This window comes from Tenebrionibacter intestinalis, from assembly GCF_016632365.1.
Taxonomy (GTDB): domain Bacteria; phylum Pseudomonadota; class Gammaproteobacteria; order Enterobacterales; family Enterobacteriaceae; genus Tenebrionibacter; species Tenebrionibacter intestinalis.
On record NZ_JAEPBH010000030.1, the window covers coordinates 1 to 57,458 of the forward strand.

Sequence of the window (57,458 nt, forward strand, 5' to 3'; positions counted from 1 at the left end):
CTTTTTTACCCGCCCATTACTGGGGATTCCTCAGCGCATGGGCTGGGCGCTGAAGTTATTGAGCGCAGCGGTCTAAAAGTACACCCGCTCCCCAATATCGAAGCTGCGCATACGCGCATCATCTCACCCCGGCAAAAGCCTGAACCAGCAAGCTTCAGCGCGCTGGATTTCACCTGGCCGCGCCGGCTTAAACGCGCGGGCAAGCAGTATGACGATAGCGGGTTTCAGCACGTTTTCCCGGGCTTTGCCCGGGATACCGACTGGCGACTTTTCAATGCCGCCTCCCCGGTCCAGTGGTGAAACGATCGCAACGCGCTACCCCCGCAGGCGGCCTGGCGCATCTGGAATATGCATCCGAAAAAACCGGTGTAGCAGGGTGCGTTGCCGCCGTGGCAGGCGCACTCGTGCATCATACGACGCTGCACGAGTGCGATTTTACTGGTGCCAGCCTGTCGTTGGCTCAGCGTTGCTACAGCGACTTTAGCACCGGCCAGCTTAAGGAAACCCAGTTACAGAAAACGCTGTTTGTTAACGGCGAATTCAACGAAGCAAGCTTTGAAAATTTGTTATTTTACAAAACCTGGATAAGCCGCTGCCGCTTTCACCGCGCCCGGCTGGACAGCGGATTTTTTATGGAACGAACGCTCCCGGAGCTGTATTTCTCACAGGCGACGCTACATAAAATCACCTTCCTGAAGTCAACCCTTAAAAACGCTGTTTTTACCCACCCCTCGCGGGTAAGCAGCTTCTGGGTAGAAACCCAGGCCGAACAGGCGCGCTTTGCGAACGCTACGCTAATGTTCTGCTCTGGCGCGCCCTTAATGAACATTAATTTTATATATTCCAGACACCGTCCACAGACACCCTCTACTGACGTAGCACGACCATTAAAAAGCCCAAAATCGGTTAATTCTCCTGCTCGCGACTTATTGCCGTTAATCATCGTGCGTTAGCGCGCATATTTTATTAAGAAAAAAGTTATGCGTCAGAAGGATATTTAGCGCAAATAAATACCAGGAAAATCCGCATGATTAATAATAGTTTTTAGTACTTCATTAATACACCGCATTGTTTTAAGTTGCCCTTATACGGAGTGAAACATATTTCTATAATGACGGCGATATTCCCTGGCCGGTATATCAATTTAGCAATAAAAATTGATTAATATTCTTTCCACAGGCAAATAACACACGGAGAAAGTTACGCAGCGCCCACTACACAGGCGTAAACTCCACGCGCTTTTTCGAGATAAGCCCGTGCCCGTTGCGACAAAAATAATCCACCGCGCCACAGGCCTTCAGCACTTCCAGCGGTTGTTGGCAGACCGGGCAACGTGCTTCAAGCCGGTAGACTTTATGGCAGGCCGCGCAGCGCCCACTTCCGGTGCACAATTCCAGCGCCGCGTTACAATCCGGGCAGTACACATTTTTCATTCTGTCGCCTTATGTCAGTGCGTTTTCTGTAAACGTTGTATGCCACTCAGCGCTAACGTTATAGCGTAAACGATAGCATCCAGGCAAACTCACCAGCCATTTTCGGGCTTGTTACCTTTTCAGTCAATATTCTATGAGTGAGACTGTCTCTGAAACGAAGTCTGTAAGGAAAAATGTAATGAACTGGATTGATAGTGATAAAGTCAGGAATAGCAGGAGCCGCCGTTCGGTAAATAAGCTATTTTTACTTTTCAGCAAGCGAAGGTGATTAAGACATGAAAAAAGCGCAAACTGCGGGTTTCTTTCTGAAAGCAAAGTGAACAAAACGTGTATTTTTTATTTTACCACTAACCTTCGAAACTCAATGCGTTGATTTGCCTTATTTAACTTTCTGGCATAGCGGGTAAAAATTGCTCAGACTGGCGTTTGTTAACATTCTCAAACCCGCAAACTGCGGGTTTGATTTCAATTAAACAGAGAACGGAAGAGAATACTAATTCAGGGGACTTACTGAAGCGCTTTTACAATAGACTGCTGTTCTTCAATTTCAGCTTTAATTTCAGCCAGTTCAGCCTGTTTTTCTTTAATCTTGCGCTGATATTTATTCACCTTCAGCGTTTTGCCTTCAGCCTGTGCTTCAGCAAGATCGTTGGTTGCTTCAGTAATATCATCCTGTTTTTCACGAACTTTACGTTCCAGCTTGGTCAGCTTCTTCTTCGCTTTTTCCAGCAACCCGCTGTCAGTGCAATGGGTGGTTAATTCTTTCAGCGCCGTTTGCAAACCAACATCTATCGTATCGCCGGCTTGCTCAATGCGCTTTTCCACTTCCAGGCGCTTGGACTGGCAATCGTAGCCCGTAGGTTCGCCAGCAAAACCAGTGGTGCTAACACCCCAGAGTAACAGAGGGAGTACAAATAATGTTTTTCTGCTCATAAATTAATATCCTTATGACGTATTGTTTTCAGTAACCAATATTACAAACCGTAAATAACATTTACCACGTACCACCATCCTATTTTTTATGTAGGCCAGGGCTATCTGTTATGTAGTCCATGAAAAAAGCGGCTATTTTCCACATGATACGTTTGCCTGAATCAACAGAGTTTATTAACAGGCATTTTTCCTGTAGCCCTCGCAACCAACGTCACAATAGTGCGCTGAATGTGTTTTACGATAAGTAAACCCGGTGGATGGACAATGGCGCCGGCCCGGAAACTTTCACAAATGGCGCGGGGCCGCGTTGACGGAAATGCCAGGCATCATCGCCGCAGGGCGCGTTTTACCTACATGTGACATTGCTGCCGCAGCTGAGGCCTGCCTGACGAAAATTTATTTTTTAAACAACGCGTTAATGGAATGGATATAAAAACGGCTCCTGTACGTTCAGGAGACAGTAACAAAGCAGCTATATTTTACAGGTGGGTAGCATGCCATCTCAGTTACCCGTGGTTCTACGCTTTGTTCACCGTGGAGAAATATGATGAGTAAACCTTATATTCGCCTTGATAAAGATAATGCGGCAGTGCTATTCATAGACCATCAGTCAGGCTTGATTAATATCACCCGCGATTATAATCCTGACCAGTTTAAAAATCGCGTAACTGGCTTAGCGGACCTTGCAAAATTTTTCAAACTACCGGTTATATTAACCAGCAGCTTTGAAAACGGCCCTAATGGCCCGATGGTACCGGAATTACTGGAACGCTTTCCTGATGCGCCTTATATTGCACGCCCCGGGCAAATTAACGCATGGGATAATGAAGATTTTGTTAACGCTGTCAAAGCCACGGGTAAAAAACAGTTACTTATTGCCGGTGTGGTAACAGAAGTATGCGTTGCCTTCCCTACGCTATCAGCGCTGGCTGAAGGGTATGACGTATTCGTTATCGCAGATGCTTCAGCCACTTTTGATGAAATATCGCGCGAAACAGCGCTGGACAGAATGCGGGTTGCCGGGGCGCAGGTGCTTACCTGGTTTGCCGCTGCCGGAGAGCTTCAGCGTGACTGGCGTAACGATATGGAAGGCTTTGCCGGCATTCTGGGGCCGCATATTGCCCCTTACGCTAATCTTATCCAGAGCTTTACCCGAGCGCAAAAAGAGGCGAAATCATAATAAAGACTTTTCCAGGCCACCAGAAAAATGGTGGCTTATTGCCTCATCCGTTCGGCCTGTAATCCCCCTCCCAGTCATGGCAACGGTTTCGCGCATGAATGCCCGTGCGTTCTGAGGTGAGCAGATCACCGCTGTTCAGGCGGCTAAATACAGTGTGCCACTACAAACGGCGCGCCGCTGTGATTCAGGCGTTTTATAAAAGAATCTCCTGATCAGGGGCAATGTAGTCACGCTCACCAGGCGAGCTACCGAAACGAAACGCCGCGCGTTGTTGATGACTTTGCGTTAGCAGCAACAAATACTCGGGTGACTGCCAGCGTGGATCGCTGTACGCCGCCCGGAATGCTGCGATTGCAATGTCAGGGGAATACGTGCTGGTTTGACTGCCTGCGACACGCTCGCTACCACCGCGCCGCTGTTTTATCACATAAATTTTATACATAGCAACCTGCAACCATCATGAATTTTGTCAGCTTACCGTATTAGCCGCCTGGACTCATGCCCCTGGTCGTCCAGGATTTGTCAAAATCAGCGATATATCACAGGTTAAGGCGGCGGTTGCATCAAAAAGTACATTTTGTCGGTATCTGTGCAATGGCGATAAAACGCCATGAAAGTCTTTTCGGCATAATTGACGAGCAGGCATAGAGGCGATCGACTGGGATGTGTTAGCGCATCGGTAGATCACAAATCGCTATGCCTGTCTTTTTTCACCCGCACGTTACCGGAAATTTCTCAGAACATAATGCGGGCTTAAGAGTGATTGAAGATTTAATAAATCTTCGCGTTGCTTTATTTATTCTTCTTGATGTGCTTTATCAGGCGTTTGCGTTTGCGCATTTGCGTTGGCGTAAGTGTATTGCGCTTATTTGCGTAGGGATTTTCACCTTCTTTAAACTGAATACGAATAGGCGTCCCCATCACATTAAGCGATTTACGGAAGTAGTTCATCAGATAGCGCTTATAGGAGTCCGGCAGGTCCTTAACCTGGTTACCGTGTATGACTACGATAGGCGGGTTATATCCGCCGGCATGGGCATACTTCAGCTTCACGCGGCGACCACGCACCAGCGGCGGCTGATGATCGTCAACGGCCATCGTCATAATGCGCGTTAGCATAGATGTTCCCACGCGGCGCGTAGAGCTGTCATAGGCTTCAAGCACAGATTCAAACAAATTACCTACGCCGCTGCCGTGCAGCGCGGAGATAAAATGCACGCGGGCAAAGTCGATAAAGCCCAGGCGGAAATCAAGCGTCTCTTTTACCTGCTCCTTGACTTCCTGGCTCAGCCCGTCCCATTTATTTACCACAATGACCAGTGAACGACCGCTGTTGAGGATAAAGCCCAGCAGCGATAAATCCTGATCGGATATGCCTTCACGGGCATCAATAACCAACAGAACGACGTTGGCGTCTTCAATGGCCTGTAGCGTTTTGATAACGGAGAACTTTTCAACCACCTCGGTCACTTTACCGCGCTTGCGCACCCCGGCGGTGTCGATAAGTACGTACTCACGCTCATCGCGCTCCATTGGAATATAAATGCTGTCTCTGGTCGTCCCCGGCATGTCAAAGACCACCACGCGATCCTCGCCAAGAATACGGTTAGTGAGCGTAGATTTTCCGACGTTAGGACGCCCCACGATAGCAATTTTAATCGGCAGATCCTGCGGGTTAAACGCCTCTTCCTCTTCTACCTCTTCCACTTCGCCGCGATCGATAGCGTACTGTTTCCAGTAGGCCTCATCTTCATCAATTTCTTCTGGCGGCGACGTTTCATCCATCCACGGTAACAACACCTGCTCCAGCAGGCTTGTTACGCCACGACCATGAGAAGCGGCGATAGCATGTATCTCCCCCATGCCAAGCTGCCAGAAATCGGCAATAGCCTGGTCGGCATCAAGTCCATCGGTTTTATTAGCCACCAGGAAAGTTGGCTTTTCACGTGAACGCAGGTGTCTGGCAATGGCTTCGTCGGCAGGCATCAGGCCCGCGCGGGCATCCACCATGAATAACACGACATCAGCCTCTTCAATCGCCAGCAGCGATTGTTCAGCCATGCGGGTCTCCACTCCCTCTTCCGTGCCATCGATACCGCCAGTATCAATACAGATAAATTCCCGGCCTTCCACCTCCGCCCGACCGTACTTACGATCGCGGGTCAGCCCCGGAAAATCCGCCACCAGCGCATCACGGGTACGGGTTAGGCGGTTAAATAGCGTCGATTTACCGACGTTAGGGCGCCCGACCAGCGCGACGACAGGTACCATTGTTTAAAGCCTCATCACTAAAAAGAATATCAGACAGCGCACAATAGCGCCGTTTCAGGAAACAACAAACGGCCCCTGAGATAACAGGGACCGTTTCAGGGCGATGCTCAACGCACGTTAGCGGCTGAGCGAGTAGAGCGTACCGTCTTTTGCCTGTATCAACAGCTTATCATTAGCCGGAACCGGCTCAGTCTGAAAACCGGAGCTATCCAGCTTCTGTTGCGCCACGAACGAACCGTTAGTGGTATCCAGCCAGTGCACATATCCTTCGCTGTCGCCCACAATAAGGTAGCCGTTAAACAGCGCAGGCCTGGTCAGATTACGATGCAAAAGACCATTCTGCGACCATAGCGTCACGCCGCCTTCGGTGCCAAGCGCAAGCACGCGGTCGGACTGATCCACCAGATACATACGGTCGCCATCAATAATGAAGCCGTTAACCGAACCCAGCTCGCGTTTCCACATGATCTGGCCAGTACGCAGGTCCAGTGCAACCATATCGCCATTATAAGCAATCGCGTAGACGACGCCGTTCTGGACAACCGGGGAGGCGTCAACATCGCTCAGGCGATCGATTTCAGTCGCCCCGGTAGTACGTGCGATTCGCTGTTGCCAAATCAACTGCCCCTGGTCCATCATTACAGCGCTTACGCGTCCGTTATCACCGCCGATAATCGCAGCGCCAAACGCAGTAGCCGGTGATGACTCCCCACGCAGCGACAGCGCGGATACATCCAGATTAACCGTCCACTTTACGCTGCCGTCGCTTTCAGAAAGCGCCTGGAGCATACCGTTGCTGGTGTGGATCAACACCAACCCATCGCTAATGACCGGGCTGGCGAGCACTTCACCGGCAACGCGTACCTGCCAGGCAAGCGTACCATCGGCGGTATTCAGAGCATAAACCTGCGCTTTTTCACTGCCAATATAGAGATGGCTTGCGGAAACCGCGACGCCGCCAGACAGCAGCGCGGAACGGTTTCGGGAGAAAAAGCCCGTTTTTTCAGACAGATCGACTGACCAGATCTCTTTCCCGTTACGCCCGTCCATCGCTTTGACTTTACCAAAGCGATCGGCTGCATAGACCGTTCCTTCCAGCGCTGCCGGGTGCAGGTTTGAATAAAAATCACCAATGCCGTCCCCAACAGAGGTTTTCCATGCCGTCTGCGGGGTGAACTGGTTGTTCACCTGCGGCAGCGGCGCCATCTGCACCACATCTTCTTCACTGTTGAACAGTGAGCAACCGCTGAGCAGCGTCAGAGAAAGCAGCCCTGGCATAAATAGGTTACGCAATTGCATCGGGTCCCTCTTAGCTGGATAAATTATTTATTTTCATCTGCATCATTTCACGCAGCGCCGCAGAGGCATCGCTTGCAACCCCCTGGCTCCACGCATCGCGCGCGCCTTTACGGTCGCCCTTACTCAGCAGAGCTTCACCACGCACATCAGCGACAATAGCTTTCCAGCCTTCGCCTTTCACCGTATCCAGCGTCTTTAGCGCCTCATCGGCCTGTTTTTGTTGGATCTGAATGCGCGACAGACGCAGGCTCATCACGGCCTGCAAATTTGCATCACGCGTGTTTTTCAGCCCCAGTTGCAGTTGTGCCGCCGCTTTCGCCAACGCGTTTTTATCGGCATACTGCTGCGCCAGCTTAAGCGCCGCCAGCGCGCCATAAACGTTCTGCGTGTCGGCGGCAAACTTTTCAGCCTCGGCCAGGGCCGCAGGCTTATCACCGCTCAAATCGAACATCGCTTTCTGGTATGCCTGAGACGTTAACATGGCGGAATCCGCCTTATGGTTAGTCCAGTAACGCCATCCCAGTAAAGCGCCAATGCCAATCACAACGCCAACCAGAAGCGCTTTGCCGTTTTCAGCAAAAAAACGTTTTACCGCTTCTGTCTGGTCACTTTCGTTCTCGTAAATTTCCATGCAGTCTTACTCCTTAACGCTCAGTCTGCCGGTTCTCAACCCAGCAATGCCTGCAGATGAGTTGCCACATCACTCTGGAGCACGGTTACCTGCTCTCCGGTACGCAAATCCTTTACCACCACTTTGTCGCCAGCGACCTCATCTTCGCCCAGCACAAGCGCCAGTTGAGCGCCCCACTTATCCGCGCGCGCAAATTGCTTCTTAAAATTGCCGCCGCCGAAGTTTGTCATCAGTTTACAGCCCGGCAACGCATCGCGCACTTGCTCTGCAAGGCGCATCGCCGCCGCCTGAGCGCCAACGCCTGAGGAGATGAGATACATATCGACAACGGAATTTGCTTTAAATTCCGGATTAACTGCCTGAACCAGCAAAACCAGTCTTTCCAGGCCCATTGCAAAACCCACGCCTGGCGTTGCGCGCCCGCCAATTTGCTCCACCAGCCCATCGTAGCGCCCGCCTGCGCAAACCGTGCCCTGGGCGCCCAGGCTATCCGTTACCCATTCAAAGACGGTACGATTATAGTAGTCGAGGCCGCGCACAAGGCGCTGGTTGACGGTATAAGCAATACCGGCCGCGTCAAGATATGCGCACAGGCCCGCAAAATGCTCGCGGGAGGCGTCGTCAAGATAATCGCCCAGTTGCGGGGCATTGTTGAGCAACCGCTGTACATCGGGGTTTTTTGAATCCAGCACGCGCAGAGGATTGGTGTACATACGGCGCTTGCTGTCGTCATCAAGCTGCTCTTTGAACTGTTCGAGGTACGCCACCAGCGCGTCACGGTAGGTTGCGCGCGCTTCGGTTGAGCCGATGGAGTTCAGCTCCAGGCGTACGTGTCTGTCAATACCCAGCGCGCGCCACCAGCGTGCCGTCAACATAATTAGTTCGGCATCGATATCCGGCCCGGCGAGGCCAAAAACCTCGGCGCCGATCTGGTGAAACTGGCGATAGCGCCCTTTCTGAGGACGCTCGTGGCGGAACATCGGCCCGATATACCACAGACGCTGTTCCTGATTGTACAGCAGACCATGTTCGATGCCCGCGCGCGCGCAGCTCGCGGTCGCTTCAGGGCGCAGCGTCAGGCTATCGCCATTGCGGTCCTCGAAGGTATACATCTCTTTTTCCACCACGTCGGTCACTTCGCCGATGGCGCGCTTGAATAACGGGGTCTGCTCTACAACCGGAGTACGGATTTCGCTATAGCCGTAGCTGCCAAGCACCTGTTTAAGGACGCCTTCGATACGCTGCCAGAGCGCAGTATCTGCCGGCAGGTAATCGTTCATGCCGCGAATGGCTTGAATGTTCTTTGCCACGTCTTGTTCTCTGTTATCTCATACAAAAAATGAACCCGTAATGAGCACGCTCCGGCTTGCAGAACGTCTCGCGGGTTCAATCATACACGTGAAGCGCGCCGCTTCACAATTTGCTTTATTTTTCCAACTGATGAACATTGATGCGCTTTTGTTCATCCAGCATGGATGCTTTAGCGCGAATCTTTGCCTCAAGCTGCGCGATCATATCTTCGTTATCGAGACGATCTCTGCGCACGCCTTCTTCATAGAAACCGCTTTTACGGTTACCGCCGGTAACGCCAAGTGTGGAAACCAGCGCTTCGCCAGGGCCATTGACCACACAACCGATAATTGAAACATCCATCGGCGTCGTAATATCTTCCAGCCTCTGCTCCAGCGCATTAACGGTACCGATAACGTCAAACTCCTGCCGTGAACACGTCGGGCAGGCAATAAAGTTGATACCGCGCGCACGAATGCGCAACGATTTCAGAATATCAAACCCTACTTTAATTTCTTCTACCGGATCGGCCGCCAGAGAGACGCGCAGCGTATCGCCAATCCCTTCAGACAACAGCAGGCCCAGACCAATGGCAGACTTTACCGCCCCGCTGCGCGCGCCGCCGGCTTCGGTGATCCCAAGATGCAGCGGCTGATCGATGGCCTTCGCCAGCAGGCGATAGGCCTCAACGGCGAGAAAAACGTCTGAGGCCTTAACGCTCACCTTAAACTGCGTGAAGTTCAACCGATCCAGATGCTCCACGTGGCGCATCGCAGATTCCAGCAGCGCCTGCGGCGTTGGCTCACCGTATTTTTCCTGAATATCTTTTTCAAGCGATCCGGCGTTAACGCCGATGCGGATAGGAATATTTTTATCACGCGCGCAGTCAACCACCTGGCGGATGCGCTCTTCGTTACCAATATTGCCAGGGTTAATACGCAGGCAATCCACGCCGTATTCCGCCACCCTGAGCGCAATGCGGTAGTCGAAATGAATATCCGCCACCAGCGGCACATTTACCTGCTGTTTAATAAGCTTAAACGCCTCGGCGGCATCCATCGTTGGAACAGAAACGCGCACAATATCGGCACCCGCGCGTTCCAGCGCTTTAATCTGGCCAACCGTGGCCTCCACGTCGGTCGTGCGCGTGTTGGTCATAGACTGTACGGCAATGGGCGCGCCATCGCCGATGGGAACATTGCCAACATAGATACGGGTCGATTTTCTACGTTGAATGGGTGGCTCGTGATTCATGCTACTTCTCTATGATTACCGCTTATGCTGCGCATTATTCTGCGGCCAGCGTAATGCGGGCAACCTGGCTTGTTCTGATAAAACGACTGAGATCGACAGGTTTGCCCTGGAACTGAATCTGAACGGCGGCCGGCGCGCCAATCTTCAGGCGATACGGCGCCTGGCCTGTCAGATTCAGGGCTCCCCCTTTACGCTGCATTCCGCTAAACAGCTTCTTGCCGGTGGCATCGGTCACTTCCAGCCAGCAGTCGGCATTAAAATCCATTACAATCGCGTCGGCATCCGCCTGCGTCGCCGCTACCGCCTGGTCTGTCGGCAGCGATCCGCTCGCAGCGGCGCCATTTGCCATCGCGCTTGCGTCAACGTTAGCCTGGCCTGGCGAAGCCACCGTAGGTTGCGGCTGCGTATCGGTCGGCATCGGCGTTGTAGCGCCGCCGGAATCAACCGGACCATTATTTTGCGCCGTTACTTGCGGCGCATCCGGCTGAGGAGCGGCTGGCTGCGCCGTGGATGGCGTGGCGAGGCCAGAGGCGGATTCTTGCGTATCCAGCGCTACAGGCTGCGATGCGCTATTAACGGCCGCGTTCTCGTCAGCGGCATCGGCCATAGAGTTTATCTCGTCCTGCTGCGCCTTATGGTTTTGCCACCACCAGGCGCCGGTCAGCCCAACAACGACAAACAATACAAGCCAGGTAAAGCTCATAAGCCAACCGTCGCGTTTTTTGCGACGTTTGCCCAATGCGAAACCCTGCACGGCCTGCACCTTTGACGATTTCAGCGGCATTTGCTTCTCCATTATGGGAAGCAGCTCTTCTTCAGGAATATGCACAAGGCGGGCATACGAGCGGATATAACCGCGCAGGAAAGTAGAAGCCAGATCGGAAGGCGTTTTGTCCTCTTCTATCTCGCGCACGGTAGAAACCTTAAGGCATAGTCTCTCCGCCACCATCTGTTGGCTCAGCCCAAGCTGCTCGCGGGCGCTACGTAAACGGTCACCCGTACTTAATGCTGCATTTTGTTCGTGATTGGCTTCAGTATTCATTCGCTACAACTGCTGGAACTGTTTCAATGAAATAAACAGACGCTGACCTGTTTAAGCGCACTCCGCGCTATGTCCGCGCCGCGAAAAAAACTTTGCATGAAGCTCATTTGCTCCATCCGAACGCCCACTACGTACCTGAAAAACAAACTTCGGCCAGATTCCTTAACCATAGACAGAATTTCATCTGCTGTCTGATTTATCTGAACAAAAAGCTACAGGAATACGTAACTAAACTGTTGTTGTACCGCTACATACTGCCCTAAAGCACCAGGAAACGCACCGTAATTGTGCCATTTGCCGCAATATTGCGAAGCAAGACAGCGCTGGCGCGAAAGCCATGATGCTTTTTTGTGCCGGGCGTCGAACGTAATAACGCCCAACAGATTTAACAATCTGACTTTCAGACTGCTTTTACGGCAATTGGTTCACCCTGCGCGCGTTTACGTATTGTGCGCCGGGTGCGATCGATAACCTCGCCCGCCAGTTGTCCGCAGGCGGCGTCGATATCATCGCCGCGCGTTTTACGCACAATCGTCGTAAATCCATATTCCATCAGCACCTTCGAAAAGCGATCGATGCGGCTGTTCGAGCTGCGGCCATAGGGCGCGCCAGGGAACGGGTTCCAGGGAATGAGGTTAATTTTGCACGGCGTATCTTTCAGGCACGCGGCAAGCTGATGCGCATGCTCCGTACCATCGTTGATATGATCGAGCATGACGTACTCAACGGTCACACGCCCCTGGTTGGCGTTGGATTTCTCCAGATAACGGCGCACCGAGGCAAGGAATGTTTCAATATTATATTTCTTGTTAATCGGCATGATTGCGTCACGGATTTCATCGGTCGGCGCATGCAGCGAAATTGCCAGCGCCACGTCAATCATGTCGCCAAGCTTATCCAGCGCAGGGACAACGCCCGACGTTGAAATGGTCACGCGCCGTTTGGATAAGCCAAATCCGAAATCATCAAGCATGATTTCCATAGCAGGCACAACATTTGTCAGATTGAGCAGCGGCTCACCCATTCCCATCATAACAACGTTGGTAATGGGGCGCTGGCCGGTAATTTTCGCCGCGCCGATGATTTTGGCCGCACGCCATACCTGGCCGATAATTTCCGACACGCGCAGGTTGCGGTTAAAACCCTGCTGCGCCGTGGAACAAAATTTACACTCAAGCGCGCAGCCAACCTGGGATGAAACACATAGCGTGGCGCGATCTTCTTCCGGAATATATACCGTTTCCACCCGCTGGCCGCCGACCAGGATCGCCCATTTAATTGTGCCGTCGCTGGAGCGCTGCTCTTCCACCACTTCCGGCGCACGAATTTCCGCCACCTCTTTCAGGCGGGCGCGCAGAACTTTGTTGATATCGGTCATGTCATCAAAATCATCACAGCAATAGTGATAGATCCATTTCATAACCTGGTCGGCGCGAAAGGGTTTTTCGCCCATATCGCTGAAAAATTTGCGCATATCCTGGCGAGTAAGATCCAACAGATTGACTTTTTCGCTTTTGCTGAAGGCGGTAGACGGCGTAGCGCCGGGTGTGACAATTTGCTCTGACATAATTTTTCCGGCCTCGTTGTTACACGTTATGGCCCCTGGAGGGTTAAAAAATGAAACGCCTCTGGGCATCATCGTCCAGAGGCGCTGCATTGTACAAATTCTGCGGCCCGTATTCCATTCCCGCAAGCGTTACGGATGAAATAAAGTATAGCCGCCGCTGCGTGACGCTTAGCGCGTGCGCGCGCAGACTTCGCCTTCACCAAAGAAGAAGGCGATTTCACGCGCGGCAGAATCAACAGAATCAGAACCGTGAGTACCGTTTTCAGTCAGGCTATCGGCATAGTCGGCGCGTAGCGTACCGGCCAACGCATTTTCCGGGTTAGTCGCACCGAGAATTTCACGATGGCGACGCACGGCGGATTCGCCTTCCAGCACAGAAACCACAATCGGGCCGGATGTCATAAACGCAACCAAGCCATCAAAAAAAGGTTTGCCGTCATGTTCGGCATAAAATCCGCGCGCCTGCTCAACGCTCAGGTGCAGCATTTTCGTTCCCACAATTTTCAGCCCTGCGCACTCAAAACGCGCAAAAATATTACCAATCACGTTTTTCGCCACCGCGTTCGGCTTGATGATGGAAAAAGTACGTTCAATTGCCATAACTCACTTTCCTGTATTGTGTTTGTGGTACCGGTAGTACACCCTGGGGGTAAAAGTGGCAAGGATTATAAAGAGCGCAACTCTCATTGACTATGGCTGAAAGTAACATTTTTTTAAATAAAAACGCATTTCTTCAACATGCCCGGCAATCCGGTTCGCGCCTCGATCCTAACAAATTTTACACATGCTGGCTCGCAACGCAGTTAACATCGGCTTGTGACGGACATAAAAAACATCCACAATCCCCCGGCGATATAACAACGCGGAGGCAAATATGATCCCTTCTTTATTTGTGACAGGCGAATGGCTCGCAGAGCATCTTAACGATCCTGAAATCCAGATCCTCGATGCACGCATGGCGCCTCCAGGCCAGGAACATCGCGATGTGCCCGGCGAATACCGCTCAGGCCATCTGCCTGGCGCGGTTTACTTCGATATTGAAGCCCTTTCCGATCGTAACACCACGCTGGCGCATATGATGCCGCGGCCTGAAGCCTTCGCCGTCGCCATGCGTGAACTTGGCGTATGCAGCGACAGGCATCTGGTGGTTTATGACGAAGGCGATCTGTTCTGCGCGCCGCGCGCCTGGTGGATGCTAAAAACCTTTGGCGTACAAAACATTTCTATCCTCGCCGGTGGGCTGGCGGGCTGGAAGGCAGCGCTGCGTCCACTCATCCCCGGTGATGTCACCCTGCCAGAAGGCGAATTTGAAGTTAAATTTGATACCAGCGCGATAAAGCGCCTGACGGACATTTTATTGATAAGCCACGAAGGCGGCGCACAGTTGGTTGATGCCCGCCCGGCGCCGCGCTTTAACGCACAGGCAGACGAGCCGCGTCCGGGCCTGCGCCGCGGCCATATTCCCGGCGCGCGAAACGTGCCCTGGGGCGAGCTGGTGGAACAGGGGCAACTCAAAGATAGCGATACGTTACGCGCTATTTTTCAGAAAAATAATGTCGATCTGCAGCAACCGATTATCGTTAGCTGCGGCTCCGGCGTCACCGCCGCAGTTGTGGCGCTGGCGCTGCATACCCTTGGCGTAACGGACGTCAAGTTATATGACGGCTCCTGGAGCGAATGGGGCGCCCGCATTGATTTGCCGGTTGAGCCCGCAGGAAATTAATTTTCCGGGGCCGCGACGGCCAGCGTATATTAACGCCCCTGCAAAGGGATTCCCACTGGGCTAAGGTCTGGGCTAAGATTGGCAACGAAAATGGTAGTTAGCTAACCTTGCCAGGCCAGGCGCAGCGTTTTTCCGCCTCTTACCCGCCCATATGCGCGGGCGTATCAGGTAAAGTATTTAACGCATCCAGCCGTTTTTGCGTCAGTGGCGTGCTGGCTTTTTTCATTGTTAGTTTATTGAGTTTCAGGTTCGCTTTCACCCGGCAAAGCAAGCCCTCACGTTCAAATGCTCTGCTGGCCGGTCGCCGTGTCCCCGTTATTCAGTGAAACGGTACGCTACTTCTTTTGCGCCCCCGCCTTCATTATTTTACAGGCTGCGGACTATTCACTACGCAACGAACAGTTTTATCACCTGTCACTTCGGTAGAGGGATTACTGCTATATCTGGCGACAGTTAATCCTTTGAAGGCTCCAGAAAAATCTGCACCGCGCATGACTTTGGTATAATTGCCTTCATAATCTTTATGTACTGGCTTTTGCGGCCCTTTGGGATCGTCAGTTGGAGAGTTCTGATAATAATCCGGATCGTACCAGTCATTTACCCAGTCATAGCCATTACCTGCCATATCGTAGATACCCAGCGGGTTAGGGGGATAACTATCTACTGGCATTGTTATCAACGTTCCGCCCTTCAGCCCCATTTTTATCGCAAAATCCTCGCGGTCCAGTGAGCCTGAGATATTAATTCCACGGCTGGCGCCCTTCATTTCCAGTACACCACTGTTAGTTCCTACAATAATAAACTTTCCGCGGCTGCGGGCGACGTATTCCCACTGGGCCTCTGTCGGCAGCGCAAAGGGCAAGCCGCTAACTTCGCCCAGCCAGGCGCAGTATTTCTGCGCATCATACCAGTCCATATGCGCGGGAGTATCAGGTAGTGTATTTAATGCATCTAACAGCTCTTGAGTAAGTATATTATTCGCTTTTTTAAGCTGACTATTATTTAGCTTCAGATAAAGCTGATATTCCTGATTGGTGGTTTTAAACTTGCTGATGGAGTAGCTGCTTAGCGTAACCTTATGCAGCGGTTTACTGTCCTCTTCAGTATCAAGCTGAATCTTCTCCGGGCCATGCTCCGCACCAAAGTCCCCCATCAAAAAATCCCCCCCCTCCACAAAAACCAGGTTCGCTTTTATCTGGCGAAGCAAGTCCTCACGTTCAGCAGAGTGTTGCGTATTCTTACCGGTGGTCGGGGCAACCTTTACTGAGGTGCCATTATCACAGGCCGCCAACAATAGCGGCGCCAGCAGTATTCCGTATTTATGCATCATTATTTCCTTAAGCCAGTTGCGTTGCCGTTGCTTCACAGGGGTCAAAATCACATTGCTGCGGAAAATGGGGATTCGGCGCCCGGTTCAGGTTATAAAATTCAGTATTATTCATCGCCAGGGCATAGCCCCGGGAGAGTTCCTGCTCCGTTTTCAGGCGGTGATAGATTTCCGATAGCGCCAGTGCCGCAAGTTCAGCGGCCCTGCGACTCATGTTCTGGTCCCGATTAAACCCTTCCTGGAGAAACGCCCGCAACTGCTGCTCCTGCTCGTTTGCTACCTGCTGCTCAGATTTTCCCGCCGCCAGGCTTGAGCCATCTTTCGTGCGATGGCACATTACCTTCAGCCACTCGCGTTTAGTCTGGATGCTATGTAGTACCTGAATTACCGCCTCTTTGCGATCGGAGTAGATATCCAGCAAATAGCTGCCGCGGTTATCGGTATCAGCGTGATCCCACAGTCCATGCCGGGTCAACAGATAAAGTAAAATCCCCTTGGCCTCCGGAGTATAATTTAATAAGCGCTCCGGTTCGGCAAGTATGTTATTTGCTAACTGATTACGTTTTTGAGATGCTTCTAAACCCTCTCTACCACCTTCAACCAGGGTATTTATGAAAGTACCAAATCTGAGTTGAACAGCCAAAATATTAGCCTTCGCAGTATTAAACTCCTCATAAATATCTTTTGCTAAATCGGTTAGCTGCATTACACACATTCGAGTGAAAGTTTCAAAAGCCTCTTTATCCACCAAATCAAAAAAACGATAATCCAGCGCAAAGAGCTGATAAGCCAGCCAGCGCCCCAACTCCATCAACGCTTTGCCGCCCACCTCGCACAGAAACGCCCCTTTGGCCCCTAAACCCACGCACAGGCTGGCGGCAACCTTAAAGCAGAATTTACCGTTAATAAACGTACAGTGAAATTTAGCCCCGGCGCCTATTCCCGCCAGCCCGGCAATGCTGGCGCCAATGGTCGCCAGGTCGGTAAACTCCCCCACCGTTGTCGGCACAACGGCACTGCCTGCCTTCGCAGGCTCTGCGGGCTTCAGCCACTGCACGGCGCCCCTGAGCGCATATTCCGCCCTGGCTCCGGCAAAGGCCTCCGCCGTGACAGAAACCCCTTCATCTTCCTTTTTCATCTGCCGGTAAAACTGCCCGCTGCGACCCGTCTGGCGCTCATAAAAGCGCGGCAGTCGCCCCCCGCGCTGGCCGGCAACAATCTGCTGCCGCTTATCTTTGGCCATTACCTGAAGCTGGGCCTCAATCTGTGCTGACGCCCCCACAAAGCCAATCAGCCTGTTTTCGATATAAATACGCATTACGCCCATATCTAAAAACGGCTGCGCCCGGTCAGCGCTCCCATCCTGCTTTTCTTCTCCCGGCGTGTATTTCACCTGCCAGCCCAGACGGTCCGGTATATAAAACGCCGCAAGGCCAATACCCGATGCAACGGCCAGCGAGGCTTTCGCCTCCCCCTTAATTTTTACGCTCCCCCCACCGGGGTTAAATTCCGCTTCCGCGCCAACGTTGGACACAAAGCGCATAAACTGCGCCGCGCCCGATATTTCTATACCGTTATCAAAGGCATGGCTGCCATTTACGCTTTCATTCCAGCTTTCCGCCCAGTTAAACAGCGTCTCATCCAGACTATAATCATCCAGGTTAATATAGTCTTTAAGCTCAAGTTTTATTGTCGGCAGAATATTTTGGGTTATCTGCGCTTTTAGTTTACGGGTATCAATTATCCGGCGACCGCGGCTGTCAACAGTATAAATGCTCTGCTGGCCGGTCGCCGTGTCCCCGTTATTCAGTGAAACGGTACGCCACTTCTTTTGCGCCCCCGCCTGAGAACGCCCGCCGGCGCGCGCGGAATAATAACGCTGGCTGGCGTAGGCAAAACGCCGCCCAAGTCGTTGATTTCCGGCTCCTCTTTTGCGGGTATCCAGTAGCGGAATTAACTCCACCACATCCTGATAACCCATATTACTGGATTCATCATCCCGGAGTTTTTCCAGTAACGCTTCGCGCTTTTTATCCAGCGCGGTTTCTGCGGCAAACACCTCTGCGGCCTGGGCATCCGTATCATGCATTCCGGGCTTTTGCCTTTGCAGGCCATATTTTTCTATTGCGGCGGAATAAGCATGGTTTGCCTGATGAAACTCATCCACGCACTTCATCATTTCCAGACAGTGGGACTCAAATTCGCCGGCATCCTGCGCCTCAACCACAATAACCTCTTCGGTTTGCGGCCGAAAATAGAGCATACCCGACTCGTGATACGCTTTAATGACATTATCATCTGATTTATTTAACTGGCATTCAGCCGCCGCTTTAGTCTCCATACCCTGATGTCCTCAATTATTCAATAATAAATTACTATTCTGCGTGCCAGTATTATAAAAGTTTTTACGTATAGTCATTTACATCGGTTCCGCAACGAACGGTTTTAACACTGACTACCTCAGCATCTGGCTTACCACTCTTTCATTTCCAGTACGCAGTTGTTATTCCCTGCAATAAGACACTGCCTACGGGGCTGTTTTCAGATAATCCGGTTGGTTTTAAAATCGCGCAGGAAGCTGCCCCAGCGCCGTTCATAAAACGGCGTTAAGTGCGCCAGCATAAAATGGCTGATGCCCGTCTCGCCTTCAGCAATCCGGCAAATATCCAGCGGCTCGTCGCCCGGCAGCGTATCCATCGCCACGCTGCCGGCAGCCTGAATAATCGCCTCAACATCGCCGCTGGCTTCAATACCCAGCAGCAACACTGGCTGCTCCTGCGCTTTCTCTTTCAGCGAGCATAAAAATGCACGCTTTACCGTATTTTGTGATTTAAATAACGTCGTCAGCGAAGCCACCATTTGCGCCGGCGGCTCAGCCACTTCAGAAAGCAGCAGCGCCTCGCCGCCTTCCAGCACCGTTTGCTGGCTGAGCGGATCGCCCTCTTTGCTGAGCAGGTGGCTGATTTCTCGCGGCGTAAATTCTTTGCCTGTGGGCAATTTAGCATTAAGAAACAGTGTCTCGCCGGGCGTCATTTCAAACAGCGCACGCGCAGGCATCACCACAAACGCCTGCTCGCCTTCAGCCGCCTCTTGCAGCGCCGTCAAAGAGGTAAAAAATGGAATAACCCACACCCCGTTTTCTTTCTGCCAGCGTTGTAAATCCAGCGTACCGTCGGCGCAATCCGCACTATCCTTAGCCGATTCGCCGGGCACCCAAACGCTGGCATCCAACAGCGCGCGAAAAAAAGCCGGCCTGTACGCCGGTTCCGTCGCCGCCTGCTCAAGCAGCGTCTCTACTGCATTTTTTTTGTTCTCAGCCATACATTATCCGTTAAAACACAAAGGCGCATTTCAGGTAACAAACCGCTTTTGTTCAACGCACCCTTGCGCAAAATACTGCCGCAGGCGCTGCCTGCGACAACTTCAGAAACAATGCGCCCTTTTCCGCCCGGTAAAAGGCGGGGCATGCGTTTACTTCGCCAGTAATAAATTCGCCAGTGTGCGCACGCCCGCGCCGGTTGCGCCCGCAGCCCACTGCTCTACCGCCGCTTTACGATAGGTGGCGGAACAATCGATATGCAGCCAGCCCTGACGATAATTTTCAACAAAGTGCGACAGAAACCCCGCCGCCGTGCTGGCGCCTGCCGGGTATGCCGCACTGGCGGTGTTATTCAGTTCAGCAAAATTTGACGGTAGCTGACTGCGGTGCATCTGCGCCAGCGGCAGGCGCCAGAAGGCTTCATTTTCCGCCTGCGCGCTCGCTAACAGGCGGTTGCACAAGGCATCATCAAAGCTCAGCAGCGCGTGATAGTCGTTGCCGAGCGCGGTTTTCGCCGCGCCGGTTAACGTAGCGCAGTCAATGATGATTTCCGGCTTCTGCGCGCTGGCGTCAATCAGACCATCAGCCAGCACCAGGCGCCCTTCCGCATCGGTATTCATCACCTCAACGGTTTTACCGTTGCGATAGCGGATAATATCACCCAGCCGGAACGCGCTGCCGCTCACCATATTATCCGCACAGCACAAAATCAGCTTCACGCGTCTGTCCAGACCGCGGGTAATAGCATAAGCCAGCGCCCCCGCAGCCAGCGCCGCGCCCCCCATATCAGATTTCATGGAATCCATAAAACCGGTGGGTTTCAGGCTATAGCCGCCGGAGTCAAACGTAATGCCTTTACCAACCAGGCAGGCATAGACCGGCGCGCTCTCGTTTCCCGTCGGGTTATAGTCCAGGGTTAGCAGCACCGGCGGGCGGCTGGAGCCACGGCCTACGGTGTACAGCCCGACATATTGTTGATCGCGCAGATCGTCGCCTTTTGTAATGCGGTAAGAGACGTTTTTACCCGCCACATCGCTGAGCAAATCCACCGCGCGTTGCGCTAGCTGCTCCGGGCCAAGATCGTCGGCTGGCGCATTAATGATGTCGCGCACCCAGTCAATGGTCTTCAGACGGTTATCAAACTCACGCTGCTGTTTATCATCCAGTACCGCCCACTCCACCTGGCGCTCGCCTTTCGGGGCGCGATAGCCAAGCCAGAAAGCCCAGCTTTTTTCCACATCCCAACCGTCGCCTGCCAGGCGCACATGCTTCAGACCCTGGCCATCGATTTTACGCGCAGCGCGCTGAATAAGCGCCAGGTCATCCTGGCCGGTCAGATGTAGGGTTATGCCGCAGTCGCTGGCGCTCCAGATAGCTTTCTCTCCCCAACGCGCGTCCGCAGGCTGGCGGGAAAGCAGAATATTCATGGCTTCACTCATCTTATTTTCCTTATCGTATTATCGCCCGCCACAAAAACGGGCCGCCCCTGGCAGCCCGTGAGACTGCTGACCACCCCCAGCCTGTCACAGACAGGATAGGGGGATACAACAAAAAATAAGGAAAATCAATGCATTGATTTTCACCTGTTTACCACAAAGAAGGTAAAACCCCGTTTTTTCCTTCTTTGTCAACAACCTGACGGGCCGCCCAGGCAGCCCGTTTATTACCCGGCTTCATCCAGCCAGACAAGCAGAATAGCTTCGAGTAATTTTTCATTCGACGCGTTCGGATCGTCGTCAAACGCTTCCAGTTCGCAAATCCACTGATGCATATCGGTAAAACGCACGCGCTTCGGATCGAGATCCGGGCGGCTTTCATACAGCGCTTCGCCAATTTCGCGGCTGTCGCTCCACTTCAGTCCCATACAGCCCTCTGTTAATGCTCACGCGCATGGTTGATAGTGTAACGCGGGATTTCAACAACCAGATCTTCATCAGTCACGCGGGCCTGGCAGCCCAGGCGGCTTTCTGGCTCCAGCCCCCAGGCTTTATCCAGCATGTCGTCTTCGTCTTCGCTACTTTCCGCCAGCGAATCAAAACCTTCACGCACGATGCAGTGGCAGGTGGTGCAGGCGCAGGATTTTTCGCAGGCGTGCTCCACTTCAATGCCGTTACGCAACGCAACATCAAGAATCGTTTCACCCGGCTGCGCTTCCAGCACGGCGCCTTCCGGGCACAAATCCTGATGAGGGAGAAAAACAATTTTTGGCATATTACACCTCATCCACAGAGTGGCCTTTGAGCGCCTGGCGAATGGATACATCCATACGGCGCGCGGCAAATGCCTGGGTCTGTTTATCTGTTATTTTAATGGCGTCTTTTATTGCTTCGGCATCGCTGCCCCCGGCAACGATGCGCAGTTGTTCGGCGCACCGCTCAATAGCCTGCCGCTCTTCTTCACTCAGCAGCGCGCCGTCTGCGCCAAGCGCGCTCTGTACGCTTTCCAGCACGCGCGCGGCCTCAACTTTTTGCTCCGCCAGCATACGCGCCCGCACATCCTGCTCAGCAAAATTCATTGAGTCCTGAATCATAGAAACGATTTCACCATCCGTCAGGCCGTAAGAGGGTTTCACCTGTATTGACGCTTCCACGCCGGTAGATTTCTCCATCGCGGTGACGCTCAGCAGACCATCCGCATCCACCTGAAAGGTGACGCGAATATGCGCCCCGCCCGCCGGCAGCGGCGGAATGCCGCGCAGCGTAAAACGCGCCAGGGAGCGACAATCCTGCACCAGCTCGCGTTCCCCCTGCATCACGTGAATAGCCATCGCGGTTTGACCATCCTTAAAGGTGGTGAATTCCTGCGCACGCGCCACAGGAATAGTGGTATTGCGCGCAATCACTTTTTCCACCAGCCCGCCCATCGTCTCAAGGCCGAGGGAGAGCGGGATAACGTCCAGCAACAGCATTTCGCTGTCCGGTTTGTTGCCAACCAGAATGTCCGCCTGAATGGCGGCGCCGAGCGCGACCACGCGGTCAGGATCGATAGACGTCAGCGGCATGCGGCCAAAGAATTCGCCCACACGTTCACGCACCAGCGGCACGCGGGTGGAGCCGCCCACCATGACCGCTTCATTCACGTCGCTGGCATCCACGCCCGCATCCTTCAAGGCCCGACGACATGCCAGCAACGTACGCTTGACCAGCGGCGCAATCAGCGCGTTAAACTGTTCACGATTTACCGTGCCGCGCCAGCCTGCCACCTCAACGTTCGCTGTTTCAGCTTCGCTTAGCGCGATTTTGGCGGCAATGGCGGCATCAAGCAATTGACGCTGAAGCCGAACATCGTCACGGCCGCTAAAGCCCGCTTGTTCACGCAGCCAGTCGGCCAGCAGGTGGTCAAAATCATCGCCGCCCAGCGCAGAATCGCCGCCTGTCGCCAGGACTTCAAATATCCCGCGACACAGGCGCAAAATGGAAATATCAAAGGTGCCGCCGCCCAGATCGTATACGGCGATAACGCCTTCCTGACCGGTATCCAGCCCGTAGGCGATAGCGGCCGCCGTCGGTTCGTTAAGCAAGCGCAGCACGTGTAACCCTGCCAGGCGCGCCGCATCTTTAGTACCCTGGCGCTGGGCGTCGTCAAAGTAAGCAGGCACGGTAATCACAACGCCGTCCAGTTCGCCGCCGAGCGCTTGCTGAGCGCGGCCCGCCAGCGTCCTGAGAATATCGGCAGATACACGGATGGGATTAACCAGACCTGCGGCCGTTTCGATCATCGGCAGACCGTTTTCGCTGGCCTGAAACTGATAGGGAAGATGCGGGTAACGCGCACGAATATCATCCAGCGAGCGCCCCAGCAGGCGCTTAACGGAACTAATGGTATTCACCGGATCGGCTGACGCATGCAGACGCGCATCCCATCCAACACTGTGGCCCTGCGGCAGATAATGCACGACTGACGGCAGCAGGTGACGCCCGTCGAGGTCAGACAGCGTTTCAGCCTGCCCGCTGCGTACGGTCGCCACCAGCGAATTGGTCGTTCCCAGGTCAATGCCCGCCGCCAGCCGCCGCTGATGCGGCGCAGCGCTCAATCCAGGCTCACTGATTTGTAATAAGGCCATGTTAGCTTCCAGAATTAAAAATCGAGCAGCTTCTCTTCGAGTTGTTCTGCGCTGGTGCGAAGTTTATCGAGAAAACGCAGCTTGCGCACCGTATCGGCCGCCTGTTCCCACTTTTTGTCGTTAAGCTCGCGCGCCATGTTTTCGCTGCGGGTATTGAAAATGGCGTTTATGCGCCTGATGAAACCTTCCAGCCGCGCTTCATCGCGGGCTTGCCCAATATCATCAAGTTCTTCGCGCAGCTCAAGTTGTTCCATCAGAAAGGCGGTATCGCGCACGGTTTGCTGTTCGCTGGCTAAATCATAGCCGTGGAGCGAAAGCATGTATTGCGCCCGCATCAGCGGCTGGCGCAGCGTTTGCCAGGCCTGATTAATCGTAGCGGAACGCTGCACCGCCTGCAGGCGCTCGGCTTCGGGGCTGTTAGCAAAGTTATCCGGATGGAACTGGCGCTGCAGCTCCTGATAGCGGGTCGCCAACTGGGCTGTATCCAGCGCAAACTGCACCGGAAGCCCGAAGAGGGTAAAAAAATCCATAGCAGTCTCGGGTAAGCATCAGGGATGCCAGTACGCCCCACGCGCTGACAATGTGGTGGGGCCTGGCGGAGTGCGGATATCAGACGTTAAAGCTTTCGCCGCAGCCGCACTCGTCTTTTACGTTAGGGTTAGTGAATTTAAAGCCTTCGTTCAGGCCTTCTTTCACAAAGTCCAACTGTGTGCCGTCAAGAAATTGCAGGCTTTTACCATCGATCACCACCCTTACGCCTTTGTCTTCAAATACTACATCTTCCGCCGCAGGCTTATCGACAAATTCCAGCACATAAGCCATACCGGAACAGCCGGACGTACGCACGCCCAGACGCAGGCCAAACCCTTTGCCCCGGTTGGCGAGAAAAGTGTTTACGCGCGCGGCGGCGGCATCGCTCAGGGTAATCGACATATCAAAACCTCAGTCATTATTTTGCTTCACGTTTGCTTTTATAGTCCGCAATGGCCGCCTTAATGGCGTCTTCTGCAAGGATTGAGCAGTGAATTTTCACCGGCGGCAGATCAAGTTCTTCGGCGATGTCGGTATTTTTAATGGCCTGCGCTTCGTCCAGGCTTTTACCCTTGACCCACTCGGTGACCAGCGAGCTGGAGGCGATAGCAGAACCACAGCCGTAAGTTTTAAAGCGCGCGTCTTCAATGATGCCGTCGTTGCTAACTTTAATTTGTAGTTTCATAACGTCGCCGCACGCCGGCGCGCCAACCATTCCGCTGCCGACATTTTCGTCGCTGTTGTCAAAAGAACCAACGTTGCGCGGGTTTTCATAATGATCGATGACTTTTTCGCTGTATGCCATAGTTAATAGTCCTTACTTCCGATACCGGTTAGTGATGCGCCCATTCGATGCTGTTCAGATCCACGCCCTGCTTAAACATCTCCCACAGCGGGGAAAGATCGCGCAGGCGGCCGATGGATTTACGCACCAGATCGATTGTGTAATCAATCTCTTCCTGCGTCGTGAAACGACCAACAGAGAAGCGAATCGAGCTATGGGCCAACTCATCATTGAGTCCCAGCGCGCGCAGCACGTAGGAAGGTTCAAGGCTTGCGGACGTACAGGCTGAACCCGACGATACGGCCAAATCTTTGAGCGCCATAATCAGAGACTCGCCCTCAACGTAGTTAAAGCTGACGTTAAGAATGTTGGGCGCGCCCTGCTGCAAATCACCGTTGAGGTAAACTTCTTCAATATCTTTCAGACCGTTCCACAGGCGGTCGCGAAGCTGACGCTGGCGGGCCATTTCGGTCGCCATCTCTTCTTTCGCAATACGGTAGGCTTCACCCATGCCGACAATCTGATGCACAGGCAGCGTACCGGAACGCATGCCGCGCTCGTGCCCGCCGCCGTGAATTTGCGCTTCAATACGAACGCGCGGCTTGCGGCGAACATACAGCGCGCCAATGCCTTTCGGGCCGTAAAGCTTGTGTCCTGAAAAGGACATTAAATCCACTTTCAACTGACTCAAATCTACTGGCAATTTACCGACGCTCTGGGTGGCGTCCACGTGGAAAATAATCCCGCGCGCGCGGCACATTTCGCCGATAGTCGCAATATCCTGCACCACGCCGATTTCATTATTTACATGCATAATGGAAACAAGGATGGTGTCATCACGCATCGCTGCTTCAAGTTCTTTAAGATCAATAATGCCATTGCTCTGCGGAGCGAGATAGGTAACGTCAAACCCTTCTCGCTCCAACTGACGGCAGGTATCCAGCACCGCTTTATGCTCGGTTTTACTGGTGATAATGTGCTTGCCTTTTTTCTGATAGAAATTAGCAGCGCCTTTAATCGCCAGGTTATCCGACTCGGTAGCACCAGAGGTAAAGACAATTTCACGCGGGTCCGCGCCAACCAGCTCGGCAATCTGGTTACGGGCGATATCCACCGCCTCTTCCGCCTGCCAGCCAAAACGGTGGGAGCGGGATGCGGGGTTACCGAAAGTCCCATCCATAGTCAGAAACTGCATCATCTTCTCCGCGACGCGCGGATCGACCGGCGTTGTCGCAGAGTAGTCGAGATAAATCGGTAATTTCATTGCTCTTAAGCTCCGTACATCACTCAATGCGGTGAACCAGGGAAATTCGGCGCAGGGAGAGCGTGCTCCCTGCCTGATTCAGAATGTCATTCTTGTGGTTACTTATGCGCGCAGTTTGACATCAATCGCGTCCTGAACGCGGCTATTGCGATAGGTTTCACTGTGCAACTGGCGATCGGAAACATCCAACACTTCCTGATTGCTGACCAGTTCACCCAACGTGATGTTGTTGAGAAAGCCGGTCAGACGATCGCTCAAATCGCGCCACAGCGCATGCGTCAGGCACTTATCGCCCCCCTGACAGCCGCCCTTGCCCTGACAACGGGTTGCGTCGACGGATTCGTCAACGGCACTGATAACTTCACCAACCGCGATACTGTCGGCATTTTTACCCAGAAGATAGCCGCCCCCCGGACCACGAACGCTGGCCACCAGACCATTTTTGCGCAGACGGGAGAACAGCTGCTCCAGATAAGAGAGCGAAATTCCCTGACGCTCAGAAATGTCAGCCAACGGTACCGGGCCCGTTCCAGAGTTAAGTGCAACGTCAAGCATTGCGGTCACGGCGTAACGCCCTTTTGATGTTAATCTCATGTCTTACTTAACCTCAGAAATGTGCCCCTCGAACCGGGGGTTTTGCCATAAAAACGTTTTACATAGCGAGGCCAAGTCTGACATTCCTGAGTAAATTGGTCAACTATTTGTCCGGGGAATTCACGCCCTCTTTTAGCATTTATGGCTTCGTCTTATAACTTGCCGCTATTGAAGCAAGCATGCCGCGCAGTATATTGAGTTCCTGGCTTTCCGGACGCGCGCGCGTAAACAAGCGACGCAGTTTGTTCATGACCTGCCCGGGGTGATTTGCGCGAATAAAACCGGTTTGCAACAGTACTTCTTCAAGATGGCCGTAGAAGCGCTCAAGATCGTCCACCAGCGGATATGGCGCCTCTTCTTCGCCATCAGAGACCGGGTCGCCAGCCAGCCAGGCCATACGCACTTCATAGGCAATGACCTGCACCGCCATCGCGAGGTTTAGCGAGCTGTATTGCGGATTTGCGGCAATTGCCACGTGATAGTGACATTTTTGCAGTTCTTCGTTGGTCAGGCCCACGCGTTCGCGGCCAAATACCAGCGCGACCGGCGCATGTCGCCCTTGCTCGACGCTTTTCAGGCCGCATTCGCGCGGATCGAGCATCGGCCAGGGCAACGTGCGCGAACGCGCGCTGGTGCCGACCACCAGGCTACAGCCGCTCAGGGCTTCATCAAGGGTTTCCACAATCCGCGCATTACCGATAACATCGCTGGCGCCCGCCGCAAGGGCGATGGCCTGCGAATCGGGCCTGACCAGCGGATTGACCAGCCAGAGGTTGGTCAGGCCCATCGTTTTCATAGCGCGGGCGACGGAGCCCATATTGCCGGTGTGAGAGGTTTCAACCAGCACGATTCGAATATTTTGCAACATGACCTTAAGCGCGATAAAAGTTTATCCCGGCATAGTATCATATTCCGAAGACATATTCCGATCGCTCTGGTATACTCCGCGCCGTTTTCCCGTTCTTTAACATCCAGTGAGAGTAACCCATGCATCCGATGCTCAACATCGCCGTGCGCGCCGCGCGTAAGGCTGGCAATCTGATTGCCCGAAATTACGAAACGCCCGACGCGGTAGAAGCCAGCCAGAAAGGCAGCAACGATTTTGTCACCAACATCGATAAAGAAGCAGAAAGACTGATTGTTGAGACCATCCGCAAATCCTATCCTCAGCACACCATTATCACTGAAGAAGCCGGTGAGCTGGCAGGTGAAGACGCAGATATACAGTGGGTTATCGATCCTCTGGATGGCACCACCAATTTCATTAAACGCCTGCCGCATTTTGCGGTGTCTATCGCAGTGCGCATTAAAGGCCGCACTGAAGTAGCCGTCGTTTACGATCCCATGCGTAATGAACTTTTCACTGCGACGCGCGGCCAGGGCGCGCAGCTTAACGGCTACCGCCTGCGCGGCGCCAGCAGCCGCGATCTGGATGGCACCATACTGGCGACCGGTTTCCCGTTTAAGGCTAAGCAGCACGCCGAAAGTTATATGAGGATTGTCAGTAAGTTGTTTACCCGCTGTGCAGACTTCCGCCGCACCGGCTCTGCCGCCCTGGATCTGGCCTACGTCGCAGCAGGCCGCGTTGATGGTTTCTTTGAAATAGGGCTGCGCCCGTGGGATTTTGCCGGCGGCGAACTACTGGTGCGCGAAGCCGGCGGTCTGGTATGCGATTTCACCGGCGGCCATAACTACCTCACTACCGGCAACATCGTGGCGGGTAATCCACGCGTGGTGAAAAACATGCTGGCGGAAATGCGCGACGAATTAAGCGAAGCGCTGAAGCGCTAACAGCACGCTTTCTCTTCTCGCCGCCTGGCGAGAAGAGAAATTGCCTTAACCGGGCGAACGGCTCATCCTTTTCATTCTCACGTCCCTGCCTTATCCCTTACGTTACAGGTTACGCGCTCGGCACCTGGGCCAGTAATCACTTATCAAAGCGTGCATGTTAACTTTGCCCATCCCCCCCCTAAGCGAACCTGCGCCAACAGCGCCAGGCCAGGCTTACCGGGAAAAGGTATTGCTTTGCGTGGAAAAAGAATTAACGCCGCGCCGCCAGAAGAAAGGAGCACAGGCCCGGTAGATTCGGGCGCCCTTTTTCAGTTTAAAGCTCCATGATCTGGTCGAAAATAACGCGTCAATATCTCGTAAAAACACAAACAAAGCATAATGCCGAGACTGCTGACAACCCCCTTCCTTTCGCAGACAGGATGGATGAAACACAATAAAAACAAGGTAAATCAATTGGTTGTTTTTCAACAAATTACCATAGAGCATCAGATGCGGCGTATTCGCGAAACACGGGAGAATTAGCTTGCTGACGCTCACGGGCGTAGCGCCAGCACGGGCAGCGCCACCAATGCCATCACCCAGAACAAACCATTTTCCAGATGTTGGTAAAGGTAGCCGGAAAACATTGTCATCACCGCCATACCGCCGCCCATGGCCACGGCAGAATAGATAGCCTGTAACCGAATAACGTCGCTGTCGTGGCGCGCGGAAATGTAGCGTATCGCCGCCAGATGACATACGGTAAAGCTGCCGCAGTGCAAAACCTGCATTACAATAAGCCACGCCAGCGCGGCGCTCCAGCCCATCAACCCCCAACGAACCACGCTGCACAGACAGGATAAAAGCAGCAAATCCCGCACGCTCCAGCGCTGGAAAAGACGGTGACCGATCGCAAAAATAACGATTTCAGCCGCCACGCCAAGTGACCATAAGTAGCCAATAGCCGTCGAAGAATACCCTTCTTTTTGCCAGTAAATTGCGCTGAAGCCATAATAAGCGGCATGTGCCCCCTGTAGCAGCGTTACACAGGTGAAAAGCCGCCAGTTTTCGCTAAAAAGCCGTCGCCATGCCGGCCAGCCGACGCTTTCCTGCGACAGTGCGCCCCCCCTGGGCATAACTGACGGGCGCAGCAGCATGCCGCCCAGCATGGCGGCGATACCTGCCGTCAGCACGAACAATATGACCTGATAGCCAAACAACGTCTCCAGCTTGCCTGTTATGGACGACCCCATGACAAACGCCAGCGATCCCCACAGCCGCACCCGGCCATAATCCATGTTGATTTGCTGTTGCCAGGTCCCAGCCAGGGCATCCGTCAACGGCACCAGCGGTGAAAAGAAGAAGTTAAAACCTACCATGACCAGCAATAACCACGCCGCGCTGGCGCCCCACCAGAAAGCGACGGTGAAAATCAGCGTTAGCAAAGCGAGCAGGCGCAGCGCCTGGACCAGATGGGCAGGGGTTTTGACGACAGGCGCCAGCAGCAGGCTACCAAGAAAGCGCGCCGCCAGTCCTGCCCCCAACAGCAGCCCGATAGCTTCAGCCCCCAGCCCAACGCCCTTAAGCCAAACGCTCCAGAAGGGTAAGAAGACGCCGTAGCTAAAAAAGTACGTAAAGTAACCAAGCGCCAGCCAGCGCGGGGATTGCAAAACCATAAACCCTCCCTGTGAAGAGCCGATACTCTGGCAGAGGCCGGGTCAACAGGCAAGCGCAGACGCTTCAGTAATAGGTTGTGGTGTAGCGAATTTGCTGGTGTTCTGTCTCTGTTGCGCCCCCCTGTATCAGTGTGTCCACGACGAAATCGCAAACGCTGGGGTTGCCCTTTTTATCGTAATGGCACTTTTTCAACGCCTGATAAAACGGCACGCCATTATCCAAACCTTGAGTAATAAAATCCCACGGTTCGGCCAGTTTACGTTTAGGGACGGTAATAAGCAGCACATCGTGTTCTTCACCGTAAAATACCGTACTTTCAGGCATCCCTTCCGGCGTATAAAAATATTCTTTATAAACCCAGGCGTTACGGGCGTCCTTCACTTTGACCAACAGGTTTTTATCATAAATGTACAGTTTGCTGACCGGGCTGGCGCTGTTAGTGGTGCCGACTATCTGGCAGGCTTTATTCAACACGATGGTGTTGCGTTTGTCCCGGGCGGAAACCAGCGTGTTGGAATTATCCGCGCGCGCCAGCCTGATGCTCTGCCCATTGACAAAATCCATACGTTCATACTCCTTAAGACAACCGTGCAGGTCAAAGCGTCCTTTAGCGATAGTCAACTGCCCTTCATCGCTACCAAGCAGCACCTGTTCGAAATTTTTTACGCGCCCGCGCAACGCATCAAACTCCAGCTCATTAGAGAGGCTGGCCATCGCTGGCTGAAACGGCGCTAACGTCTCATTCCCCCTGACCGGGCCAGCAATCAGGGCAGCAGTGAGACATAGCTGAATTTTGTTCATAACGCTCCGCACTCTCCTCTGGCCGAAAAATCACAGTCCGGCACATAAGCATAGCCGCAATAACGCCCGCCAGCCGCGTGCGTCTTTTTGCTCTGCAAACTGAGTTGCGCGGCGCATCGCTCAGGGACGGAAAACGAACAAGGCAGGCAAAGCGGGCATATTTATAAACAGGCGGATGGCTGACGGGTAAAAAAGCAGCCACCGCTGAGCAAAAGAGAATGACAGAGATAACGGGATAAAATTGCGGCGCGGTAAAACGCCGCAACGCTGTCGCCGGGGCAATTGCCTTCGGCCTGCAGTGCCCGCAAAGTAAACAGGGAAACTCAACGCATTGTTTTTCATCCAACCGCACCAAAGCGGGCAACGCCACGTTTTGCCATCGTGAGCGAAGCTGGCGGGATGCTAGCTTTGCGTTGATAATTTATCGTAACCTCGCAGATAATAATTAATAACAGAGACCAGCCAGCAAAGAATAAAGAGGCTAACCACCCAATATCCCATTTCCCCCAGGTGTTCGTTTAACCGCGCAATACCTTCCCAGGGCGCCCCGGTTAACGACAGTTTGTCAGTGATTAGGCCAATGGCCTCGACACCGCCAATAAACACCGCAATTATCACCGATACCGCCGTTATCGTCATGTTGTAGTAAAGCTTGCGCACTGGCGTGGAGAAGGCCCATCCGTAAGCGCCAATCATGACAAAGTTATCAATAGTATCAATAAGCACCATCCCTGAAGCGAACAGCGCGGGAAATAGCATAATACTCCAGAGATTCACGCCCTGCCCGGCGCTTGCGGCTGAAATACCCAGTAATCCCACCTCGGTAGCCGTATCAAACCCTAACCCAAATAAAAATCCAATCAGATACATATGCCAGCTTTTATTTACCATCCTGAACAGTGAACGAAATAACGCTGTCAACACGCCGCCTTTATTGACGACTTCATCCAGTGTCTGGTGGGGAAGAAGCTCGCCAGATTTAACTTTACGAAAAGTTTGCCAGACGGAAATTAATACCATCAAATTAATAAACGCCACCGCCAGCAAAAATAAGGATGAAACTAACGTTCCAATTACTCCCCCTGTTTCATGAAACCATTCCATTTGTCTGCTAAACATCATGGCGGTTGCGGCAATAGCCGCAGAAGCCATAACCACAATAGTGGAATGCCCAAGTGAGAAGAAGGTGCCAACGGCAACAGGCGCTTTTCCCTGCTGCATTAGTTTTCGCGTTACATTATCTATTGCAGCAATATGGTCTGCATCTACAGCATGACGTAAACCAAAGCTATACGCGAGTAATGCTGTACCCATTAATGTCGTATTGTCACGAAAAACGGCCAGCGCCAGCAGCCAAACGACAATATTTATTACTACTATTCCTGACAACAAATAAATGGCGCGGTGTCGCCATTCAAAGCGCTGCGTCATAAGGTTGCTCCTTTATTTAATCATATTCATTCAACAGGCATTACTGTTACGATTGAGTAGTTGGGATCACGTTTGGATTGGCGATTAAAAACAACCAACAGGTGACAACAAAAGGCATGGTCAAAGGCGGAATACCTAGTGGAACAAGTAAAGTGTTAAATGCGCCCTGCACCAGAACGGTAAAAATAACGCCGATAAAGATATAACCCAGAACATGCCAACCGGAGGGCTTGTAAACCGACCCTAACGCCAGCGCCGTAAGGACCGCGCTAAAAACATATAAACCTGAAGACACAGGCTGAGGAGCGGCGCCAATCAATAGCGCGGCCGCAACCGCCAGCAGCGCGGCCATAAGGGCCAGCAACATAGCGCGCAGCGATGAAACGGCTAACCCCAGCATGACCAGTAAACCTTCCGGCGCATTGCTGGATAAAAATACCTGCGAGGCTCCGTGCAAAGCGCTGGTGATAATCGGTAACATACCAGGATAACTATCGGCCAGTTCATAGTTGGAAGGCATCGCCGGCGCGGGTAGCCCAATATGATGAAGCTGTCCGAAAGGGTAACTGGCCAGTAAGACTATCCAGGTCGTTAACACAAAAGGAGCGGTTAACACTGAAACGTCCCATGTCCGGAGCAGTTTTTTCAAACCAACGGTTACGATAACCGAGATAACGCCGCTAAATATCACCACAACCCATAAAAAGGGGGTTGCCTGCAAAAAAGTCGGAAGCGCAGTCCCCACCAGACAACCATTATAGCCATACAACCCGGCGCGCAGCGTTTCGCGCTCGTTGACCAACCATGCCGCGCTAAGCGTCGCAACGACGGTGCCCAGCAGGCTGCCGATAACAACCTGCGGCAGCCCTTCGCCATATGCCCCGACAGCAATAGCAATAAAAAATAACAGCCCGGTAAGCGGGTTATTTTGAAACATCACCTGCGAGCAACCACGCAATACCATATCGACAAAAGCAACGGATCGATGGCGAGCCCGTAGCGCATCCCATAAAAGTATTTTATCCATATTAATAACCTGAAAAATCAACGCCAGATAAAAGGCGCAGGCAGCGTTATGCCCAGTATTTCTTCGCGCGCTATACGCCAAAAAAGGCGTATTGCCGCTTTCACCTGCGGAGATTCTTTTCCTAAAGCTTTAAAAATAAGACCGCACTCGTTTGGTAAGCGGCTCACGCCGCAGGCAAGGCCAGCCGCTTCGTCATAAAGCGGCGTTATACGATCGATAATGCGCTGATGATGGCAGGCGGGCGTCAGCAATATCACATTCCCAAACACATCGAATGGCCCCATGACTGCGGGTGTGTTAAGAGGCTGTTTACCCGGCTCCAGCACATAGCGCTCGGTAAAAAGCGGGTTGCCCTCGTGGCTGCTGGCGCAAATATGCGACGAGTACACATCAAACCGAAAGCCGCGATCGGCATCGTGGTGTTTGCGGCCCGACATCAATATCTCGGCGTAAATCAGCGTTGCAGTAGGGTGTAGAGTAATGCGGGTATCGGAAATAAAGCGTGAACCGCAGTGCGGGATCACCTGTTCGGGTATGACTTCAAGGTAGCTACCCTCGTCAAGGGTGATAGTCTGCATCTGCGCTGCATAATTGTTTTCCATTGCATGAATCTTGGTTGCCGACTGTGTGGTCACATGCCCACAGGCCTGCGCGGCGACATGGATATCCATCGCCAGCCGGTCCCCTTGCAGGACACAGCCAGAGGTAGAGATAACAAACACACACGGCATGTGCGGCATCATCTCGTCCCAGTACAGGGCGCGCTGCACCAAAAAGGGGACTCTTCTGTCCACCTGTTTCAATACGCTACGTTGCCCGCTCACGGCGAACATCATACGCAGATAACCTGTTTTTCCCACGCTCCCGCTGGCCATTTGCGGCGGCTCATCCTGGTAAGCCGCCAGTTCGGGGAGATCGGCGCCAGGTTGACTGACGCGCATCACAGCTTCGTTAATACGTGTCATAAAGGCATAGCCGCAGTATGTGTAAACAGGAAATCACGCATGATCATATCAACCAGCGCATCAATACCTTCTCCTGTTTTGCAGTTAGTGAGAATATAAGGACGCAAACCGCGCACCACGCGGGTATCATGCTCCATCACCTCCAGGCTGGCGCCGACATAAGGCGCCAAATCGATTTTGTTAATGACCAGAATATCGGCCTGTACCAGCCCCGGGCCATTTTTACGCGGTATTTTTTCTCCTTCAGCAACATCAATAACGTAAATATAAAAATCCGCCAGCGCCGGGCTGAAGGTTAATGTCAGGTTATCGCCGCCGCTTTCGATCATGACGACATCGCTTTGTGGGAAGCGCGCCTCCATTTCTTCAACAGCCGCAATATTCATACTTGGATCCTCACGAACGGCAGTATGTGGACACGCGCCCGTCTCCACGCCCACTATTTTCTCTTCATCCAGAATGCCTTTCAGAGTGCGTTTAACCTGCTTTGCATCTTCAGTCGTGACGATATCATTGGTAATAATCAGGGGCTGAATGCCACGCGCGATCAGGCGTGGCGTAATAACCTCAATAATGGCGGTTTTGCCTGAACCAACCGGTCCGCCAATACCAATACGGGTAATCTTCTTCATTTGTCTTCCTCGTTCTGGCAGGTTAATTGCTGAACAAACGCGTAAAGGCTGCGACATGTAGCGCTGCTAATACATCTGTCACAGGCGCATAAGACGACATCTGTTCGATCCCGCCGCTCTCAGCTTCATCGCAAAATACCTCTGCATCCTGATTAAGCTGAAACAATATGCGTTGAGTCTCTATATGCGTGACGCGCATCAGGCGCATGGCCGCGCTAAGTATGGTCATAGCCACGCCGTAATGGTGCATGACAATGACCTCGCGTGGGCTGGCGCCCAGCGCGGTCATAACAAGCGCTTGCGTCACCGGGTAAGTGCCAGCGGCATAGCCGCGCTTAATTTGCTCAAGCCACCAGCCCATCAACGGTTCTTTACACACGTCAACGGCCATTTCCGCCAACTTTTTGCCCATCCGCACGACCATCGTGCGGCTTTCTTCATTCAGCTTGCGGTTAAACAACGCCCAGTCATTGGTGATTGCCGCTTCACAGTCCCCCTCCCGCAATGCCCGGCAGGTGGCGGCCACAGCACGGCTATCGCCTGACGCGGCTTGTTGCAGCGCGGTATAAGTAAATGACGTTAACGTAGCGACATCGTGCACAATGCCGGCCTGAATTGCCGATTCAACGCCGCTGGAAAATGAAAATGCGCCTACCGGCAAAACGGAGTCGGAAAACTGCATAATGCGGATAAGTTGTATGGCATTCATGACATTTTAAGCGCCTGCTGATGGTTAAAATCGCTATCGACATGAACATGCGTCGCTGAATCTTCTGCCCCACCAAACAATAGTCGTGCTTCAGACTGGGTGAGATGGGGCAAAATAGTTTCACCCTTCACAAATGAGTAAGGCAGCGCGTGAAAACCATGCGTTTTCATTACTGAATCCACTATCCGGGTCGCAACGGTAATGGGCACAAATATGCGATGGCCTTTGATAACCGATTTCCAGTGTTGATTGCCAAGCGCATGGCCCAGCTCAAACGCGGTTTGCAACACGGTCTCGCAATCGCTTTCCAGCAGAGACGATAAATGAATAACCATCACATCGCGCAGAGTTATCTGCACCACCACAGCATAGTTACGCACCTCATCCCATAGCAGCACATCGCCATCGCCAGGCAACTGGTGACGATCGAGGGAGATACCTATTTCCTGCCCATCGCGCGTTGTTTTACGACAGCGGCTTTTCTGCGCCTCCCACTGTGACAACACCAGAATATCCACCGTTGCCTGTTGCAGACGTTGTTGCCAGAGCGCTTCTTTTTTGACATTCCCGAGTATTTTTTCAATGACAATCATCAGTCAGCTCCTAACTGAAGAAATAGCGTTGGTTAAGAACCGTATTTTTTACGGGCGGTACTGTCGCGTGCTCGCCATTTACCCTCACGGAGAAAGTTTCTGGATCCACCTCTATATTCGGCATTTCTGCATTGCGCACCATGTCCTGCTTTGATATAGCCCGACAGTTTTGAACGGCCATCACCTGGCGCTCAAGCGCCAGCTTCTCCCTGATGCCGTCATCCAGCGCAGCAGCGGAGACAAAAGTGACGCAGGTTTCCTGCAGCAATTTCCCCATCGCCCCAAACATTGGGCGATAGAATGTCGGCTGTGGCGTTGTTAGCGAAGCGTTCGGATCGCCCATCACCGCCCAGTTAATCATGCCGCCTTTAATAACCAGCTTTGGCTTAACGCCAAAAAAGCGCGGTTCCCACAGCACCAGATCGGCCATTTTGCCTGTTTCAACCGATCCCAATACGTGGCTAATGCCTTGAGCGATAGCCGGGTTAATGGTGATTTTCGCGACATAACGCAATACGCGGAAATTATCGTTACCCGCCGCGTCCTCAGGCAGCTTGCCGCGCGCCATCTTCATGGCATGCGCAGTCTGCATGACGCGCTGCCAGTTCTCGCCAACGCGCCCCATCGCCTGTGAATCACTGGAAAACATCGACAACACGCCAATATCATGCAGGACATTTTCCGCAGCGATAGTTTCCGGCCGAACCCGGCTTTCAGAAAACGCGACGTCAGCCGGCACGTTTGGATTGAGGTTATGGCACACCATGATCATATCGAACAGCTCAGCCTGGCTGTTGATGCCAAACGGTAGCGTCGGGTTAGTTGAGCTGGGCAAGACATTCATCAAAGCCGCAACTTTAATGATATCCGGCGAATGTCCGCCTCCTGCGCCTTCGGTATGAAAAGTGTGGATTGTCCGGCCTTCGAAAGCCTCTATCGTATCTTCGACGTATCCCCCTTCATTCAGGCTATCCGTATGTACAGCAACCTGGATATCCATATCGTCGGCAACGCGCAGAGCCTGGCGCAATGCTGAGTTGGTAGCACCCCAGTCTTCATGCACCTTCAGCCCGGCAGCCCCGGCGCGAACTTGTTCTGCCAGCGGCGCAGCGTGCGAGGCATGGCCCTTACCTAATATCCCAACGTTAACGGGCAACCCCTCAAAGGCGCGTAACATTCGGTGGATATGCCAGGGTCCGGCAGTGACGGTGGTGCCGTTAGTGCCATCGGTCGGCCCAACGCCGCCGCCAAAGAACGTGGTAACGCCGTTGGATAATGCATGCTCCGCCTGCTGCGGAGAAATAAAATGGATATGGGTATCAATACCCGCCGCAGTCAATATCAAATGCTCGCCCGATATAGCGTCTGTGCTCACCCCCACAACCATTCCAGGCGTAACGCCGTCCATCATATCGGGGTTGCCGCTTTTACCTATTCCGACGATACGACCATTTTTAATCCCCACATCCGCTTTAACCACACCTTGCCGGGCATCGAGAATGGTTACGTTGGTTATGACCAGATCAAGAACGCTCTCGCTGGTCAGCCGGTTATTGGCGCCCATACCATCACGCAGAGACTTTCCCCCTCCATAGACGGCTTCCTCGCCATAGCCACGTAAATCCTTTTCTATTTCGATAAATAATTGCGTATCGCCCAGGCGAATTTTATCGCCGGTAGTTGGGCCAAATAACCCTGCATATTCTTGTCTGGAAATTGTTGGCATTTTTATTCCTTATCCGTAATGTGAGGCGCCGGCTTCAGAGACTTATAGCCAGACTCTATGGCACGTTTAACTTCAACGTCTTTTTTAGCCTGTTTCCCCGCAGCAAAAGTTCCGGCTCCCGTCCAACCATCAACCAGGTTATTAAAACCGTATGTAATTTGTTTACCCCCGATGGCAATAAGGGGTACATCAATCTCATCGCCAGGTTCAAAACGGATTGCCGTTGTGGAGGCGATATTCAGACGTCGGCCATAGGCGGCTAACCGATCAAATTGCAGCGCTTTATTCACTTCAAAAAAATGAAAGTGGGAGCCAATTTGAATGGGGCGATCGCCTGTATTGCGTACAGTTAATTTAATTTCTGGTTTTTCAGCGTTAAAAGTTATGGGTTTCCCTGACAGAATATACCCACCCACGGGGGTATACTTCTCTTCATCATTTTTATTCATTAATAGAACCTGTAATCACGTTATTATCTTTGTTTACTACCGAAGTGTTACTTTTTGGCGTACCTACTGTATGGGATCGTGGACGGTCACCAGGCGGCTGCCGTCAGTGAATATAGCTTCGACCTGCACATGGGGAATAAGGTCGGCAACGCCTTCCATAACATCATCCAGACATAATACCTGGCGCGCGTCGTTCATCACTTCTTCAAGCGTTTTTCCTTCACGCGCTCCCTCAAGCGCGGTTGTCGTGATAATGGCGACCGCTTCCGGGTAATTCAGTTTAATACCTTTAGCTTTACGTTTTATTGCAACCTCAGCCAGGGTATATACCATCAGCTTCTCTATTTCTCTTGGGGATAACTGCATACAACACTCCATTTAAGAAATGGGATTTTTCCATTTCCACGCGTACATTCTGTTTATTAATAACGGAAATTAATTAATACAACCTTGTATTATTGCGCCGAACAATACCGTAGCACCAACCTGATAATAAAAAAATAAAATTTCTGCTATAAGCACGAGTAATCTGTGTTAACTTTAATGTAAAAATGTAATTAATTTTACAATTGGCGGGGATTTATTTTTAGTAATAAAAACGCCCTCCATTAGATATTAATGTTTTACTTGCCTTAACTTCCTCTATGCTTTTTTTCCCTGGTTTGTTGATAACGTCTGTAATTTTTGGTCAAACAGGCAAATACCTCCGATCATTCTCATAATACCGACTCAGGTTTTACCGGGACAGCCATCACGCAGCGCTGCGGCAGTAAATTATTATTTTCCAGACATGGCGTTTCCAGTAAAAGCCGCATAATCAAAGTGATATTTTCCGGGATAAAGGCAGAGATCGCTCCCCTGTTACAGTCCGACAGGTTCTTTTAACAGTTCGGTAAGCCGGAATCTGCGCCCAAAATCGTCGGGATAATCTCCGGAAACCAGGCAACTGAGTCCGTTAAAATCCATTAACCGGCCATTCTCGTATATTGGTAGGGGCGTTATCAGTCTGTGAAAACGGGTACGACAATATGCCATCTGCCACGCAACCCAACGGACAAGCTCGCATAATCGTTCAATACAAGAGAGGCGTAAGCCATGCTGAGCATCTGCACTGGCTTCCTCTGCCGGAAGCGGGCAGCATGCGGATAACAAACTTTAACCGTTGGGCGTCATGCATCAACGGCCCTGCATATCCCGGCTGAGGCTGATGTATGGCGCGTGTTCAAAATAGTCGTAGTTTGCTGACAGGTACTTCCTTATTACTGCCAAATACTGTGTTATTAATTGCAGTTGTATTAAAATTACGGAAATAAAATTATCGTTTAAATTCATTTAATTTAATTACTGTAGGTTATACCGCCATCAGGAACAAAGTTTTGATCATGAAAAATACTTACAAGCAGACAGGTTATCTACTTTAGACGAAGGCGATTAATTTTACAGGCTTCACCGAAGGGTATCTGTATATACAGGAAAATATTATTAGCTACCGCCGCAGGCAGAGGCGCTGCCGCTTCCCACGGCCGTACCAGTTGTTGTTGTCAAACCGGCAGCTACGGCTCCAGTCACACCTCCTACCGGGCCGCCCGGAATTCCGGCGAGAGCGTCAGCAATGGCTGTCGCACCAACTGCATTAGCGGGAGCTGTCGGCGCACCTCCAGCCACGGAAATATAGCTTAACTGTGATACTGTTATTTCTCGCATATACACTCCATCGTATTTAAAGCCTGACCCGAACAGAATCGTCCGAATTCCATGAAATAGTTCAATAAAACCAGGAATAAGATAGACAGAGTAAAACTGAATATGGCCGTCAATTGATACAGTTTTTTATAACGTATTAATACCTGCCTGCTGCACTGTATTCAATATAAAAACAAAATTGCCTGAACTTCGCTCCTCAATCCAGGAGAACCTCCGTCCGGCGCTAATACCGTTTATTTCGGGTTCTGCGGTTTAAGCCATTGCGGGCAACAGAGCGATGGTGGGAACACAGTTGATTCTGGCTCAGGTGATTTCTTTGGTGACAACTCACTGGCAACAAGGCGTATGAGAGGCCTGTGTCTGTGCATCGTTCGGGCGCATCGCCAGTATTTTTTAGCAAGCGACATCGACAGGCCACCTGCCAACGCCAGGACGTTTTTGCTGATTTTGTGGGCCGAAAACGTTCGGCCCGGGGTTTGACAACCGCCTCACGCCAGCCTGAAAGCGGGCGTTGGCATTTTTAAATATCAGGAACTAATCGGCATAAACCGGGAAACGAGCGCAGATATCCAGCACCTGCGTTTTCACGCGTGTAATTACGCTTTCATCGTTGATGTTATCCAGCACATCACACATCCAGTTAGCCAGTTGCCGCACTTCTGTTTCTTTAAAACCGCGGCGCGTAACGGCAGGCGTTCCAACACGAATCCCGGAGGTAACGAACGGGCTTTTCGGATCGTTTGGCACGCTGTTTTTATTAACAGTAATATTCGCGCGGCCCAGTGCGGCATCCGCCTCTTTACCCGTCAGATTTTTATCAACTAAATCCACCAGGAACAGGTGATTGTCCGTTCCGCCTGACACCACTTTATAGCCACGCTCCAGGAAGACCTCTACCATCGCCTTCGCATTTTTCGCAACCTGCTGCTGGTAGGTTTTAAACGCAGGTTCCATCGCTTCTTTCAGCGCAACGGCCTTACCGGCGATCACGTGCATCAGCGGGCCGCCCTGACCGCCCGGGAAAACGGCAGAGTTCAGTTTCTTATACAGGTCTTCGTCACCGCCTTTGGCGAGAATAAGCCCGCCGCGCGGGCCGGCCAGCGTTTTGTGGGTTGTGGTGGTGACGACATGAGCATGCGGCACCGGGTTCGGGTAAACGCCTGCGGCAATCAGGCCTGCGACATGCGCCATGTCAACAAACAGCCAGGCGCCGATGCTGTCAGCAATTTCACGCATTTTCGCCCAGTCCACTACGCCGGAATAAGCGGAGAAGCCGCCAATGATCATTTTCGGCTTATGCGCCTGCGCCTGAGTACGCAGGTCCTCATAATCAATATGGCCGGTTTCATCAATGCCATAAGGAACAATATTGTACAGTTTGCCGGAGAAATTCACCGGCGAACCGTGCGTCAGATGGCCGCCGTGGGCCAGATTCATACCCAAAACAGTATCGCCTGGCTGCAGCAGCGCGGTGTAAACGGCAAAGTTTGCCTGGGAGCCGGAATGCGGCTGGACGTTGGCGTAGTCAGCGCCAAACAGCGCCTTCGCGCGATCGATAGCAAGCTGCTCAACAATATCCACATACTCGCAGCCGCCATAATAGCGCTTGCCCGGATAGCCTTCGGCATATTTGTTAGTTAGCTGAGATCCCTGCGCTTGCATCACACGCGGGCTGGTGTAGTTTTCAGAAGCGATCAGTTCGATGTGCTCTTCCTGACGAACTTTCTCCTGCTCCATAGCCTGCCACAATTCGGCATCATAATCGGCAATGTTCATTTCACGCTTTAACATCCGCATCTCCTGGCTCAGCAAACGGTAATTGGACTTCTACAGCAAGGCCCTGAACGGGCGAAGGCCCCCAGTATAACTGATTCATATAGTGATGACAGATCTTGACAGCGCTTTTTACGCAAACGATTGGCCCGACATAATTTAACGGCTTGTAATACTTCCCAACGTTAAGCGATGACGCTTTATGTTACTTTTTTATTCACCTTTTTCGCCCTATTGCTTTACACAGAGAAAACACATCAATAAGATGCATAAAAAATGCATCTTTTATACGCAAAGCAAGGAACGACCTATGCTCGATTCACATACTATTTCTATTGTACGCTCCACTCTTCCCCTTCTTGCCGCTACCGGTCCAAAGCTGACCGTTCACTTTTATGAACGTATGTTCCGCCACAACCCGGAGCTGAAAGAGACGTTTAATATGAGCAATCAGCGTGACGGCAGCCAGCCTGAATCGCTGTTCAACGCCATCTGCGCATATGGCGCCAATATTGACAATCTGGCCGTCTTGCTTCCGGCAGTGGAAAAAATTGCCCAGAAGCACGCAAGCGTCGGCATTCGCCCGGAACAATACCAGATTGTCGGCACTCACCTGCTGGCAACGCTTGAAGAAATGCTCAACCCAGGCGCTGAAGTACTGGAGGCGTGGGGTAAAGCTTACGACGTACTGGCACAGATCTTTATTAACCGCGAAGGGGAAATTTATCACGAAAGCGCCATACAACCGGGCGGCTGGGAAGGTACGCGCGCGTTTCGCATTGTGGCCAAAACGCCTCGTAGCTCGCTTATCACCAGTTTTGAACTGGAACCACAAGACGGCAACCCAATTGAAAGCTACCGTCCCGGTCAGTACATTAGCGTCTGGATCAAACCTGCGGGGTTCATCCATCGGGAAATTCGTCAGTATTCCCTGACCCGCGCCCCGAATGGCAAAACCTACCGCATTGCGGTTAAGCGCGAGGACGAGGGCAAGGTTTCAGGCTGGCTGCACCAGCAGGCTCAGCCGGGCGATATAGTTCAACTTTCAGCGCCATGCGGTGACTTCTTTATGGACGTCGCGCCGGAAATACCGGTTACGCTGATTTCCGCAGGCGTAGGGCAAACGCCGATGTTAGCGATGCTCAACACACTGGCGGCAAGCCAACATACCGGCCAGGTGAACTGGTTCCACTCGGCAAAGAACCAGTCTGTGCATGCGTTTAATGATGAGGTTGCCCAGGCTGGCGCCCGGCTTGCTCATTTTTACCAACACGTCTGGTATAGCGATCCGGCTGCCGCAGACAGCAATTACGACAGCAAAGGGTTGATGGACCTGGTAAACCAGAAAAGCCACTTTAGCGATCCGCAAACACAATTCTATTTGTGTGGACCAGTCGGCTTTATGCAATTCGTTGCCTCGCAGTTGATGCAACTGGATGTCGATCCGAAGCGTATCCACTACGAATGCTTCGGCCCCCATAAGATCCTGTAACACTTCCGAACTACGCGACTGACAATGGGCGATCCGACGCCCATTTCTTACGTTTACTTCTTACGAAACACTGTTAAAATATAGAAACAGACTTAATTTTTACTTAGTTTGTTACCCTAAAAAAACCATATTCACTTAACTCAGCCTGGTCGGCCGGACTGGCATCGAAAAGACGCTACTTTATTCAGCAAACTCTCTTTTATTTTTATTCGTATTGATTATTCGCACAATTAGATAATTCCCCTCTTAAAACTGACAGTTGTTTATGCCATAAAAATATATCACAACAAAAATACGACAATAAACAAATTACCCTTACACTGGCTCGATAATTTCGGAGTGAAAACTAATATATAGTCAGCGCAAACGTATTTATAAACTCGACCCTGGGAAGCGCGCATGATTAGAAAAGTAAAAATCACTACCGGAATGCTAATCATCATTCTTGGATTTGGCATACTTCAACTTTTAACAGGCGGTTATTTACTATATACAATTAAGGATGACCGTAATGATTTAAGAGAAATTCAGAATATCAAGGAGCAACAGTTCATCCTGAATAATAGCTGGGTTGCACTGCTTAGCACGCGGAATACGCTTAATCGGGCAGGAATCAGTACCTTGCTGGATAATAGCGGGACTCACTATGAAGATATGATTCAAAGGCTTACCCAAAAAGTTGAGAATCTACTTAAGAAGACCGATCTCTATTTTAATGAATTTAAGAACTTACCTACAATCCCCTCACAAAATGCCAAAGTCATTGCCGAACTCAAGCAAAGTTATACGCCTCTGCATGAAGCGCTTGAGCATATGCTCAATCTTTTAAAAACCAAAAACATTGAAGGTTTCTTCTCAGAACATACTCAGGATTACCAGGATGCCTTTGAAAAACGTTATCAGGCATATCTGACAATGAATAATAAACTTTACCAAAAAATATACGCAAATAAATATCATGAATACCTCGGCGCACTATGGTTTATAGCAACTGTGGCGGGTATTTTCATTATTGCTTTTTACCTGTCTATTGTTGGTATGCGCATTGCTCTGGCGACGCCGCTGCGCCAGTTGCTGGGCAACATACAATCTATTGCCAAAGGCGATCTTTCCCAACCTGTTCTTGTCCAGGGAACGAACGAAATGGGTATCCTTGCGGATAATTTACGCTACATGCAAAATGAACTGACCCGCACCGTCAGTGAAGTACGCGACAGCGCCAGCGCTATCACGACCGGCGCCGGCGAAATCACGCTTGGCAGTAACGATCTTGCTCACCGTACAGAACAGCAGGCTGCTGCGCTGGAGGAAACCGCCGCAAGCATGGAACAGCTCACCTCCACGGTAAAAATGAATGCTGAAAACGCCCACCAGGCCAGCCAACTGGCCACCCATGCATCAGAAGTAACCCAAAGCGGCAGTAACGCAGTGCTTGGCGTCATGCAGACAATGAACAATATCGCCGACAGCTCGCGCAAAATTGCCGATATTACTGGCGTTATCAATAATATTGCTTTTCAGACTAATATTCTCGCCCTGAATGCTTCCGTAGAAGCCGCTCGTGCTGGCGAACATGGTCGCGGTTTCTCCGTTGTGGCAGGTGAAGTTCGCAACCTGGCCCAACACAGCGCCCAGGCCGCGCGGGAAATTAAAACGCTGATCGAAGGTTCCGCAATCCAGGTCGAAACCGGCGTTCAGGAAGTGGAAAACGCCGGAAAAACAATGGAGGAAATCCTGACGGTTGTGAAGCGGGTCAACGATATTATGGCGGAAATCACTGTCGCATCCGATGAGCAGCATCGCGGTATTGAGCAGGTCGGTTACGCAATCCAGGAAATGGATAGCACCACGCAACAAAACGCAGCGCTGGTTGAAGAATATTCCGCTACCGCAGGTTCGCTTCAGGAGCAGTCTAACCGGCTTACCCACTCGGTCAGCACTTTCCGGCTCGCTTAATACAACGCGGCCTGCCCCGAAGGCCGTAAACCACGACGCCCGGCAATACCCTGCCGGGCAAGTTCAGAATGGCCAGCCCCGCCTTACCACGGCCCTCTCTCCCCGCAGCAGGCCACAACGATAAAAACCCCGCAGCGTGTACGCGCAAGGGCTGCGGGGTTATCAGGTAAGCAAGAAAATCGATTAAATTGCCGCGTCGTCTTCTTCACCGGTACGGATGCGTACCACACGCGCCACGTCAAATACAAAAATTTTACCGTCGCCAATTTTACCGGTTTGCGCTGTACGAGTAATAGTCTCAACACAGGTTTCAACAATGTCATCCGGCACAATAATTTCAATTTTTACTTTAGGCAGAAAATCCACCATATATTCCGCACCGCGGTACAGTTCTGTATGGCCCTTCTGGCGCCCGAAGCCTTTCACCTCGGTAACGGTCATACCGGTAATACCCACTTCAGCCAGCGCCTCACGCACATCGTCCAGCTTGAACGGTTTAATAATTGCATCAATCTTTTTCATCGCGGTTCCTTCAGTTAACCTGGCGCACGCCGGTTAAATGCCTCAATGGTCGCTTACGTTAACACAGACCCGCTCCCCGGAAAACCGAGGGAGGCTGCACATTACCGGGTTAATCACTCTTTAAAATCGTTGGCTTCCAGCGCGTGTCGCCCCAACAGTTTATAAAACTCGGTGCGGTTACGCCCGGCCATACGCGCTGCCTGCGTGACGTTGCCTTTCGTAATTTGCAGCAGTTTACGCAAATAGTTGAGTTCAAACTGATTACGTGCCTCAGCAAAAGTGGGTAATACGGTATTTTCCCCTTCCAGCGCCTGATGGACCAGCGCCTCGCCAATCACCGGCGTTGAACTAAGCGCCACGCATTGTTCAATGACATTGACAAGCTGGCGTACATTCCCCGGCCAACTGGCGGCAATCAGACATTTCATCGCATCCGTTGAGAAGCTTCGCACAAATGGCTTATGGCGATCTGCGGACTGGCGCAGCAGGTGGGTCGCCAGCAGAGGAATATCCTCAGCACGCGCCTGCAACGCAGGAATTTTCAGGCTGACGACATTAAGGCGGTAAAACAGATCTTCACGAAACTCACCGCGCTGCATCGCTTTAGGCAGATCGCGGTGCGTTGCAGAGATAATGCGCACATCAATATCAATATCGCGATTGCTTCCCAGCGGGCGCACTTTACGCTCCTGCAATACGCGCAGCAGTTTCACCTGCAGCGGTACCGGCATATCGCCAATTTCATCAAGAAATAGCGTACCGCCCTGCGCGGCGAGAAACAGCCCTTCACGGTTGCTGACAGCGCCAGTAAACGCGCCGCGAGCATGGCCGAACAGCTCAGACTCCAGCAACTGTTCAGGCAGCGCGCCGCAGTTGATAGCAATAAAAGCCTTCCCGGCACGCGGGCTGGCGTTATGAATAGCCTGCGCAAGCATTTCTTTACCGGTGCCGCTCTGCCCGTTGATTAATACGCTCACGTCAGACTGCGCCACCATCCGGGCCTGCTCCAGCAGCCTCAACATTATCGGGCTGCGGGTGACGATCCCCTCACGCCACTTCTCATCGCCGCCGGAAGCAGCCGTATGGGCCAGCGCATCGTCAATGGACTTATAGAGCGCGTCACGATCTACGGGTTTAGTGAGAAAACTAAATACCCCCTGCTGCGTTGCCGCCACCGCGTCCGGGATTGAGCCGTGGGCCGTAAGGATAATAACAGGCAGCCCCGGATGCGCTTTTTGCACTTCAGAGAAAAATTGCATACCGTCCATGTCATCCATACATAAATCGCTGATGACAAGATCGATTTTTTCGCGCAGTAGCAGCTTGAGGCCTTCAGGCCCATTTTGCGCCGTTGCTACGGTATATCCTTCGCTAATAAGCCGCATGCCAAGCAGTTTCAGCAGGCCGGGATCGTCGTCCACCAGCAGCAGGCGCGCCGCTTTACGTTGCGTCATGGTGTTATCTCCTCCGGTTGCGCCGCATTTTCGCGCTTTTTATCCCCGGGAGCCGTCAGCTCGTCATGCTTTTCGTTTTTATCTGTCGGAAGGTAACCGCTGGCTGTTTTACGATTTGAAAGCTGGCGTTCGATATCCGTCAGGTTTTGCAACTGTCGCGTCGTTTGCTCAAGCTGAGCGCGAAGCTGTTTTTCCCGCTGGCGTAGCGCATCCAGATCGCGATCGGCGCTCTGTTGCAGCGCAGCGTAACGGCCGCGGGACTGTACAAGCTCCAGCTCACGCAACTGCCCATCTCGCCATAGCTGAAACAGCGGACGAACCTGACCTGGAATATCATAGCTAAAATTGTCCAGCTTTGTTGTATACAGGCGGCGCTCCTGCGGGGTAATACGGGCTTTCGCTAATAAAATACTCTGGCGCAGCGCCGCCTGCCAGGTCCCTTCATCCCAGCGGCGCGCCAACGCTCTGGCATCTGCCGGCGAAAGGCGTTCAGCGCAGCCTATTCCACGCAGCCAGTACAGCGGGTTGGTTTCCGCCGCCTGGCCTTTTATATGCCATAATGCCTGGCAATCAACGTTAAGGTAGTCTGTCATCTGCTTTTGTAAGGGAGGCGGCGCCTCAGCTTTGACAGAAGGGCCATACCCCTCTTTGTCCGCCATACACCCTGCCAGTAGTAGCGCTGCCGGAAAAATAAGCCATCGCGCGGTATTCAACGCGCTACGCCATGCAGCTTTAATCATCATTTTTTTCATCAGTTCCTGGTCCGGTCCATGCTGGCAGCTTAATACGAAAACAGACATCGGCCTGGTCATCCTCAACCAGACTGAGTTCACCCTGCATTTGCCGCACGCTGTCCCTGGCAATACTCAATCCCAGCCCACTGCCTTTAACGGCGCCTTTACGCTGCAAGCTTCCCTGGAAGAAAGGTTCAAAAATCATTACGCTTTCATTTTGTGGAATCGGCGGTCCCGTATTGGCAACCTCAATCACCAGCCGGTTTTCTTCCTGTCGGCTACGCAGATAAATGGTACCGGATTCAGCGCCATAGTGCACCGCATTGGAATAGAGATTATCCAGCGCGCTGTGCAGCAGTTCAGGATCGGCAAGACATGCCGTCGGCGCCAGTGTGACATGGGTTTGCAATTTTTTCCCTCTTGCCGGCAGCGAATGGTCAGCCAGAATCCGCTCAACTAACGGTGCGAGATCAACAGGCCGATGCTGCACGGCGCTCTCTGCCAGTTTGCGATTATAGTCGAGCAATTGTTCAATAAGTTTTTGCAGGTTGCGGCTGCTGTCATCAAGAATAGCGACAATCTCTTCCTGCTCAACCGTTAGCGGGCCGGCAATTCTATCTGCCAACAGCGCCGTACCTTCTCGCATACTGGCAAGCGGCGTTTTTAACTCATGAGAAATATGGCGCAGGAACTGATGGCGTTGTGATTCCAGCCACGCCAGCCGCTCGCCTAGCCAGATAATACGCTGCCCTACCGAGCGCAGCTCGCGCGGGCCACGAAACAACTGTAATCCACTAAGGCTTTTACCCTCGCCAAGTCGGTTGATCATGCGCTCCAGCTTTTTAACCGGACCGATAATCATTCCTGTAAACAACATCACCAGCGCCAGGCTCACCAGGAACAACCCCAGCGCCTGCCAACCAAAAAACTGGCCGCGCTCGGCAATATCCTGCTGTAGCCGCTGGCCGCGAGAAAAAACGACGGTTCGCGTCGCCTGTACCATTTCCGCATTGGCATGGGCAAAGGCTTCAAGTTGCACGGAGGCGAGCGCGTCAGGCCCGCTGTTCTGGCACCGGAGCGAAGAGAGGCGATTGAGATTGTCTCGCAGCGTTTTCCAGATACGTTGATCGGGCAGTACGCCCGCATGCGCCTCAAGCATTTCACTGTAGCGCTGCCGCTGATTCTGATACACCCGCTCAAGCGTTGGGTTATCCAGCACGCAGTACTGGCGATAGCTGCGCTCCATTTCCAGCGCGGCATTGGTCATTGCTTCACTGCGGCGAGCGTCAACCAGCGTCGTTCGATTAATACGAGCAGCCTGAGCGCTTAGCGTATTCAGGCTTTGCCATGCCTGCCATGCCAGCACCAGCAGCGGCAGCAGCACCAGCAAAAAAGCCATCATCACCAGTTGACGCAGCGAACGAGGAAAAGCGAGCCAGCGTTTCAATATTTTTCTCTCACTGTAGTTTGCTGCAACGATGCTAACGCAGCCGCGCAAGAAACGACAGAAGCATCAGGCCATGACGGAATTCAGTTCGCAAATACGGCGTTCGCCATACTCATCAGGAGGATGAGTATTCATCAATACCCTTAAGCGCGGAATAAAAACAGGCACAATGCTGGCCTGTCGCTAAATTGCAGCAAAAAAATAGCCTGCTTCGGCAATGGCCAAAGCAGGCTTTTTCTATAAAGCAGGGCCACGGTAAGATTTACCCTGGCTATGGAATCAGGCGGTGCCTTACTCAACGTTGCGCCCGGAGCCTGATAAAGGACAATGTCACAATGATCAGAAGGCGGACGGCAGGCACCTTTTTGTGCGTCATTCGAGGCTTATGTAGCACAACCTTGCGGGGCTGACATAAGGAGGTGAATGAGCCACTACGGTAACATATGCATTAATTATGCCAATATAAAGTTAACATCTTAATTTGTTGATTTATAAAAACAAATTAAAACAATTCAATAAAATGAAATAGCCAGTTAAAAACCAGACTGTCGCCTATTCGCGACAATGTTTTGGCATTAAAAAAATAGTATAGTAAATCATAAGGTTAGGTGTCTCTTTTTAGAGACACCTTTTACCTGCCCATGTCGCAATTAACCGACAGTTTACTTTAACAGAGGTAATATACCGCCAGGCAACGTTAGCCTAGTTGCCTGCGCGCATTGCGGAACAGGCGCATCCACGGCCCATCTTCGTTCCAGTCAGCCGGATGCCACGAGTTCGCGACACTTCGGAAAACGCGCTCCGGATGCGGCATCATAATCGTTACGCGTCCGCTTTCGCTGGTAACGGCTGTGATGCCGTTTACCGAACCGTTAGGGTTCGCCGGGTAGGCTTGCGTAACGTTGCCAGAGTTATCCACATAACGCAGCGCCACCAGCCCTTTACTTTCCAGCGCAGACAAATGAGCGGCATTGCGTACTTCTACCTGCCCTTCGCCGTGGGAAACGGCAATCGGCAGACGTGATCCTGCCATCCCCTCAAGCAGTAGCGAAGGACTGGCGCTTATCTCTACCAGGCTAAAGCGCGCTTCAAAACGTTCCGACTGATTACGCACAAAACGCGGCCACAGGTCGCTGCCGGGGATCAATTCACGCAGGTTAGACAACATCTGGCAGCCGTTACATACGCCCAAAGCCAGCGTTTGCGGGCGATGGAAAAAGGTTTCAAACATATCGCGCACCCGCGAATTAAACAGGATAGACTTCGCCCACCCTTCGCCCGCGCCCAACACATCGCCATAAGAGAAGCCGCCGCAGGCAACTAACGTATGAAAATCATCAAGGCCGCGACGCCCGGCGATAAGATCGCTCATATGTACGTCAATCGCTTCAAAACCCGCCCGATCAAACGCTGCAGCCATTTCCACATGCGAGTTAACACCCTGTTCACGCAGCACGGCAATCTTCGGCCGCGCGCCCGAAGCGATGTAAGGTGCGGCCACATCTTCATTCATATCAAAAGTCAGCGCCACATTAAGCCCCGGATCGGCCTCGTTACGTCGGGCTTCATGTTCACTGTCAGCACAAACCGGGTTATCACGCAGACGCTGCATCTGCCAACTGGTTTCCGCCCACCATATACGCAGTTGTCCACGGCTTTCATTGAACACCGTTTTGCCCCCGGCGCTCAGGTTGAAGCCGTCGCCCTGCAACGCTTTGCCAAGATAATGCACACAGTCTGCCAGACCGTGTTCACTCAACACCTGTTCGACATATACGCGCTCGGACGCGGCTACCTGTATTACCGCGCCCAACTCTTCACTAAACAGCGCCGCCAGACTATCGTCGCCCAGCGTTGCGATATCGACATCAATACCGCAGTGGCCCGCAAAAGCCATCTCTGCAAGCGTTACTATCAAACCGCCGTCAGACCTGTCGTGATAGGCCAGCAGTTTACCCTGCGCCAGCAATGCCTGCATGGCGTTGAAGAAGCCTTTCAACTGCTGTACGTCGCGCACATCCGCAGGCTTATCGCCCAGTTGGCGGTAAACCTGCGCCAGAGCCGTCGCCCCCAACGCGTTAATCCCTTTGCCAAGATCGATCAGTAAAAGCGCATTGTCATCGGTGCAAAGCTGCGGCGTTACCGTCAGGCGTACATCTTCAACGCGGCCAAACGCGGAAATAATGAGCGACAGCGGCGACGTCATTTCACGCAGCTCGCCTTCTTCCTGCCAGCGGGTTTTCATCGACATAGAATCCTTGCCCACTGGAATAGTCAACCCCAGCGCCGGGCAAAGCTCTTCACCCACCGCTTTCACCGCTTCATAAAGCCCTGCGTCTTCACCAGGATGACCGGCTGCCGCCATCCAGTTCGCTGAAAGTTTCACGCGCCTGAGGTCGCCAATACGCGCGCAGGCAATATTGGTCAGCGCCTCGCCAACGGCCAGACGGGCCGAGGCGGCGAAATCAAGCAGCGCCGCCGGCGCACGCTCGCCAATCGCCATCGCTTCACCGTAATAGCTATCGAAGCTGGCGGTAGTGACCGCGCAATCCGCCACCGGTACCTGCCACGGTCCAACCATCTGATCCCGCGCGACCATACCGGTAACCGAACGGTCGCCAATGGTTATCAAAAAAGTTTTTTCCGCCACGGCAGGCAGATGCAGCACGCGCTCAACCGCTTCGCGCAGGCTGATGCCATCACGAACCAGCGCCTTGCCGCCCGCTTTTTGCGTAATGACGTCCCGCGTCATTTTCGGCGTTTTGCCAAGCAACACATCCAGCGGCATATCGATAGGGCGATTGCCAAAATGGCTGTCGTTAAGCGTCAGGCGCTGTTCCTGCGTCGCCTCACCGATAACGGCATAGGGCGCACGCTCACGGCGGCAAATGGCGTCAAACAGCGACAGTTGCGCCGGTGCGATTGCCAACACATAGCGCTCCTGGGATTCGTTACACCACACTTCCAGCGGACTCATACCTGGCTCATCGCTGAGAATATCACGCAGTTCAAAACGCCCGCCGCGCCCGCCATCGCTCACCAGTTCCGGCATAGCATTAGACAGGCCGCCAGCCCCCACGTCGTGAATAAACAAAATGGGGTTGTCATTCCCCATTTGCCAGCAGCGGTCAATCACCTCCTGGCAGCGGCGTTCCATTTCCGGGTTGTCTCGCTGCACGGAGGCAAAGTCAAGGTCGGCGTCGGACTGGCCGGAGGCCATTGATGACGCCGCGCCGCCGCCAAGCCCAATATTCATCGCCGGGCCGCCGAGTACAATCAGCTTCGCACCCGGCGGAATTTCGCCTTTGCGCACGTGATCGGCCCGGATATTGCCGATGCCGCCTGCAAGCATAATCGGTTTGTGATAGCCGCGCAGCTCCCTGCCGTTATGGCTATCGACACATTCTTCATAAGTCCGGAAATAACCGTTAAGCGCCGGGCGGCCAAACTCATTATTGAACGCCGCGCCGCCCAGCGGGCCTTCCGTCATAATATCCAGCGCAGAAACAATACGCGCCGGGCGGCCGAAATCCTGCTCCCACGGCTGTTCAAAGCCTGGAATACGCAGGTTTGACACAGAGAATCCTACCAGCCCTGCTTTCGGCTTCGCGCCGCGCCCGGTAGCGCCTTCATCGCGAATTTCGCCGCCGGACCCCGTTGCCGCGCCCGGCCACGGCGAAATAGCGGTAGGGTGATTATGCGTTTCTACTTTCATCAGAATATGCGTAGGCTCCTGATGCCAGGCATAGCTATCCACGCCCGTCTCGGCAAAAAAGCGCCCAACCGCAGATCCTTCCATTACTGCCGCGTTATCTTTGTAGGCCGACAAGACAAAATCCGGCGTCTGTTCGAAGGTATTTTTAATCATCCTGAACAGCGACTTCGGCTGCGCTACGCCGTCAATTATCCAGTCGGCGTTAAAAATTTTATGGCGGCAATGCTCAGAGTTGGCCTGAGCGAACATGTAGAGCTCAATATCATTCGGATTGCGGCCAAGCTTCGTAAACGCCGCCTGTAAATAGTCAATTTCATCGTCTGCAAGCGCCAGCCCCAGGCGCAGGTTAGCCTCCTCCAGCGCCTGGCGCCCCCGACCCATCAGGTCAACGCTTTGTACCGGTGCAGGCTGATGGTGAGCAAACAGCGCTTTGGCCTGATCCAGGGAACGGAATACCGTCTCCACCATCCGATCGTGTAGCCGCGCGGCCACATCGCGCAGTTGCGCTTCGCTCAGGGCATCGCCGTCAATGTAATACGCCACGCCGCGCTCAAGGCGGCGTACCTGGCTTAACGCGCAGTTACGGGCAATATCGGTTGCTTTAGATGACCACGGCGAAAGCGTGCCCGGACGCGGCGTTACCAAAATCAGAGCGCCCCGCGCGGCGCGATCGTCAATGGTTGGGCCATATTTCAGCAGCCGGGTAAGGCGAGTGCGCGCGTCATCGTCGAGGGGGGCCGTCAGGTCAGCAAAGTGCATATATTCAGCATATATGTCTTTTACCGGCAGTTGCGCCGCCTTAAAACTGTCCAGTAGTTTGTTAATACGGAAGGTCGACAGGGCGGGCGAACCACGCAGAATTTCCATCATAAGGTCTCTCGTCTTCGAAGCGGCTGTATGACGCCCCTACGGGCGTTCAGGAGAAAGCGGGCGTCATTATAAAGAATCCGCCGGGCAGACGAAACCGTTTGCGTAGAAATAAAAATATCGCCGCGCCAGTGTTAATTCGTGCACGAATTACGCCTGAAGTGTTGCCAGCCTGCGTATTGTTAAGCAAAATGCAGTTCGCCTTAAACCATACATTTCGTGTCTCATCATCACTCTTTATTGAATTTACAGGTACAGCAGAGATTTAACTTATTGAAAAAGCTAAAGCTTAATTATCTGCTTATCGGTGTTGTGACCCTGTTGCTGGCGATGGCGCTTTGGCCTTCCATTCCCTGGACCAGTAAAGCTGAAAACCGCATCGCTGATATCAAAACGCGCGGCATTTTGCGCGTCAGTACAGTATCAGGCCCACTAACGCTCAACCGCATTAATGGCCGGGATACGGGGCTGGACTACGAGCTGGCGCAGCGGTTCGCCGACTATCTTGGCGTCAGATTGCAGATAACTATACGCTCCGGCATCGATAAACTGTTTGATGACCTGGATAATGGCAGCGCCGATGTGCTCGCCGCAGGCCTGGTTTATAACAGCGACCGCAGCAAAGAATACAATGCCGGCCCCGCCTATTACTCCGTTTCCCAACAAATGGTGTACCGGATGGGCGCCCCACGACCAAAGTCGTTAAATAGCGTAAAAAAAAATCAGTTAACCCTGGCGCCCGGACTGGCTGCGATTAGCGAATTACGTACGCTTAAAAGCCAAAAATATCCCAGACTAAGCTGGACGATTGCCGACAAGCAGAACACGACGGCGCTGTTGCGCCAGGTCGTTGACGGCAGCGTGGCTTACACCATTGCTGACTCCGTCGCTATCAGCATGTTCCAGCGCATTCACCCACAGTTGGCAGTCGCGCTGGACGTGACCGACGAGCAACCCGTAACATGGTTTAGCCTGCGCAACAATGATGACAGCCTGTCCGCTGCGATGCTGGATTTCTTCAATCTGATGAACAGCAGCGGCACGCTGGCGCGGCTTGAGGAAAAATACCTCGGACATGTCGGTAGCTTCGACTATGTGGATACGCGTAGTTTCCTGCGGGCAGTGGATAACGTATTGCCCGACCTGCAGCCACTGTTTGAAAAGTACGCTATCAACATTGACTGGCGCCTGCTGGCGGCCATTGCCTATCAGGAGTCTCACTGGGATAGTCTTGCCACATCGCCTACCGGCGTGCGCGGCATTATGATGTTGACCCGGAACACGGCCCAGAGCCTGGGGTTAAGCGACAGACTTAACCCGGAGCAGAGCATCAGCGGCGGCGCACGCTATCTGCAGTCAATGATGAGCAAAGTGCCGGAATCCGTGCCGGAAGACGAGCGGATATGGTTTGCGCTGGCGGCATACAATATGGGTTATGCCCATATGCTGGATGCCCGCGCGCTGACGGTACGCATGAAGGGCAACCCCGACAGTTGGGCCGATGTGAAACAGACGCTGCCGTTGTTAAGCCAGAAGGCTTATTACAAAAATACCACCTGGGGATATGCTCGCGGGCACGAAGCCTATACTTACGTCGAAAATATACGCAAATATCATCTCAGCCTGGTGGGGTATTTGTTAGAAAAGGATAAACAAAAGACGCTGCGTCAACAACTGGCACAGCACTATCCGGTCGTGAACCCACGAGAGATGTTTAATCCCGTTTTCGGTTCGCGTCCTTTAACGCCTTCTGTTGCTGGCGACGCTGACGAAAAAAATCGCTCAACAGAGCTGAGCACGCTGGCGCAAGCACTCCTTCCGTAACCGCTACCCGATGATTCATCCCGGGGTGAGCCAGCACATCCAACAGCGATCCCGCCGCTCCGGTTTTAGCGTCGCGCGCGCCAAATACCAGCCGCGCGATACGACTGTGTACCATCGCGCCAGCACACATCACGCATGGTTCCAGCGTGACATACAGCGTCGCGTTCAGCAGTCGGTAATTTTGTAATACCGCTCCGCCCTGACGCAATGCCATCATTTCAGCATGCGCGGTAGGATCGTGGCGGCCTATCGGACGATTCCAGCCCTCGCCAATCGCCTGACCATTCAGCACAAGTACGGCGCCGACGGGCACTTCGCCTTCTTCCCAGGCGCGTTGCGCCAGCGTTAGCGCATGCTGCATCCAGTATTCATGATCGTGATTATCCAATACGCCCCTCTCCGCACAGTCAAAAAGCGCCGCGCATTATACACAGTTTTCAGGCGCTCGCGGCCTATGCCAGATATCAGACGCTTTTCGCGTATTACAGACACCGAGGCCCTTCCCCCGAAGGCCAGCCTGTGCTTCATATCCTTACTCACCTACGCGAGACTGGCTGCAATTAACCCATAATTGAAAAAATAAAAGCCGCAAAGGCAAATTATGGTTCGGCATTTATGCCTGCAACAAATGTACGGCCGCTGGTATTACAACAAACATCAACGGATTAAACGAGCGAGTAGTATTTTATCGCTTTTTTGGCGATGATCGCACGTATGCGAAAACACAGGAGAGAAGCTTTGAACTGTTTGTTAGGCATTCGCCAGCGCTACGCTACGCTGGCTCAGAGCGACCAAAAGCTGGCTGATTACCTGCTGGAGAACGCCGAACACGCACGTCACCTCAGTTCTCAACAACTGGCGGCGGAAGCTGGCGTCAGTCAGTCAGGCGTGGTGAAATTCGCGCAAAAGCTCGGTTATAAAGGCTTTCCCGCGCTAAAACTCGCACTCAGCGATGCGCTGGCCAGCAATGCCAGCCCTGTGCCGGTGCATAACGAAATCCTGGCGGATGATTCACTGCGGCGCGTAGGCGAGAAATTGCTTAAAGAAAATATGTCAGCAATGCATGCCAGCCTGGACATCAATAGTGAAGAGAAGCTGATACAGGCTGCCGCGCTGTTGGGCAGCGCGCGTCGCATTTTACTGGTAGGCATCGGCGCTTCCGGTTTAGTGGCGAAAAACCTTTCATGGAAGCTTATGAAAATTGGTATTAATGCCGTCGCCGAACAGGACATGCACGCGCTGTTGGCTACCGTTCAGGCAATGAATGCGCAGGATGTGCTGCTGGCTATTTCCCATTCAGGTGAACGGCGTGAGATAAACCTGGCAGCGGAAGAAGCCTTACGTATCGGCGCGCAAATTCTGGCTATAACCGGGTTTACGCCTAATTCACTGCAACAGCGCGCCAGCCACTGCCTTTATACCATTGCTGAAGAGCAGGTAACGCGCAGCGCTGCCATTTCCTGCACCAGCGCACAGATGTTGCTTACGGACCTGCTTTTTATGGCATTAGTGCAAAAAGATTTGGAAAATGCGCCGGAACGAATCAGACACAGCGAAGCGTTAGTGAAAAAGCTGGTGTAATAAATCACATTCAGCACGTTCCGGCGCTATTCCGGCTACGGTTAAACGGTTAAAGCCCCAATGGACTGCTGAGGAATCCCCAGTAATGGGCGGGTGAAAAAAGA

52 protein-coding genes and 1 pseudogene are annotated in these 57,458 nt (G+C 52.6%); 9 read left to right on the forward strand and 44 right to left on the reverse strand.

Features of this window, described 5'->3' with window-relative positions; translation table 11 throughout:
* The coding region (locus tag JJB97_RS11980) for a DUF2169 domain-containing protein (RefSeq protein WP_238714234.1) at nucleotides 1–300 on the forward strand (300 nt) is incomplete at its 5' end.
* Nucleotides 297–953 carry a pentapeptide repeat-containing protein gene (locus JJB97_RS11985; RefSeq protein WP_238714235.1) on the forward strand — a complete coding sequence of 219 codons (657 nt, stop codon included), beginning with the start codon at nucleotides 297–299 and terminating at the stop codon, nucleotides 951–953. The genes JJB97_RS11980 and JJB97_RS11985, both read left to right, overlap by 4 nt.
* A gap of 261 nt (nucleotides 954–1,214) precedes the next feature.
* Here the strand turns inward: JJB97_RS11985 and JJB97_RS11990 are convergent, their stop codons facing one another.
* On the reverse strand, nucleotides 1,215–1,433 hold the full coding sequence (locus JJB97_RS11990; RefSeq protein WP_238714236.1) for a zinc ribbon domain-containing protein: 219 nt from the start codon (nucleotides 1,431–1,433) through the stop codon (nucleotides 1,215–1,217).
* A gap of 507 nt (nucleotides 1,434–1,940) precedes the next feature.
* On the reverse strand, nucleotides 1,941–2,366 hold the full coding sequence (locus JJB97_RS11995) for a DUF1090 family protein (protein WP_238714237.1): 426 nt from the start codon (nucleotides 2,364–2,366) through the stop codon (nucleotides 1,941–1,943).
* 547 nt (nucleotides 2,367–2,913) lie between these two features.
* On the opposite strand from JJB97_RS11995, the gene ycaC reads away from it, so the two are divergent.
* Entirely contained in the window at nucleotides 2,914–3,546 is a 633-nt protein-coding gene (gene ycaC, locus JJB97_RS12000) for an isochorismate family cysteine hydrolase YcaC (RefSeq protein WP_238714286.1), read from the forward strand.
* A 193-nt stretch (nucleotides 3,547–3,739) separates the two neighbouring features.
* On the opposite strand, the gene JJB97_RS12005 is transcribed toward ycaC, so the two are convergent.
* From JJB97_RS12005 to ndk, 9 genes are all read right to left on the reverse strand, one after another.
* Nucleotides 3,740–3,988, reverse strand: a complete 249-nt coding sequence (locus JJB97_RS12005) for a hypothetical protein (protein ID WP_238714238.1) — start codon at nucleotides 3,986–3,988, stop codon at nucleotides 3,740–3,742.
* 350 nt (nucleotides 3,989–4,338) lie between these two features.
* Nucleotides 4,339–5,817, reverse strand: coding sequence for a ribosome biogenesis GTPase Der (gene der / locus JJB97_RS12010; RefSeq protein ID WP_238714239.1), 1,479 nt, complete (start codon nucleotides 5,815–5,817; stop codon nucleotides 4,339–4,341).
* 117 nt (nucleotides 5,818–5,934) lie between these two features.
* Nucleotides 5,935–7,116 (reverse strand): outer membrane protein assembly factor BamB, encoded by a 1,182-nt coding sequence (bamB, locus tag JJB97_RS12015; RefSeq protein ID WP_238714240.1) that lies wholly within the window; start codon nucleotides 7,114–7,116, stop codon nucleotides 5,935–5,937.
* Nucleotides 7,117–7,126: 10 nt separating this feature from the next.
* Entirely contained in the window at nucleotides 7,127–7,747 is a 621-nt protein-coding gene (locus JJB97_RS12020) for a YfgM family protein (RefSeq protein ID WP_238714241.1), read from the reverse strand.
* A 35-nt stretch (nucleotides 7,748–7,782) separates the two neighbouring features.
* Complete coding sequence (gene hisS, locus JJB97_RS12025; protein WP_238714242.1) at nucleotides 7,783–9,057, reverse strand: histidine--tRNA ligase; 1,275 nt, start codon at nucleotides 9,055–9,057, stop codon at nucleotides 7,783–7,785.
* Nucleotides 9,058–9,172: 115 nt separating this feature from the next.
* The gene (gene ispG, locus JJB97_RS12030) at nucleotides 9,173–10,291 is read right to left on the reverse strand and encodes a flavodoxin-dependent (E)-4-hydroxy-3-methylbut-2-enyl-diphosphate synthase (protein WP_238714243.1); all 1,119 of its coding nucleotides are present in this window, start codon (nucleotides 10,289–10,291) and stop codon (nucleotides 9,173–9,175) included.
* A 34-nt stretch (nucleotides 10,292–10,325) separates the two neighbouring features.
* Nucleotides 10,326–11,333 (reverse strand): cytoskeleton protein RodZ, encoded by a 1,008-nt coding sequence (rodZ, locus tag JJB97_RS12035; RefSeq protein WP_238714245.1) that lies wholly within the window; start codon nucleotides 11,331–11,333, stop codon nucleotides 10,326–10,328.
* A 400-nt stretch (nucleotides 11,334–11,733) separates the two neighbouring features.
* On the reverse strand, nucleotides 11,734–12,900 hold the full coding sequence (locus JJB97_RS12040) for a bifunctional tRNA (adenosine(37)-C2)-methyltransferase TrmG/ribosomal RNA large subunit methyltransferase RlmN (protein WP_238714246.1): 1,167 nt from the start codon (nucleotides 12,898–12,900) through the stop codon (nucleotides 11,734–11,736).
* A gap of 168 nt (nucleotides 12,901–13,068) precedes the next feature.
* Complete coding sequence (gene ndk, locus JJB97_RS12045; protein ID WP_238714248.1) at nucleotides 13,069–13,500, reverse strand: nucleoside-diphosphate kinase; 432 nt, start codon at nucleotides 13,498–13,500, stop codon at nucleotides 13,069–13,071.
* A gap of 274 nt (nucleotides 13,501–13,774) precedes the next feature.
* Between ndk and sseA the strand changes: the two genes are divergently transcribed.
* A complete protein-coding gene (gene sseA, locus JJB97_RS12050; protein WP_238714249.1) occupies nucleotides 13,775–14,623 on the forward strand; it encodes a 3-mercaptopyruvate sulfurtransferase in 849 nt (282 codons plus the stop codon).
* A 361-nt stretch (nucleotides 14,624–14,984) separates the two neighbouring features.
* Here sseA and JJB97_RS12055 read toward each other — a convergent pair whose 3' ends face one another.
* The 13 genes from JJB97_RS12055 to trmJ form a co-directional block, all read right to left on the reverse strand.
* Nucleotides 14,985–15,953, reverse strand: a complete 969-nt coding sequence (locus JJB97_RS12055; protein WP_238714250.1) for a formylglycine-generating enzyme family protein — start codon at nucleotides 15,951–15,953, stop codon at nucleotides 14,985–14,987.
* A 7-nt stretch (nucleotides 15,954–15,960) separates the two neighbouring features.
* Nucleotides 15,961–18,291 (reverse strand): ATPase, encoded by a 2,331-nt coding sequence (locus JJB97_RS12060; protein ID WP_238714251.1) that lies wholly within the window; start codon nucleotides 18,289–18,291, stop codon nucleotides 15,961–15,963.
* A gap of 200 nt (nucleotides 18,292–18,491) precedes the next feature.
* Nucleotides 18,492–19,271 carry an enhanced serine sensitivity protein SseB gene (gene sseB, locus JJB97_RS12065; protein ID WP_238714252.1) on the reverse strand — a complete coding sequence of 260 codons (780 nt, stop codon included), beginning with the start codon at nucleotides 19,269–19,271 and terminating at the stop codon, nucleotides 18,492–18,494.
* Between the two features lie 150 nt (nucleotides 19,272–19,421).
* Nucleotides 19,422–20,708 (reverse strand): aminopeptidase PepB, encoded by a 1,287-nt coding sequence (gene pepB, locus JJB97_RS12070; RefSeq protein WP_238714253.1) that lies wholly within the window; start codon nucleotides 20,706–20,708, stop codon nucleotides 19,422–19,424.
* 224 nt (nucleotides 20,709–20,932) lie between these two features.
* On the reverse strand, nucleotides 20,933–21,133 hold the full coding sequence (gene iscX, locus JJB97_RS12075) for a Fe-S cluster assembly protein IscX (RefSeq protein ID WP_238714254.1): 201 nt from the start codon (nucleotides 21,131–21,133) through the stop codon (nucleotides 20,933–20,935).
* An 11-nt stretch (nucleotides 21,134–21,144) separates the two neighbouring features.
* Nucleotides 21,145–21,480, reverse strand: a complete 336-nt coding sequence (gene fdx, locus JJB97_RS12080; protein WP_238714255.1) for an ISC system 2Fe-2S type ferredoxin — start codon at nucleotides 21,478–21,480, stop codon at nucleotides 21,145–21,147.
* 1 nt (nucleotide 21,481) lies between these two features.
* Nucleotides 21,482–23,332, reverse strand: coding sequence for a Fe-S protein assembly chaperone HscA (gene hscA, locus JJB97_RS12085; protein ID WP_238714256.1), 1,851 nt, complete (start codon nucleotides 23,330–23,332; stop codon nucleotides 21,482–21,484).
* 14 nt (nucleotides 23,333–23,346) lie between these two features.
* On the reverse strand, nucleotides 23,347–23,862 hold the full coding sequence (gene hscB, locus JJB97_RS12090) for a co-chaperone HscB (protein ID WP_238714257.1): 516 nt from the start codon (nucleotides 23,860–23,862) through the stop codon (nucleotides 23,347–23,349).
* 79 nt (nucleotides 23,863–23,941) lie between these two features.
* On the reverse strand, nucleotides 23,942–24,265 hold the full coding sequence (gene iscA / locus JJB97_RS12095) for an iron-sulfur cluster assembly protein IscA (RefSeq protein WP_238714258.1): 324 nt from the start codon (nucleotides 24,263–24,265) through the stop codon (nucleotides 23,942–23,944).
* Between the two features lie 16 nt (nucleotides 24,266–24,281).
* Nucleotides 24,282–24,668 (reverse strand): Fe-S cluster assembly scaffold IscU, encoded by a 387-nt coding sequence (gene iscU, locus JJB97_RS12100; RefSeq protein ID WP_238714259.1) that lies wholly within the window; start codon nucleotides 24,666–24,668, stop codon nucleotides 24,282–24,284.
* A 28-nt stretch (nucleotides 24,669–24,696) separates the two neighbouring features.
* A complete protein-coding gene (gene iscS, locus JJB97_RS12105; RefSeq protein WP_238714260.1) occupies nucleotides 24,697–25,911 on the reverse strand; it encodes a cysteine desulfurase in 1,215 nt (404 codons plus the stop codon).
* A 102-nt stretch (nucleotides 25,912–26,013) separates the two neighbouring features.
* Nucleotides 26,014–26,505, reverse strand: coding sequence for a Fe-S cluster assembly transcriptional regulator IscR (gene iscR, locus JJB97_RS12110; protein WP_238714261.1), 492 nt, complete (start codon nucleotides 26,503–26,505; stop codon nucleotides 26,014–26,016).
* 139 nt (nucleotides 26,506–26,644) lie between these two features.
* Nucleotides 26,645–27,373 carry a tRNA (cytosine(32)/uridine(32)-2'-O)-methyltransferase TrmJ gene (gene trmJ, locus JJB97_RS12115; protein WP_238714262.1) on the reverse strand — a complete coding sequence of 243 codons (729 nt, stop codon included), beginning with the start codon at nucleotides 27,371–27,373 and terminating at the stop codon, nucleotides 26,645–26,647.
* A gap of 119 nt (nucleotides 27,374–27,492) precedes the next feature.
* Here trmJ and suhB point away from each other — a divergent pair, with 119 nt between their 5' ends.
* Nucleotides 27,493–28,296: an inositol-1-monophosphatase gene (suhB, locus tag JJB97_RS12120; protein ID WP_238714264.1), complete on the forward strand. Its 804-nt coding sequence runs from the start codon at nucleotides 27,493–27,495 to the stop codon at nucleotides 28,294–28,296.
* 533 nt (nucleotides 28,297–28,829) lie between these two features.
* Here suhB and JJB97_RS12125 read toward each other — a convergent pair.
* From JJB97_RS12125 to glyA, 14 genes and pseudogenes are all read right to left on the reverse strand, one after another.
* A complete protein-coding gene (locus JJB97_RS12125) occupies nucleotides 28,830–29,951 on the reverse strand; it encodes a 3-phenylpropionate MFS transporter (RefSeq protein WP_238714265.1) in 1,122 nt (373 codons plus the stop codon).
* Nucleotides 29,952–30,015: 64 nt separating this feature from the next.
* Entirely contained in the window at nucleotides 30,016–30,753 is a 738-nt protein-coding gene (locus JJB97_RS12130; RefSeq protein WP_238714266.1) for a YnfC family lipoprotein, read from the reverse strand.
* A 402-nt stretch (nucleotides 30,754–31,155) separates the two neighbouring features.
* Nucleotides 31,156–32,184, reverse strand: a complete 1,029-nt coding sequence (locus tag JJB97_RS12135; protein ID WP_238714267.1) for a HoxN/HupN/NixA family nickel/cobalt transporter — start codon at nucleotides 32,182–32,184, stop codon at nucleotides 31,156–31,158.
* 46 nt (nucleotides 32,185–32,230) lie between these two features.
* The gene (gene yut / locus JJB97_RS12140) at nucleotides 32,231–33,211 is read right to left on the reverse strand and encodes an urea transporter (protein ID WP_238714268.1); all 981 of its coding nucleotides are present in this window, start codon (nucleotides 33,209–33,211) and stop codon (nucleotides 32,231–32,233) included.
* 17 nt (nucleotides 33,212–33,228) lie between these two features.
* Nucleotides 33,229–34,176, reverse strand: coding sequence for an urease accessory protein UreD (locus JJB97_RS12145; protein ID WP_238714269.1), 948 nt, complete (start codon nucleotides 34,174–34,176; stop codon nucleotides 33,229–33,231).
* Nucleotides 34,173–34,808: an urease accessory protein UreG gene (gene ureG / locus JJB97_RS12150; protein ID WP_238714270.1), complete on the reverse strand. Its 636-nt coding sequence runs from the start codon at nucleotides 34,806–34,808 to the stop codon at nucleotides 34,173–34,175. Before ureG ends, JJB97_RS12145 begins: the two co-directional genes overlap by 4 nt.
* 22 nt (nucleotides 34,809–34,830) lie before the next feature.
* Complete coding sequence (locus JJB97_RS12155; RefSeq protein ID WP_238714271.1) at nucleotides 34,831–35,517, reverse strand: urease accessory protein UreF; 687 nt, start codon at nucleotides 35,515–35,517, stop codon at nucleotides 34,831–34,833.
* Nucleotides 35,514–36,110, reverse strand: a complete 597-nt coding sequence (gene ureE / locus JJB97_RS12160) for an urease accessory protein UreE (RefSeq protein ID WP_238714272.1) — start codon at nucleotides 36,108–36,110, stop codon at nucleotides 35,514–35,516. Before ureE ends, JJB97_RS12155 begins: the two co-directional genes overlap by 4 nt.
* A 10-nt stretch (nucleotides 36,111–36,120) precedes the next feature.
* Entirely contained in the window at nucleotides 36,121–37,836 is a 1,716-nt protein-coding gene (locus tag JJB97_RS12165; protein ID WP_238714273.1) for an urease subunit alpha, read from the reverse strand.
* A gap of 2 nt (nucleotides 37,837–37,838) precedes the next feature.
* Nucleotides 37,839–38,285 (reverse strand): urease subunit beta, encoded by a 447-nt coding sequence (locus JJB97_RS12170; RefSeq protein ID WP_238714274.1) that lies wholly within the window; start codon nucleotides 38,283–38,285, stop codon nucleotides 37,839–37,841.
* 63 nt (nucleotides 38,286–38,348) lie between these two features.
* Entirely contained in the window at nucleotides 38,349–38,651 is a 303-nt protein-coding gene (locus JJB97_RS12175) for an urease subunit gamma (RefSeq protein ID WP_238714275.1), read from the reverse strand.
* 1,116 nt (nucleotides 38,652–39,767) lie between these two features.
* Complete coding sequence (locus JJB97_RS12180) at nucleotides 39,768–39,989, reverse strand: microcin H47 (RefSeq protein WP_238714276.1); 222 nt, start codon at nucleotides 39,987–39,989, stop codon at nucleotides 39,768–39,770.
* Nucleotides 39,990–40,225: 236 nt separating this feature from the next.
* Nucleotides 40,226–40,410 (reverse strand): annotated as a pseudogene (locus JJB97_RS12185) (ISL3 family transposase); the annotation flags it as partial.
* Nucleotides 40,411–40,523: 113 nt separating this feature from the next.
* Nucleotides 40,524–41,780 carry a serine hydroxymethyltransferase gene (gene glyA / locus JJB97_RS12190; RefSeq protein WP_238714277.1) on the reverse strand — a complete coding sequence of 419 codons (1,257 nt, stop codon included), beginning with the start codon at nucleotides 41,778–41,780 and terminating at the stop codon, nucleotides 40,524–40,526.
* 292 nt (nucleotides 41,781–42,072) lie between these two features.
* Between glyA and hmpA the strand changes: the two genes are divergently transcribed.
* Nucleotides 42,073–43,254 (forward strand): NO-inducible flavohemoprotein, encoded by a 1,182-nt coding sequence (gene hmpA, locus JJB97_RS12195; protein ID WP_238714278.1) that lies wholly within the window; start codon nucleotides 42,073–42,075, stop codon nucleotides 43,252–43,254.
* A 399-nt stretch (nucleotides 43,255–43,653) separates the two neighbouring features.
* Nucleotides 43,654–45,210 carry a methyl-accepting chemotaxis protein gene (locus tag JJB97_RS18640; protein ID WP_317981228.1) on the forward strand — a complete coding sequence of 519 codons (1,557 nt, stop codon included), beginning with the start codon at nucleotides 43,654–43,656 and terminating at the stop codon, nucleotides 45,208–45,210.
* Between the two features lie 183 nt (nucleotides 45,211–45,393).
* Here JJB97_RS18640 and glnB read toward each other — a convergent pair whose 3' ends face one another.
* From glnB to purL, 5 genes are all read right to left on the reverse strand, one after another.
* The gene (gene glnB / locus JJB97_RS12210) at nucleotides 45,394–45,732 is read right to left on the reverse strand and encodes a nitrogen regulatory protein P-II (RefSeq protein WP_238714279.1); all 339 of its coding nucleotides are present in this window, start codon (nucleotides 45,730–45,732) and stop codon (nucleotides 45,394–45,396) included.
* A 113-nt stretch (nucleotides 45,733–45,845) separates the two neighbouring features.
* Entirely contained in the window at nucleotides 45,846–47,186 is a 1,341-nt protein-coding gene (gene glrR, locus JJB97_RS12215) for a two-component system response regulator GlrR (protein ID WP_238714280.1), read from the reverse strand.
* Nucleotides 47,183–47,929 (reverse strand): two-component system QseEF-associated lipoprotein QseG, encoded by a 747-nt coding sequence (qseG, locus tag JJB97_RS12220; RefSeq protein ID WP_238714281.1) that lies wholly within the window; start codon nucleotides 47,927–47,929, stop codon nucleotides 47,183–47,185. Before qseG ends, glrR begins: the two co-directional genes overlap by 4 nt.
* Nucleotides 47,919–49,367 (reverse strand): sensor histidine kinase, encoded by a 1,449-nt coding sequence (locus JJB97_RS12225; RefSeq protein WP_238714282.1) that lies wholly within the window; start codon nucleotides 49,365–49,367, stop codon nucleotides 47,919–47,921. The genes qseG and JJB97_RS12225 overlap by 11 nt, the downstream gene beginning before the upstream one ends.
* A gap of 697 nt (nucleotides 49,368–50,064) precedes the next feature.
* Complete coding sequence (gene purL, locus JJB97_RS12230; RefSeq protein ID WP_238714283.1) at nucleotides 50,065–53,952, reverse strand: phosphoribosylformylglycinamidine synthase; 3,888 nt, start codon at nucleotides 53,950–53,952, stop codon at nucleotides 50,065–50,067.
* 270 nt (nucleotides 53,953–54,222) lie between these two features.
* Between purL and mltF the strand changes: the two genes are divergently transcribed.
* Nucleotides 54,223–55,773, forward strand: a complete 1,551-nt coding sequence (gene mltF, locus JJB97_RS12235) for a membrane-bound lytic murein transglycosylase MltF (protein WP_238714284.1) — start codon at nucleotides 54,223–54,225, stop codon at nucleotides 55,771–55,773.
* Here mltF and tadA read toward each other — a convergent pair.
* Nucleotides 55,664–56,161, reverse strand: coding sequence for a tRNA adenosine(34) deaminase TadA (gene tadA / locus JJB97_RS12240; RefSeq protein ID WP_263457953.1), 498 nt, complete (start codon nucleotides 56,159–56,161; stop codon nucleotides 55,664–55,666). The genes mltF and tadA overlap by 110 nt on opposite strands.
* Before the next feature lie 350 nt (nucleotides 56,162–56,511).
* Here tadA and JJB97_RS12245 point away from each other — a divergent pair, with 350 nt between their 5' ends.
* The gene (locus JJB97_RS12245; protein ID WP_238714285.1) at nucleotides 56,512–57,354 is read left to right on the forward strand and encodes a MurR/RpiR family transcriptional regulator; all 843 of its coding nucleotides are present in this window, start codon (nucleotides 56,512–56,514) and stop codon (nucleotides 57,352–57,354) included.
* Nucleotides 57,355–57,458 lie beyond the last annotated feature (104 nt).

What these genes read in the sequence shown, in the direction of transcription:
- JJB97_RS11990 (WP_238714236.1), bottom strand. Translation starts at nt 1,433, where the DNA reads ATGAAAAATGTGTACTGCCCGGATTGTAACGCGGCGCTGGAATTGTGC.
- JJB97_RS11995 (WP_238714237.1), bottom strand. Translation starts at nt 2,366, where the DNA reads ATGAGCAGAAAAACATTATTTGTACTCCCTCTGTTACTCTGGGGTGTT.
- ycaC (WP_238714286.1), top strand. Translation starts at nt 2,914, where the DNA reads ATGAGTAAACCTTATATTCGCCTTGATAAAGATAATGCGGCAGTGCTA.
- JJB97_RS12005 (WP_238714238.1), bottom strand. Translation starts at nt 3,988, where the DNA reads ATGTATAAAATTTATGTGATAAAACAGCGGCGCGGTGGTAGCGAGCGT.
- der (WP_238714239.1), bottom strand. Translation starts at nt 5,817, where the DNA reads ATGGTACCTGTCGTCGCGCTGGTCGGGCGCCCTAACGTCGGTAAATCG.
- bamB (WP_238714240.1), bottom strand. Translation starts at nt 7,116, where the DNA reads ATGCAATTGCGTAACCTATTTATGCCAGGGCTGCTTTCTCTGACGCTG.
- JJB97_RS12020 (WP_238714241.1), bottom strand. Translation starts at nt 7,747, where the DNA reads ATGGAAATTTACGAGAACGAAAGTGACCAGACAGAAGCGGTAAAACGT.
- ispG (WP_238714243.1), bottom strand. Translation starts at nt 10,291, where the DNA reads ATGAATCACGAGCCACCCATTCAACGTAGAAAATCGACCCGTATCTAT.
- rodZ (WP_238714245.1), bottom strand. Translation starts at nt 11,333, where the DNA reads ATGAATACTGAAGCCAATCACGAACAAAATGCAGCATTAAGTACGGGT.
- JJB97_RS12040 (WP_238714246.1), bottom strand. Translation starts at nt 12,900, where the DNA reads ATGTCAGAGCAAATTGTCACACCCGGCGCTACGCCGTCTACCGCCTTC.
- ndk (WP_238714248.1), bottom strand. Translation starts at nt 13,500, where the DNA reads ATGGCAATTGAACGTACTTTTTCCATCATCAAGCCGAACGCGGTGGCG.
- sseA (WP_238714249.1), top strand. Translation starts at nt 13,775, where the DNA reads ATGATCCCTTCTTTATTTGTGACAGGCGAATGGCTCGCAGAGCATCTT.
- JJB97_RS12055 (WP_238714250.1), bottom strand. Translation starts at nt 15,953, where the DNA reads ATGATGCATAAATACGGAATACTGCTGGCGCCGCTATTGTTGGCGGCC.
- JJB97_RS12060 (WP_238714251.1), bottom strand. Translation starts at nt 18,291, where the DNA reads ATGGAGACTAAAGCGGCGGCTGAATGCCAGTTAAATAAATCAGATGAT.
- sseB (WP_238714252.1), bottom strand. Translation starts at nt 19,271, where the DNA reads ATGGCTGAGAACAAAAAAAATGCAGTAGAGACGCTGCTTGAGCAGGCG.
- pepB (WP_238714253.1), bottom strand. Translation starts at nt 20,708, where the DNA reads ATGAGTGAAGCCATGAATATTCTGCTTTCCCGCCAGCCTGCGGACGCG.
- iscX (WP_238714254.1), bottom strand. Translation starts at nt 21,133, where the DNA reads ATGGGACTGAAGTGGAGCGACAGCCGCGAAATTGGCGAAGCGCTGTAT.
- fdx (WP_238714255.1), bottom strand. Translation starts at nt 21,480, where the DNA reads ATGCCAAAAATTGTTTTTCTCCCTCATCAGGATTTGTGCCCGGAAGGC.
- hscA (WP_238714256.1), bottom strand. Translation starts at nt 23,332, where the DNA reads ATGGCCTTATTACAAATCAGTGAGCCTGGATTGAGCGCTGCGCCGCAT.
- hscB (WP_238714257.1), bottom strand. Translation starts at nt 23,862, where the DNA reads ATGGATTTTTTTACCCTCTTCGGGCTTCCGGTGCAGTTTGCGCTGGAT.
- iscA (WP_238714258.1), bottom strand. Translation starts at nt 24,265, where the DNA reads ATGTCGATTACCCTGAGCGATGCCGCCGCCGCGCGCGTAAACACTTTT.
- iscU (WP_238714259.1), bottom strand. Translation starts at nt 24,668, where the DNA reads ATGGCATACAGCGAAAAAGTCATCGATCATTATGAAAACCCGCGCAAC.
- iscS (WP_238714260.1), bottom strand. Translation starts at nt 25,911, where the DNA reads ATGAAATTACCGATTTATCTCGACTACTCTGCGACAACGCCGGTCGAT.
- iscR (WP_238714261.1), bottom strand. Translation starts at nt 26,505, where the DNA reads ATGAGATTAACATCAAAAGGGCGTTACGCCGTGACCGCAATGCTTGAC.
- trmJ (WP_238714262.1), bottom strand. Translation starts at nt 27,373, where the DNA reads ATGTTGCAAAATATTCGAATCGTGCTGGTTGAAACCTCTCACACCGGC.
- suhB (WP_238714264.1), top strand. Translation starts at nt 27,493, where the DNA reads ATGCATCCGATGCTCAACATCGCCGTGCGCGCCGCGCGTAAGGCTGGC.
- JJB97_RS12125 (WP_238714265.1), bottom strand. Translation starts at nt 29,951, where the DNA reads ATGGTTTTGCAATCCCCGCGCTGGCTGGCGCTTGGTTACTTTACGTAC.
- JJB97_RS12130 (WP_238714266.1), bottom strand. Translation starts at nt 30,753, where the DNA reads ATGAACAAAATTCAGCTATGTCTCACTGCTGCCCTGATTGCTGGCCCG.
- JJB97_RS12135 (WP_238714267.1), bottom strand. Translation starts at nt 32,184, where the DNA reads ATGACGCAGCGCTTTGAATGGCGACACCGCGCCATTTATTTGTTGTCA.
- yut (WP_238714268.1), bottom strand. Translation starts at nt 33,211, where the DNA reads ATGGATAAAATACTTTTATGGGATGCGCTACGGGCTCGCCATCGATCC.
- JJB97_RS12145 (WP_238714269.1), bottom strand. Translation starts at nt 34,176, where the DNA reads ATGACACGTATTAACGAAGCTGTGATGCGCGTCAGTCAACCTGGCGCC.
- ureG (WP_238714270.1), bottom strand. Translation starts at nt 34,808, where the DNA reads ATGAAGAAGATTACCCGTATTGGTATTGGCGGACCGGTTGGTTCAGGC.
- JJB97_RS12155 (WP_238714271.1), bottom strand. Translation starts at nt 35,517, where the DNA reads ATGAATGCCATACAACTTATCCGCATTATGCAGTTTTCCGACTCCGTT.
- ureE (WP_238714272.1), bottom strand. Translation starts at nt 36,110, where the DNA reads ATGATTGTCATTGAAAAAATACTCGGGAATGTCAAAAAAGAAGCGCTC.
- JJB97_RS12165 (WP_238714273.1), bottom strand. Translation starts at nt 37,836, where the DNA reads ATGCCAACAATTTCCAGACAAGAATATGCAGGGTTATTTGGCCCAACT.
- JJB97_RS12170 (WP_238714274.1), bottom strand. Translation starts at nt 38,285, where the DNA reads ATGAATAAAAATGATGAAGAGAAGTATACCCCCGTGGGTGGGTATATT.
- JJB97_RS12175 (WP_238714275.1), bottom strand. Translation starts at nt 38,651, where the DNA reads ATGCAGTTATCCCCAAGAGAAATAGAGAAGCTGATGGTATATACCCTG.
- JJB97_RS12180 (WP_238714276.1), bottom strand. Translation starts at nt 39,989, where the DNA reads ATGCGAGAAATAACAGTATCACAGTTAAGCTATATTTCCGTGGCTGGA.
- glyA (WP_238714277.1), bottom strand. Translation starts at nt 41,780, where the DNA reads ATGTTAAAGCGTGAAATGAACATTGCCGATTATGATGCCGAATTGTGG.
- hmpA (WP_238714278.1), top strand. Translation starts at nt 42,073, where the DNA reads ATGCTCGATTCACATACTATTTCTATTGTACGCTCCACTCTTCCCCTT.
- JJB97_RS18640 (WP_317981228.1), top strand. Translation starts at nt 43,654, where the DNA reads ATGATTAGAAAAGTAAAAATCACTACCGGAATGCTAATCATCATTCTT.
- glnB (WP_238714279.1), bottom strand. Translation starts at nt 45,732, where the DNA reads ATGAAAAAGATTGATGCAATTATTAAACCGTTCAAGCTGGACGATGTG.
- glrR (WP_238714280.1), bottom strand. Translation starts at nt 47,186, where the DNA reads ATGACGCAACGTAAAGCGGCGCGCCTGCTGCTGGTGGACGACGATCCC.
- qseG (WP_238714281.1), bottom strand. Translation starts at nt 47,929, where the DNA reads ATGATGATTAAAGCTGCATGGCGTAGCGCGTTGAATACCGCGCGATGG.
- purL (WP_238714283.1), bottom strand. Translation starts at nt 53,952, where the DNA reads ATGATGGAAATTCTGCGTGGTTCGCCCGCCCTGTCGACCTTCCGTATT.